The sequence below is a fragment of the Candidatus Limnocylindrales bacterium genome (genome assembly GCA_035571835.1).
Taxonomy (GTDB): domain Bacteria; phylum Desulfobacterota; class Binatia; order UBA1149; family CAITLU01; genus DATNBU01.
The window spans coordinates 115,034-163,604 of the sequence record DATNBU010000001.1; the positions used below are offsets into that span (position 1 = coordinate 115,034).

Genomic DNA, 48,571 nt, shown 5'->3' on the forward strand with positions numbered 1-48,571 from the left:
TACGCGATCGGCGTCAGCTTCTCGGCCTTGGCGCGCGCCTCCGACATGACGACGAGCGCAGCTGCGCCGTCGTTGATTCCGGACGCGTTGCCGGCGGTGACGCTGCCGTCTTTCTTGAACGCCGGGCGTAGCTTCGAGAGCGTCTCCTCGGTGGTGTTGCCGCGAACGTATTCGTCCTTGGTCACGCGGATCGGGTCGCCTTTCTTCTGCGGAATCTCGACGGCGAAGATCTCTTCGTCGAACGCGCCGCTGGCCTGCGCGGCCGCAGCCTTCTGCTGGCTCGCTGCGGAGAACGCATCCTGCGCCTCGCGCGTGATGCCGTACTTGGCGGCGATGTTCTCTGCAGTGATTCCCATGTGCGTGAACGTGATCGGGCACGTAAGCCCGTCGGCGATCATCGAATCGATGATCTGCTCGTGGCCCATGCGGTAGCCGGTGCGCGCCTTGGCGAGAAGGTACGGCGCGAGCGTCATGTTCTCCATGCCGCCGGCGATGACGCACTCGGCCTCGCCCGTCAGGATCGACTGGGCGGCCAGCGCGACGGCCTTGAGGCCGGAGCCGCAGGCCTTGTTCACGCCGAAGCTCGGAACTTCCTTCGGGACTCCGCCCTTGAGGGCTGCGACGCGCGCGGCGTTCAGTCCGAGGTTCGCGGCAAGAACGTTGCCGAGGATCACTTCGTCAACCGACGCGGGGTCGATCCCGGCGCGGCTGATCGCTTCGGCGATCGCAAGGCCACCGAGCTCCGGTGCCGGCTTGTCCGCAAATGCTCCCTGGAAGCTTCCGATGGCGGTGCGGGTTGCGCTGACGATGACTGCTCTGCTGCTCACGACTTGGTCCTCCTGCTTTCTGCCGTGCGGCTCGCTCACGATGCCGCCGGCGCCCGGAAGCACGGTGATCGCGCTTCCAACGTTCTGCATCCGCGCGTCAGGCGCGGGCGTCGATGTTCGTACGAATCCAGTCGACGATGTCCTTGGTGCTCGCTCCGGGCGTGAAGATTTCCTTGATCCCGAGCGACTTGAGCTCGGCGATGTCCTCCTCCGGCACGATGCCGCCGCCGAAGATCGGAATGTCGCCCACGCCCTTTTCCTTCATCAACGTAAGAATGCGCGGGAACAATGTCATGTGCGCGCCCGAAAGAATGGACAGGCCCACGCAGTCGACGTCTTCCTGGACGGCGGTCTCGGCGATCATCTCCGGCGTCTGGTGGAGACCCGTATAGATGACCTCGAAGCCGGCATCGCGCAGCGCGCGCGCGATGATCTTCGCGCCGCGGTCGTGGCCGTCGAGGCCGGGTTTTGCCACCAGAATTCTCAGAACCTTGTCGGACACAATCGTTTTCCTTTGTCGGCTGTCGCCCGGTCGCCGCCGGTTGCGATGCCGCGTTCAACTGTCGTCGTCATGCCGGCCGCGCAGTCGGCCGGCGCATTCTCAAACCGTCGCGGGATCCTGGTAGATGCCGAAGACTTCGCGATAGACGTCCGAAATCTCGCCGACGGTCACGCCTTCGCGCACGGCTTCGATGACCGGCGGCATCAGGTTGCGGTCCTCGCGCGCCGCGCTGCGCACGGCTTCGATGCGCTCGGCGACTTTCTTCGCATTGCGGCCCGCCTTGAAGGCCGAGACTTTCTCGCGCTGCTCCTTCTCGAGGCCGCGGTCGATGCGCAGGATCTCGAGCGCCTTGCCGTCTTCCATCGTGTAGCCGTTGACGCCGACGGTGATGTACTCGTTTTCGTCGATCGACTGCTGGAATGCGTATGCGGCGTCGGCGATCTCGGCCTGCGGATAGCCGATCTCGATCGCGCGCACGATGCCGCCGAGATCGTCGATGCGGCGGATGTACTCCTCGGCCTCGCGCTCCATGCGGTCGGTGAGCGCTTCGATCGCATAGCTGCCGCCGAGCGGGTCGACGGTGTTCACGATGCCGCTTTCCTCGGCGAGGATCTGCTGCGTGCGCAGCGCGACGGTGACCGCCTCTTCCGACGGAAGCGCGAGCGTTTCGTCGAGCGAATTGGTGTGCAGCGACTGCACTCCGGCCAGAACCGCGGCCAGCGCCTGCACGGTGACGCGAACGACGTTGTTGAGCGGCTGCTGCGCGGTCAGCGAAACTCCCGACGTCTGCGCGTGCGTGCGCATCAGGCAGGCGCGGTCGGTCTTGGCGCCGAAGCGCTCGCGCATGATGCGCGCCCACAGGCGCCGCGCCGCGCGGATCTTGGCGATCTCTTCGAGGAAGTCGTTGTGGATGTTGAAGAAGAACGACAGGCGCGGTCCGAAGTCGTCCGGGTCAAGCCCGCGCTTGACGGCCGCGTCGACGTAACCGATCCCGTCGGCGAGCGTGAACGCGAGCTCCTGGACCGCCGTCGAGCCGGCTTCGCGGATATGGTAGCCGCTGATCGATACCGGATGCCACTTCGGCGCTTCCTTCATGCAGAACTCGATCATGTCGGTCACGATCCGCAGCGACGGCTCGGGCGGACTGATCCATTCCTTCTGCGCGATGAACTCCTTGAACATGTCGTTCTGGATGGTGCCGCCGAGGTTCTTCCACGAGCACCCTTGGCGCTCGCCGACCACGAGGTACATCGCAAGCAGCACCGAGGCCGAGCAGTTGACCGTCATCGAGGTCGTCACCTCGTCGAGACGGATCCCGTCGAACAGCACCAGCATGTCTTCGATCGTCGAGACGGCGACGCCTTCGCGACCGACTTCGCCCTCGGCGCGGGCGTGGTCGGCGTCGTAGCCCATCAGCGTCGGCATATCGAAAGCGGTCGAAAGGCCGGCGGCTCCGTGGGCGAGCAGGTACTTGAAGCGCTCGTTGGTGTCGGCGGCGCTGCCGAAGCCCGCGAACTGGCGCATCGTCCACGGCTTGGTCCGGTACATCGTCGGGTAGACGCCGCGCGTGAACGGATAACGGCCGGGCTCCCCGACCTCGCCCGCGGCGTCGCCGGCGCGGTAGCACTCCTCGAGCTCCATGCCGGAGATCGTCGAGTGCTTTGGCCGAACCTGCCGTGGTTCGATCGTGCGTGCCGTGTTCGAATCGCGCATGGCTGTCTCCAACAAGATACCGGCAACATACCCCGGAATACCGGGGCGCAAGCCTGAAAGGACGCGGGAGCATAGCCGGGGAAAATCTTGAGGACAATCGAGGCGATGGGGGTGATTGTGCTAGACGCTCGATGATGACGACGCATCGCCCGGCCGGCCGGACCCTTGCACCGGGACTTGTGCGCGCGGCCATCATTTCGATCGCCGCGCTCGGCGTGCTGCTTCGTCTGCGCCAGTACCTGTTCAATCGCTCGCTCTGGTACGACGAGGCCCTGCTTGCCGAGCATGTCGCCGAGTCCGGCTTCGCGCAGCTTCTCGACGCCATCAACGGCGCGCCGTTCGCGTTCCTCGCAGCCGCCAGGGCCCTGATCCTCGCGCTCGGCCGCCACGACTGGGCGCTGAGGCTCGTTCCGCTGGTCGCCGGCCTGCTGACGCTCGAGCTCGCCAGGCGACTCGCCGACAGGGCGTTTCGCCACGCGCCGGCCCGCCTTCTGTTTCTCGCGCTGTGCGCCTTCGCAGCGCCGCTCGTCTTCTATGCGTCCGAGTTCAAACCCTACGCAGTCGATGTCTGCGTCGCGCTGCTCGTCTATCTGCTCGGCGCCGGGTTCGTCGTCCGCGACCCCGACCGGCACTCGGTGGTCATGCTTGCGCTCGCCGGAGCGGCCGCGGTGTGGCTGTCGTGGGCGAGCGTCTTCGTACTTGCGGCTGTAGGCTTGACGCTGTGGGTCGAGGCCGTCTTTGCACGCGACCGCCGGGCGATGCTGGTGCTGGCCGCAATCGGCGTCGCATGGATCGCGAGCTTCGGCGCAAGTTATGTCGCGTCACTGTCGACACTTACCGGCAATTCGTTTCTCGACTCGTACTGGACGTCGGCCTACGCACCGTCGCCGCTCGTAAACCCCGGGTGGTACCGCGACAGCGCGCTCGGCCTCGTGCGCCTTGCGTTCGAATCCGCCGGACCGATCGGCATGAATCCGAATCCGTCGTGGTGGTCCGCGGCCAACGTTGCAATCGCCGCGCTCGCCGCAGCCGGGTTCGCGTGCCTGCTGAAAAGCTCGCCGCGGCTGTTCGCGTTCGCGCTGGTGTCGATCGCGGCAACCGTGCTCGCGTCCGGTTTGCATGCGTACCCGTTCAGCGGCCGGCTGATCCTGTTTCTGGTTCCGGCAGTCTTCCTTGCGCTTTCGGCGCTGGTCGATTCGCTGGCGTCCCTGCGCCCTCCGCTCGGCTTTGTCGCGATCGCCGTCGCGCTTGCGCTCACCGGCGCGGAGCTTCGCGAAGCTCTGCCGGTCGCATGGAAACCGTTCGACTGGTTCGACATCAAGGGCGCGCTCGAATTCGTGCGGGCGAAGCGCGTCGATGGCGATCGTGTGGCCATCAGCGTCTGGAGCCGCTACGCGTGGAGCTTTTATGCTCCGGAGTTCGGTCTTGACGGGCTTCCGATCGTGATCCGGATACCGTCCGAGCAAGGCGCAGGAGCGTTCCTGCGCGAAGCACAGGAGCAGGGGATCCACGGGCGAGTGTGGATCGTCTTCAGCCATCGCTTCAACGAACGCTTTCGCTTCTTCTCGGTCGTCGACACGAAGGCGAAGCGCCTCGCGTCGTGGGAAGGAGTCGGCGCCGGCGCCTACCTCGTCGACCTTCCATAGAAATCGGGGACAGACACTGTTTTCACGAAATCGGGGACAGACACCGATTGCGTCGCGCGCAATCGGTGTCTGTCCCCGATTTTTCGCGCGTCAGTATTCGGGCTTGTAGTCGAACTTGTGGATGGTCGTCAGGTAGCGAACCGTTCGCGATTGCGAGCGCATCACCACCGAGTGGCTGACCGCGCCGCCCTTGAAGAACTTGACGCCCTCGAGGAACGTTCCGTCGGTTACGCCGGTTGCCGCAAGCAGCACATGGCCGCGCACCATCTCGTCGACGCCGAGCTTGCGCGACGGGTCCTTGATGCCGATCTCGTAGAGCTCGTCGCGGTCGGCCGCACTGCGCGGCACGAAGCGGCACTGCATGAATCCGCCGAGGCCTTTGAGAGCCGCCGCGCTCAGCACGCCCTGCGTGGCGCCACCGGCACCGAGAAGCATGTCGACCCCGGCGTCTTCCTTTGCGGTCGCCATCGCAGCGGCCACGTCGCCGTGCGGAATCAGCCGCACGCGGGCTCCGGCCTCGCGCACCTGCTCGATCAGCGTATCGTGCCGCGGCCGGTCGAGGATGACGACGGTGAGGTCCTCGACGTAGCAGCTTCGGGCTTCGGCGAGCCGCTTCAGGTTCTCTAGCGGAGAGCGGTCGAGATCGACGACGCCGTGCCCGTCGGGGCCGGTCGCGATCTTGTCCATGTACGTTCCGGCCGGGCAGCGAAGAATGCAGCCCGGATCGGCGAGCGCCATGATCGACATCGCGTTGGGGCCGCCGAGTGCGCAGCTCACCCCGCCTTCGAGCGGGTCGACGGCAACGTCGACTTCGGCGCCGGACGTGCCGAGACGGCTTCCGCACGATAGCGGATCTGCACCGCTTCCGTCCGGATCGCCAAGGACGATCTCGCCCTGGAACGCTCCGATCGACGAGAACGCGTGGTGGATGGCCTGCGCCGCGATGCGCTCGGGCGCCATCTCGTCGCCGCGCCCGTTCTCGCGCGCAGCCGCGAGCGCAGCAGCTTCGGTTACACGGACGAGCTCGAGTGCAAGGTTTCTTTCCATCTGGCCGCCGGGCGGACGCCGATCAGATTCCCATCGCTTCGAGCACCGTATCGATGTCGGCGCGCACACGCAGCGGCTCCGGACACGACTTGATGGCGTTGTGGGGATCCTTGAGGCCGTGGCCCGTAAGCGTGCAGACTATCACAGCGCCCGGCTCGATGCGTCCACTGTCGGCGAGCTTCTTGAGCCCGGCGATCGATGCGGCCGAGGCCGGCTCGGCAAAGACGCCCTCGCTCGAAGCGAGCAGCTTGTACGCGTGCATGATCTCGTCGTCGGTCACCGCCTCGATCACCCCGCCCGACTCATTGCGGGCGGCCTCGGCGCGTTTCCAGCTGACGGGGTTCCCGATCCGGATGGCCGTCGCGATGGTTTCCGGCTCGGCGACCGGATGTCCGAGCACGATCGGCGCCGAGCCGGCCGCCTGGAAGCCCATCATCTTCGGCCGCGACGTGACCACGGCGTCGTGGAAGTACTCGCTGTAGCCCATCCAGTAGGCGGTGATGTTGCCGGCATTGCCGACCGGAAGGATGTGGTAGTCGGGTGCCCGCCCGAGCGTGTCGCAGATTTCGAACGCCGCGGTCTTCTGGCCCTGCAGCCGGTGCGGGTTGATCGAATTGACGACGGTGACCCGCCGGCGCTCGGCAACGCCCGAAACCATCCGGTATGCGTCGTCGAAATTGCCTTGTATGGCGAGGACTTTTGCGCCGTGTATCACCGCCTGGCTGAGCTTTCCCATGGCGATGTTGCCGTCGGGAATGATCACGAAGCAGTCGAGGCCCGCGCGTGCGGCGTAGGCTGCTGCCGAGGCCGAGGTGTTGCCGGTCGACGCACAGATGACCGCGGTCGCGCCCTCGGCCACGGCCATCGTGATGGCCATCGTCATGCCCCTGTCCTTGAACGAACAGGTCGGGTTCAGACCCTCGTATTTGACGTAGACGCGGGCGGAGAGACCGAGCTTCTCGGCGAGCCGCGGGACCTCGATCAACGGGGTGTTGCCCTCGTGCAGCGTGACGGGCTCGACGTCCTCGATCGGCAGTCGGTCGCGGTAATACTCGATCAGTCCGGGCCAGCTCATCGTCGTTTTCTTGAGTCCGTCAGAGGGTCGAAATCGTTGATAAAGACAGCGCCGGCCGCCGGTGCGCGTCATCGCGAACCCGGCCAGAGGCCCCGATCGCGTACGGCCAGCGCCTCTTCTACTGGCTCGGTGGTTTCGCTCAAGTCGTACGCCTGCGCACTCGCCACCACGCGGTCTGGAACCGCGGAGACGCCGCGCACGCAGGTCGGGCCGGCTATTCTCCGAGCGTCTCCTCGACGCGGATCACGACCGGCTTGCCGCGAACCTCGTCGATCTTTGCGATCCGCGCCAGCGCTTTGGAGAGCGCCCCCTCCTTCGTGCGATGGAGCCGCATCACGACCGGTACAACCCCTTTGCTCGGCTTCTCGTGCTGCGCGACGGTCGCGATGCTGACGCCCGCCCTGGCGAGGATCGTCGTGATCTTGGCAAGCGCGCCCGGCTTGTCGCTGAGCTGCAGCCGCATGTAGTGCTCGTGCTCGGTGCCGGCCATGTCGATGATGCGCGCTTTGGTGAGCGTGGACGCTGGCAGGCCGTACGGCGGCACCAGCGGCGGCCGGCCCGCGATCAGCGCGCGGCCCGCATCGATGATGTCGGCTACGACCGCAGTTGCCGTCGGCATCATGCCGGCGCCGCGGCCGTAGTAGATGGACGTGCCGAGCGCACTGCCGCGAAGACAGACCGCGTTGAACGGTCCGTCCACTTTCGCGAGCAGATGATTGTTGGGAACCATCGCCGGATGCACGCGCGCTTCGACTCCGGTCGGAGTTTCGCGCGCCACGGCGAGCAGCTTGATCGTGTAACCGAAGTCGCGGGCGTAGGCCATGTCGACGCCGCTGACGCTGCGGATGCCCTCGACGTGCACGGCCTTCGGATCGACGAGCTTTCCGAATGCGAGCGCGGCCAGGATCACGAGCTTGTGCAGCGAGTCGAGACCGTCGACGTCGTAGCTCGGGTCGGCTTCGGCAAGGCCCATCTTCTGCGCGCGCGCGAGCACATCGGCGAATTCGCCGTTGCCCGCGGCCATCTCGGTCAGGATGAAGTTGCAGGTGCCGTTGACGATGCCGTAGACCTCGAGGTTGCGGTCGCCGGCGAGCGATTCGCGAAGTGCGCGAATGATCGGGATGCCGCCGCCGACGCTCGCTTCGAAACCTAGCGCGATGCCGGCCTTCTCGGCCGCACCGGCAAGCTCGACGCCGTGCGCGGAGAGCACCGCCTTGTTGGCCGTCACGACCGGTTTTCCGGCCTTGAGGGCTTCCAGCTGAAACGTGCGCGCCGGCTCGAGACCGCCGATCAGCTCGACGACGACATCCACGGACGGATCCGCGATGAGCTCGCGCGCGCTGGTCGTCAGAACATCCTTCGGAACCTTGATGCCGCGATCGGTCTTGATGTCGAGGTCCGCGATGCGCGCAAGGCGAAGCGGCACGCCGAGCCGCGTGCGAATCCCGGCCGCATGCTCGCGCAGCACCCGCACCACCCCGGTCCCGATCGTCCCGAAACCAATGAGCCCAACCCCGATGTCTTTCTTCGCCACGTCCGATCCTTGAAATCGCTGCATTTTTTAAAAGGGACCAGGTACATTTTTCGCGGATCGGCGCTCCGCGCTTGAAGGGATTTTGTGACGCCGTTCTAGCCGGGATGGCGTCCGGCTTCCATCAGGCGGGGCGACGCTCGTCTTGCGCGATGGTCCGTTTTCCGGCCGGTTCCGCTGCCGCCGCCGCGAACAGCCGATCGGCGCGGTACGACGATCGCACGAGCGGACCGGCTGCGACCTCGCGAAAGCCAAGCGCGCGGGCGATCGCCGCCAGCTCGTCGAACTCGGCCGGCTCGTAATAGCGCGAGACAGGGCGCTGCTCGCGCGTCGGCCGCAGATACTGGCCGATCGTCACGAGCTCGCAGCCGACGCCGCGCAGGTCCGTAAGCGTCTCGACGAGGTCCTCGCGCGTTTCGCCGAAACCGACCATCACGCCGGACTTGACGACGCCATGGCCGTCGCGTTCGGAGATCTCTCTTGCGAGGCCGAGCACTTCGAGCGAGCGTTCGTAGCGCGCGCGGCCGCGCACTTCGGGCGTCAGGCGCCGGACCGTTTCGATGTTGTGGCCGAAAACTTCCGGGCGCGCGGCCATCACTGTTTCGACGAGCTCGGCGCGCCCGTTGAAGTCGGCGGTCAGCACTTCGACTTCGACTCCGTCGATCCGCCCCTTGATCGCTTCGACCGTGCGCGCGAAGTGCCCCGCGCCTTCGTCGTCGAGATCGTCGCGCGCAACCTGCGTGAGCACCACGTATTTCAGTCCGAGCGCAGCGGCGGTGTCGGCGACGCGCTTCGGCTCCTCGGGATCGGGAGCTGCACCGCGGCCCGTCTTCACCGAGCAGAACGAGCAGCGGCGCGTGCAGTTCTCACCGAGGATCATGAACGTGGCCGTGCCCGCCGAGAAGCACTCGCCGATGTTCGGACAGCGGGCCTGTTCGCAGACGGTGACGAGCTTGCCGGCGCGCAGGCGGCGCTTGAGGTCGTCGGTGGCGCCGAGGCGGCGGGTTTCGCCGAGGACCCAGGACGGCAGCCGTTGCGATGTCGAGCTCACGCAACGCTTATAGAAGCGGGCTCCGCGGCAGCAAAACAGCAACGGGTACGGTTTTACCGAAAGCCCGGCGCGGCCTGTGCATAGAGGACGGCGTGGAGCCGACAGCGGGCCGTGACGATCACCGGGCCCCGCCTTTCGCGAGATACTGGCCGTCGAGGTTCCTGCTGGTGCCGTCCGCGTCGAACTGCGTATCGAAGCATGCGCCGCTACTCACCTGAAGCTGCGCGCGCAGCATCGACGGCAGCGCGGCGTGCGGAAGCCCGAAAGCGCTCGCCGCCAGACCAGCGCCCTTTCCCGCCACGGAAATCATCGCTTGGCCATCGTCGCCCGTACGCATCGAGATTGCCGTGATCCCGTCCGCGTTCCCGACCGTGTCCTTGTACGAAACTTTTTCGCCGTCACTGTTCCAGCAAGGCGGCTCGAGACAGCTTCCCGCGGGTGGAACGACTGCCTGGAACAGTCTCGACGGCGGATCGGTCGAGACGTCGAAGATGCACAGCGCGATCTCGCTTGTCGTCGCCGGATCGCCAAAATCGAGAATATTGGTGGCCTCGCCGTTCTTCCATTGCCAGCGCAGCTTGTCCTTGTCGTCGGGCGATTTGTCGGAGATCTGCAGCTTGCTGCTGGAGGACCTCATGGATGCGTGACAGTCGGTTCTCGGACCGACCACGCAGCCCTCGCCGGCGCTGTACACGAAACAAGCGGGACATGCGTAACCACCACTCTGGCAGATCTCGTCGTGGCAAATCTCGTCCGTGGTGGAATCGTCACCGTCGTCGCAGTTGAAGCCGTCCGGAAGCCCCGTGCAGTCGCTGAGGTCGCATCCGCTGACATCGCAACGGGCGCCTTGCTCGCTGGACGAAAAACTTACGCACCCGTGCGGCGGCGACGAGTAGCTGTGTCCGCTGCCCGAGAACGTAAGATTGTCGAGCGCGGCGGTGCCGGTGAAGTCGGAAGATATCGCACAGAAACCCTGACGTACCGTCTTCACCAGATTGATCGTCCCAGTGGCGGTATCGATGGTGCCTACCCTCGATGGAACCTCCCCCGGATCCTGGCTCGTGCCGAACTCCTCGACGACGCCCATGCGCTGAATGAAACGCAGCTGGGAGACATGGTGAAACCCGAAGTCCGGGAGATCGACGCTGTCGCGCCAGATCCCGGTCAGATTGACGCAGGACGGTGTGGCACATCCGCCTCCGCAGATGCCGGCGCTGCAGGTCTCGCCCTGCGTGCAGTCGTTGCGATCGTCGCAAGACGCCGCATCGGCCGACGGCGTGCACACCGACGGCTCGCCGGCACATGCAAAACACGGCTCGATCCGGCATTCGGAGTCGCAGCCGTCGCCATCTTCGGCGTCCCCGTCGAAACACTCGCAGCGCGTGAAATAGCGATGCGTGACGGTGAACCCGATTCCGCTTTGGCCATCCAGCACATCTCCCGCACCGACCGCAGCGAGTGCGAGGTTATACGAAGACGAAGTGGTGGATGTGGCCGAAAGAAACGTCCCGTCGAACGTTCCTTCGAAGTCGACGGTCGTGCTGTTTTCGGTCCAGATGACCGAGATCGCCGTCCCGCTCTGAACGATGTCGGCAAAGATTCCCGGCGTCGCCGAAGCAACGTGCCAGTGACCGGTGAGATCCGTCGCGCCAGCAGCACTGGCCGCAGCGAGCACCAGCGCCGGAACAATGGGCCAATGACGACGGAGACGAAGGGCGTGGCCGAGGGACCTCGGGAGCGACATCAACCGGTAGTACCACCCTTCGCTCCGCAGAGTCCATGACGAATGACGGGATGTGTGTGCCGGGCGACACACTCTGCCTTGCTCGCCGCCCTAGCCGACTTCGGCCAGATCAAGCAGCCCCGACCAGCGCGCGCGCAGCACGCGGCGCAACTCTTTCGACTCCGGCGTCTCGAGCTTCGGATCGTGCGCGAGCCACGCCAGTGCCTCGATGCGTGCGAGCGCGAGCAGCTCGCCGTCGCGCACGAGATTTGCCGCGCGAAGCGCCGGCGTCCCTGACTGCCGCGTGCCCAGATACTCGCCCGGCCCGCGCAGCTTGAGATCCGCCTCGGCAATCGCAAAGCCGTCACCGGTCGCTTCCATTACCGACAGCCTCTCGAACGACTCGCGGCTCTGCCCGACGTCGGCCACCAGGCAGCAGAACGATTCCTGCGACCCGCGCCCTACCCGCCCGCGAAGCTGATGAAGCTGCGCGAGCCCGAAGCGCTCGGCATGCTCGATCACCATGATCGTCGCATTCGGCACGTCGATGCCGACTTCGATGACGGTCGTTGCAACCAGCACGTGAAGCTCCCCGGCCTTGAAGCGCCGCATGACGGCGTCCTTCTCGCTCGGCTTCATGCGCCCGTGCAGCAGCCCGACGCGAAACTCGCGGAACGGCCCCTGCTGCAGCTGCTCGGCCATGCTCGTGGCATCGGCCAGATCCATCGTCTCGGATTCTTCGACGAGCGGATAGACCACGTAACACTGGCGGCCTTCGCGCATCGCCGCCGCCATGCGCGCATACAGCCGAGGACGGGCGGTCGTGCGCATCACGCGCGTCTGCACCGGCTGCCGTCCGGGCGGGAGCTCGTCGAGCACGCTGACGTCGAGATCTCCGTAGAGCGTAAGCGACAATGTGCGCGGAATCGGCGTGGCGGAAAGCAGCAGCGTGTCCGCACGAACGCCCTTGCGACCGTCCGCACCGACCGCCGACGTCTGGATGGCCTGGCGCTGCGCAACGCCGAAGCGATGCTGCTCGTCGACGATCGCGAGCCCGAGGCGCGCGAACGACGTGGACTCCTGGATCAGCGCATGTGTGCCGATGACCAGGTCGGTGTGTCCCGACGCGACCGCCTCGCGGATCTCACGCGCCGCCGCGGCCTTGAGGCCTCCGGTCAGCAGGCGGATGTCGATCTTCTCCGCATCGGCCCACGCGCGCATCGTCGCGAAATGCTGCTCGGCCAGAAGCTCGGTCGGTGCCATCACGGCCACCTGATAGCCGGCAGCAATGGCCTGGATTGCCGCCGCGAACGCGACCACCGTCTTGCCGCTGCCGACGTCACCCTGAACCAGCCGGCTCATCGGCTCGGGCCGCGCCATGTCGGCGGCAATTTCGTGCGTCACCTTCTTCTGTGCGCGCGTGGCTTCGAACGGAAGGCTCGAAAAGTAACGCCGCAGGCGATCGTCCGCGCGCGGGATGACGAGGCCCGGCTGATGCCGGCGCTCGGACTTGCGCAGCGACATGCCGACCTGAAGCGAGAACAGCTCCTCGAAGATGAGGCTGCGATGCGCCGGCGTGACGGAAGCGGCGAGCGCATCCACGTCCGCATCGGCCGGCGGCTCGTGCACGTAGCGGAGCGCATCGGCGACCGGCATCAGGCGAAGCCGCGAGCGCACAGCCTTCGGCACGGCGCTCTCGACGAACGGCGCGTACTTGGCGCTGACCTGCATGATGATCCGCCGCATCGCCGCGACCGGAATGTCGCCGGGCTTCTGATAGACCGAAAGAATCCGCGCGACGCCGGCCGGAATCTCGCCGGCGCTCGCCCCGCCGTCGCCCGCGTCGAGCTTCTCGATTTCGGGATGCACGATCTGAAGCCCGCCACGCGGCGCCGGCTCGACGCGCCCATGCACGAGCCACAGCGCTCCGCCTTTCAGCTTGTCGCGAAAGTACGCGGCCTGCTGGAACCACAACAGCTCGGCCCATCCGCTGTCGTCGGTCAGCAATGCATGAAGGATCGATCCGCGGCGGCCGGGACGCCGGTGCTCGCGTACCGCAGTGATTTTTCCGACCAGCGTCGCGTCGCCGCCGACTGCGGCCTCGCGAAGCGTGACGATCCTGCGGCGATCCTCGTAGCGGAACGGCAGATGGAACAGCAGGTCCTCGAACGTGCGAAGGCCGGCCTTCTCGAGCATCTCTCCGCGCTTCGGACCGACGCCTTTGAGAAACTGGACAGAGTCTTCGAGCGCCACGTTCGTTCCTGCCTGACAGGCGGTGTAGCTGAGTCGCAGCCGGGAAGTCGAACGAGGTGGGACGGCGCTATGCCGGTGTCTGCACGGTTCGGCCGGCCTTGCCGGCGACCGGTTCGTCCTTTGCGCCGAGCGAATCCAGGATCGAGTCGAACAGCGACGGAACGCGGCAGAGCGCAGGCATCATCAGGTGGCGAAGCGGTGACCGCCGAAGCGCGAGCAGCGCGGTCGTGCTCCACCAGTAACGGCGCACGAGCCGGCGCCACGACGCTTCGTACGCCGGCACCTGACCATGAGTGATTGCATCGACGGCCGCGACCGCGGCGACGAAACCGAGCCGCAGCCCTTCGCCGGTGATCGGGTCGAGATAGCCCGCTGCGTCTCCGGCGAGAAGCACGCGTCCGTCGACGACGCGCTTCGCGCGCTGCTCGAACGGACCGGCACCACGCACGGTCGAACATGGAGAGGCTCCGGCAAGACGACCGGCAAGCTCGGGAAGACGGACGAGCAGGTCGTCCATCGCCGGCGCGCCGATGGCGAGTGAGCGCTCGTCGAACAGCATCGCGACGCCGACTTCGTCGTCGGCCACCGGCGTGACGTAGGCTTCGCCGAGCTCCTGCCAGTGGACCTCGACGAATTCGCTCCATGGCTGCACGCGAAAATGCTGCCGCAGGCCGTAGCGTTTCGTGCGATGACGCGGCGGATCCTCGAGCTCGAGGCGCCGGCGGATGCCGGAGCGGAGCCCGTCGCACGCAAGAACGTAGCGCGTGCGCATTCCGTCGACGCTAACGCTATCGTCGTTCTGCTCGATCTGCTGCACGCGGTGCGCGATCACCGGGATCGCGAGCTGCCGCATGCGTTCGGTGAGTGCACGGTGAAGCTCGGTTCTTCGCACTCCCCAGCCGGGACCGTCCGAGAACTTTCCTTCGGCCCGCGAAGCGCCTTCGACGTAGCGAATGCCAAGGAACGGGTACTTGCGCTCGATGCGTACGCCGGCGCGCTCGAGCGCACAGACTGCCGCCGGCATCAGGCCTTCGCCGCACGCCTTGTCGAGAACTCCGGGCCGCGCTTCGAGCACGGCCACGTCGAGTCCGGCCTGCGCGGCTTCGATCGCCGCATAAAGACCAACCGGGCCTCCGCCGGCGACCAGCAGGTCACGGCCCGGCGTCATGCCGAGCCGCCGCCGGCGCCTGCGCGGCTTCGAAGGTATCCCGCAGCGCTGCGCAGCATCGCCGACGCAATCGTCCGCAGTCCGACGGCGTCGGGTGGATCGAGCGATCCCTCTTTCCACAGCCGGAGCGTTTCGCTGCGGCGGATCTTTCCGGACGACGTGCGCGGCAACGTTCCGGGAGCGAGCACGACGACATCGTCGGGCGCGACACCACAGGCGGCGAGCACGGCTTCACGGCACTCGGCTTCCAGCTCCTCGTGCGGCTCACGGGCCTCGACGAACAGCACGAGCGTCTCGCCGTCCGCATGCAGATCGGCGACTGCTGCCGCACAGCCGGTCCGCACGCCGGAAACCGCATCGACGGCACGCTCGAGATCCTGCGGCGCGTGATTCTGTCCGCGCAGCACCAGCATGTCTTTTGCCCGGCCGGTTACGTAAAGCTCGCCGCCGTCGAGAAAACCGAGATCGCCGGTGTCGAGCCATCCGGCGCAAATCGGCGCATCGCTGCGCCCGTAGTATCCCTTCATCACCGACGGTCCGCGCACGTGAATGCGGCCGACACGCCGCTCGCCGAGAACCTCGCCGCCGTCGCTGCGAATCTCGAGGGCAAAGCCGGGAAGCGGCGCGCCGCAGCTTACCCATTCGCTGACGCCGGAGCCCGGCTCGTCGGTCGCGCCGCAAGCCGGCTCTTTCGTCGCGTTCGAATCGCGCGCGCCTAGCGGTCTGGCGATGCCGCGGCCAAGCAGCCGCGCATCCAGACGAAGGCTCTTCCAGCCTGTCCCCGGCCTGGTAAACGTGACTGCAAGTGTCGCTTCGGAAAGCCCGTAGACGGGCATCATCGCATCGTTGCGGAAACCCCAGCGCGCGAACCGCTCCTCGAAGCGGCGGATGGTCCGCGCCGACAACGGCTCGGCGCCGTTCATCGCAAGGCGCCAGCACGACAGGTCGCAGCCGTCCATCTCGTCGTCGCGGATGCGATCGACACACAAGCTGTACGCAAAATTGGGAGCCGGTGAAGTCGTCGCGCGATACCGGGAGATTGCCCGGAGCCAGACCGACGGACGCGCAAGGAACAACTCGGGTGGAATCAGCGTGAGCGGCCCCGGCCCGAGCAGCGCCGGCAGCAGGCAGCCGACGAGACCCATGTCGTGATAGAGCGGCAGCCAGCTCACACCGGACGGCACCAGCTCTTCGAACGGACGCGACGCCGCAAACACCGACGCCGTGATGCGCTCGGCGTTGGCGAGCATCTGCGCATGGGTGAGCGCGACCGGCTTCGGATCGGTCGTCGTTCCCGAAGAAAACTGGATCATCGCGATCTCGTCCGCGGCCGACGGCATCGCGTCGCACGGCGAGCCGCTGCGGAGCCCCTTCACGTCGCGGAATCCGAGCCGCGGCCGGTACTGCACGATGGTCTCGCCGAGCACGCGGCCGATCCGCGAATCGGTGTAGAGAGCCGCTGCACCGACCGCTCTCAGCATCGATGCGGCGCGGGCATGATACTCCTCGAGCCGGCCGAGGCGGACCGGCGGATAGAGCGCGACCGGAATCGCACCGATCCACTGTGCGGCGAAGAACAGGTCGAGAAACTCGGGGCAGGTCGGCAGCACGATGGCTACCCGGTCACCGGCGCGAATTCCCTGGTCATGGAGCGCACTGGCGGTGGTCGCGACGCGCTGCCGCAGGTCCGCAAGCGGCACCCACGTCGGGTTCTCGTGGCGGTCGAGGAAGCGATAGCCGAATCGCGCCGGATCCGAAGCCGCAGCACGCTCGATGACGTCGGGAAGCGTCGGGTTCACGCGGCCTCCGCTGTCTTGCTCGCAATCGTCCGCAGGAGATCGTCGAAGTCGACGATCGTCTCCTCGTCCTCGGGCTCGAAGCAGATGTGAAAGCGATCCTCGATCGCAACGATCAGCGACATGCGCTGGAGCGAGTCGAGATGGCGCTCGAGCGGCCCGCGCGGAACGGGGCCCTCCCACTTCACTTCGTCGAGAAGAATGGCGAGCACGGCTTCACGAACCTGTTCCGGCTTCATGGAGTCCTCCTTGTCCGAGCATATGGAGCGCGCGATTCTCGGAGAGGAGCCGCGTGCGAAGCAGGAATGCGTTGGCGATCGTAAATACCGTCGCGGTCAGCCATGCGCCTGAGACGGCCGGCAGCGCGATGCCTTCGAGCACCACGGCGAGATAGTTCGGATGAGGGAGCCACCGGTATGGCCCCGATGTCACCCGCTTCAGTCCCGGCACCACGATCACGCGTGTGTTCCACTGGCGACCGAGCGTCGTGATGCACCACCACCGCAGCGCCTGGCAACCGATCGCGACCGGCAATGCCACCGGCCATATGCTCGATAGCGCCGCGCGTCCGCGCAACCACGGCTCCACGACACAGCCGATGAGAAACGCGGTGTGAAGCGCCACCATGACCGGGAAATGCTCGCGTCCGACCTCGCGTCCGCCGCGCGCGAAGCTCCACTTCGCATTCGCGGTGCTCACGATCATCTCGAGGACGCGCTCGGCAGCGGTGAGCGCGAGAAGAACGTAGTAGACGCTCACCACTCCACCAGCACGAGCTCCGAGCAGAAGCCCGGCCCGAGCGCGAGCATCAGGCCTTTGGTCCCCCGCGCCGGTCGTGCGCCGGCGATCGTGTCGCGAAGCACGAACAGCACCGACGAGCTCGACATGTTGCCGACTTCCGCGAGCGAGCGCCGCGTGATGGAGAGCTCTCCGCTCGACAGCCCGAGCGCATCCTCGAACGCGTCGAGAACCTTCGGGCCGCCGGGGTGGCAGATCCACGACCGGATCTCTTCGCGCCCGACGCCGACGTCGCGGAGAAACCCGCTCACATCCTCGGCGAGAAAGTTGCGCACCACATCCGGTACGCCGGCCGACAGCACGATGCGGAATCCGGAATCGCCGACGTCCCAGCCCATCACGCGCTCGGTATTGGGATAGAATCGCGAGCGCGTCGCGAGCACGCGTGGCCCGCATGCCGAACGCAGCGTCGCGGCGCGAGTGTTGCCGGTCATCACGACGGCGGCGGCACCGTCGCCGAACAGCCCGCTGGCAATCAGGTTCGGGATCGAAAGGTCGTCACGCTGAAGCGTAAGCGAGCACAGCTCGAGAGAGACCAGCACGGCAACGTGCTCGGGCCAGGCAAGAAGATAATCGTGGACGCGCGCGATTCCGGCAGCACCGGCAACGCAGCCGAGTCCGAAGATCGGGATCCGCTTGACGTCGGGACGCATCCCGAGACGATTGATCAGCCGGGCGTCGATCGACGGCACGGCAATTCCCGTGACGCTGGTGAAAAAAACGCAATCGACATCGGCGGGCGCAAGGCCCGCGAGGCGGAGCGCCTCGCCCAGCGCCTCGGCGGCGACGTCGGTGCCGACGCGAACGTACGCATCGTTGGCATCGCCGAAGCCGGCGAGCTTCGGGTAGTCCTCGATCGCAAGCGCGAGGTAGCGTTCTCCTACGCAGACCGAGCGGTGCAGGCTCTCGAGACGCGCGGGGTTGTGATGCTGCGCGCCCCAGTACGTGCGGATCGCTCCCAGAAGCTCATCCTGGGAGTAGTGATTGGGCGGATGCGCGCCGGCGACCGCAACGATGGACGTCGCCCGGTCCGCAGAAAGACGAGGCAGCGATTGTGGCAGCGCGTCGAGCGTAGCTTCCAGCATCGGTCTGTATCCTCCGCCGTCAAGCCCGCGTTCGCGCCGCAACCGTGGTTGCGAGAGCCGAAGGACAGGTTGCATTGGTGGAGGTCTCCGGCCGCGCGAGCGACGTCAGATCCGCCGGCTTCCGACGCGGAATCCAGTACGGGACGAGCGTGCGGTAATGCGCGAAACTCTCACCGTACTGCGCCGAGTAACGCCTCTCTTTGTGCTTCGGTGCGAGCATGCAGTACGCGGACCATGCGATCGCGACCAGCACGTGATCGGCGGTCCAGACCGGCCCGGACCAGAGAATGAGCGCGAACGCGACGTAAATCGGCTGGCGTACCCATCGGAACGTTCCGCGTGGCTCGAATCCGCGATACGTCGGTCGCCTGCCGCGAATGACCGATCCCCAGCCGAGATAACCGGTCTGCACGCCGAGACCCGCGTCGGCCATGGTCTTGAGAAGCAGCAGCCACGCGAAGCCGTAGACTGCACACGCAAGACCAAGCGCCATGCCGTCCGGATGCCAGCTCCATTCGCCGAACGGTGACCAGAGAACGAACGTCATCAGAAGCTGGAGCGACGCAATCATCGCATACGTGGTCGTACCGAGCGCGGATCCGAGACCGAGCGGAGCCATTCTCGCGAGCCAGCCGCGACCGCGTTTGGAGAGCAGCAGCGAGTGAGCGATCGGAAACTGCGCGAGCAGGAGAAAGTCGGCTGCCGCTGCCGGCCAACCGCGGAACGGACCGAGCCCGAAGCGCATTCCCGACCCGAGCCCGACGAACATCGCGAGAACACCGGCGCCGAACGACAGATGGCAGAGGATTCCCCACGTGAGCGCGACGCGGCGCTGGCCGCGGGTGAACCCGGCAGGTTCGTTCACGATGCCTCCTTTGGCGCGTCCTGGGGGCTATTCGCTGCGGCAGACGGCTCGCGCAGGATCGCAGCGTCTTCGACGGCCACATGAGCCGTCACCTCGACCTCGTCGGCCACCCGGATCAGCCCGAGCACTGTCGGTGCGCTCAAGCCGAATCGCTCGAGCGAAACCGTCGCGGTCAGATCGAAGGACACGTCCGAGTCGTTCTCCCGCCAGTTGTTCAGGCTCGCGACGAACTCCCGGCTTTTGCCGGCAATGGTCAGCGTGCCCGCAATTTCCGCTTTCCGTTTGACGTCCTGCGGATCGAACTCGCGCAGCGCAACGCGGATATCGGGAGAATGCTCGGCATCGAACATCTCGCGCATCTTTGCGTCGCGCGATTCGTTCGACGTGGTCATGCTCGCAACCGGAACCGACAGATCCGCGTCCCACTTGCCCGGTGATGCCGTCGACGGCTGCAGCCGTGTCGTGATCGGAGGGATGCTGCCCTCGAATCCGTGCAGCGACGATGTCCCGGAAAACGCAATGACGCATGTGGCCTTCGGCTGGTCCGCCGCGGCGGCCGCAGTCGCGCCGGAAACCATCAACAGGAAAGTAAGCACCCCCGAAATTCGCATGCCCGTCGATACGCAGCAGAGACGCAGTCTTCAAGAGACGATTCGAATAAAGAAAAATCTTTTGACGAACAGCGTCACAAAGCGCGCAAGAACTTGCACGCCGGAGGTGAGTCTTTCAGTCGCGGGTGCTCGCAACCGCATCGGCAGCGCTCGCCGCATCCACGGCGAAGTAGCGGCCGGGCGTGACGCCGAAGCTCTCGCGAAACAGCTTCACGAACGCGCTCGTGCTCGAGTACCCGGCTTCGAGCGCAACGGTCGTCACCGGCTCGCCGACTCCGAGCCGCTCGAGCGCGCGCAGCAGCCTTACCTGTTGCCGCCAGCGCACGAACGTCATGCCGGTCTCGTTCGGAAACAGCCGCGCCAGCGTGCGTTCGCCGACGCCCGCAAAGCTCGCCCACGCGGCCAGATCGCGATTGTCGGACGGATCGGCGAGGACCGCATCAGCGATCCGGCGCAGCCGCGGGTCATGCGGCATCGGCACTTCCAGCGGATTGACGGGAGACTCGCAGAGCTCATCCAGCAGCACGCCGACGATCCGGTCGCGCTGCGAGGGCTCGATCTTCTCGTCCGACGCATCGCTCTCGTCGATCCGCACGATCCGGAGGATCAGCTCGCGCAGCAGCGGAGAGACGCCGAGCACCGCGCAGCGCGCGGGGGCGTTCGCCTGCGCGAGCGCAGCCGCATCGAAATAGACGGTACGCATCTGCACGCGTCCGGTCATGCGGATCGAATGCACGACCCCCGGCGGAACCCACAGCGCGCGCAGCGGCGGAACGACCCACAGACCTTCGTCGGTCTCCACCGTCATCACGCCTTCGACGGCATAGACGAGCTGCGCGCGGCGATGTCGGTGGCGCCCGAGGCGATGACCGCTTTCAAAATCGGCCGCAACGCCGGAGACGACGTCCGACTCGTCGCCGGAGGCCACCACCGGGGCTTCCTTGCGGTCGGCCCCGGGCGGTTCCGCGCTTTCGTGCGCGCTTTGGCGAGATTGCGACATCGATCGGCAGCATAGGGCAAGACGTGCCGACGGCAAGCGCGATAGCGTAGCGACCATGGCCATCCTGAACATGAACCGCATTCACCGCTGGTACTGCAGATCCTCGCACTGGCGCCGCACGGTCCGTGAGCGGCTGCTGCCGTGGGCGCTCGCGGGGGTCGAGCTCGGCGACCGACTGCTCGAGCTCGGACCCGGGCCGGGCCTGACGACCGACGTGCTGCGCACGCGTGTTCCGGCAATGACCGCCGTGGAGATCGATCGCGATCTCGCCGATTCGCTGACCCGCCGCATGGCCGGGGCCAACGTGACCGTGATCCACGGCGACGCGACGCAGCTGCCGCTGCCGGACGCGTCGATGTCGGCGGTGGTCTGTTTCACGATGCTGCATCACGTGCCGTCACCGGCCTTGCAGGATCGCCTGCTTGCCGAAGTCGCGCGCGTGCTCGCTCCGGGAGGGTGCTTCGCAGGTTCCGACAGCACGACGAGCTGGTTTTTCCGCCAGATCCATCGCGGCGACACGCTGGTGCCGGTGGATCCGGAAACGTTTCCGGCGCGGCTCGCCGCAGCGGGATTCGGCGACGTGCGCGTCAGCCGCGGTTCGGGAGCGTTTCGCTTCCGTGCGCGAAAGCCGCGCATCGCAGCCACGAGCGCCTGATCGACGCCGCCGGCATCGACAAATCGGGGACAGACCCCGATTTCCGGAAATCGGTGTCTGTCCCCGATTTCACCTTGTCGTGCGCCGCTGTGAGCCGTAGAACGCGGCGCTCGCGATGGACGACAGGACGAACACGTTCGACAAGCAGGCACTCGTCGCCGAGCTGCGTGCGCGACTCGCGCAATCGCTCGAGCGCCTGCGGGCTTCGCAGAACGAGGCGCAGTCTGCCGCCGTGCACCCCGAAGCCAGGCAGGAGCATTCCAAGGACATGCGCGCGACCGAAGCGAGTTACGTCGCGCGCGGATTGGCCGAACGCGTCGAGAAGCTTCGCGACGACGTGCTCGCCGTCGAGCGGATGCCGATGCGGGACTTCGACGCGCACGAAGCGGCGTCGTCCGGCGCAATCGTCATCGTCGTCAGCGACGACGATGTGCAATCGACGTACCTGCTGGCCCCGGCCGGCGGTGGCGAACGCCTCGTCGCGGGGCGAAGCGAAGTGCTCGTGCTGACGCTGCAGTCGCCGCTTGGCGCCGCGCTGACCGGTGTTCGATGCGGCGACATGATCACCGCCGAGCTGCCGTCCGGCCGTCATGAGCTGGAGGTCGCCGGGATTTTTTGATGCCAGTCGAAGTCGCAGTCGTTCTAGCGGACATCCGTGAGCTCGAGCGCGGCCTGGACCAGCGGCCTGGCCCAAGTCGGGACGCGCAGCAGCGCGTCTCGATCCGCCGAATCCGGCACGATGAGCTCCCCGTCGTCGATTTCCATCACGAGCACCGGGTCGGGGATGGCCGAGCCAGGCGCAACGCTGAAGCTGTTGTCGTAAACCCGAAGAAACGTCAGGTGAGGCATCAGCTCGATCAGATTGCGCTGTGAGCTGAGGTAGCGCGCGCGAATGAGAGGCTCGGGGATATCGTGGCCACCCGCGGCAACGCGAATTCGCACACGCGAGAGATGCATCTCGGGAGTCGCAAGTCCGCAGTACCACATCTCCACATCGTGCGTAGCTGTTGCCCCGAGAAGCCTTGCCGTAATCGTCTTTCCGCCCAGGGTTGTCTCGAACGCATAGCTGCGCCTGGTCGCGATCGCCGCGTCGAGACGGCGAAGGCCTTCCTGCCACGCCCTTTCGTTCGCCGCGTCCTGCGAGCAACCGGATCGGACAACGAGCTCGCGGGCGAACGTGTCGGGATTGAACCAGGTCAGTTTCTGGCGTTCGAGATGATATCCGCCGATCGAGCTCTTGCCCGCGCCGTTCACGCCGGCGAGCACGAACAGCACCGGCCGTTTCATCAGAAGCCGGTTCCGGCCTTGACCTTGCCGCCGAGCTTGACGGGCTTGCGCATTGCGGTGCGCAACCTGTCGCCCGCATCAGCCTTGAGCAGGACCTCGAGACGCTTGTCGAACGCGCGGCTCAGCGCATCGAAATCGGTTTCGATCTGACGTTCGCGACCACGGGCCGCCTCGAGCAGGGACCGATAGCGCTCTACGCCGAGGATCACTGCCTCGGGCTCGCTGTGGTTGGTGACCATGACGGCGCCCTGCTCACGCACGGTCTTCATCACGCCGCGCCAGCCGCGCTGTTTGACCTCGCTGGCCGGGATGCGCGCAGGAACTTCTACGTCACCAGGAGAGATGGGATCGGGCTGCCGGGCCGTGCTCATGACGGAAAACGTATCGGATCAAGCGGGGGAAAACTAGACTCTTTTGGTATTTTTCCCCTTTTTCCCCGGGACTCAGCTCCAGTTGCCGGCGTGGAAGTCCTGCAGCGCCGTCACCTTGACCCCATCTTTTCCCCGAAGCAGCACGCCCTCGGCGGCAGCCGCTGCGCCGGCGACCGTCGTGAAATACGGCGTGCCGGTTTCGAGCGCCGCGCGCCGCATCGAGAACGAATCCTGGATGCTTTTCTGGTCGCCGACGGTGTGCAGCACGATCTGCACCTTGCCGGCGCGGATCGCATCGACGGTGTGCGGCCCGCCTTCGTAGACCTTGTTCACGCGCGTCACTTCGAGCCCCGACTCTTCGAGCTTGCGCGCGGTGCCGTCGGTCGCCATCAGCGTCATGCCGGCTTCGATCAGGCGCCGCGAGAAGCGGCCGATGCGCTCGTGATCTTCCGGACGCACGGTCACCAGCGCGCAGCCCGAATCCGGCAGCCGGTTGCCGGCGGCCTCTTCGGCCTTTGCGAACGCGATGCCGAAACGACGGTCGATGCCCATGACTTCGCCGGTCGAGCGCATCTCCGGCCCGAGCAGCGTATCGACGCCCGGAAACTTGATGAACGGAAAGACCGCTTCCTTGACCGACGTGTACGCGGGAATGCGCTCCGACGTGAAGTCGAGCGAGCGAAGCGATTCGCCGGCCATCGCGCGCGCGGCCAGCTTGGCGAGCGGCACGCCGATGGCTTTCGATACGAACGGCACGGTGCGTGACGCGCGCGGATTGACCTCGAGCACGTAGACGAGGTCGCCGACGAGCGCGAACTGCACGTTCATGAGACCGATGACGCCAAGCTCGCGCGCCATCGCGACGGTCTGGTGGCGGATCTCGTCCTGCAGCTCGCGGCTGAGCGACCACGGCGGAAGCGAGCATGCGCTGTCGCCCGAATGCACGCCGGCCTGCTCGATGTGTTCCATGATGCCGCCGATCACGACGTCGGTGCCGTCGGAGATCGCATCGACGTCGACCTCGATCGCATGGTCGAGGAACTTGTCGATCAGGATCGGATGATCCGGGGAGCTGCGGATCGCGTTCTCCATGTAGCGTCGCAGGTGATCGAACTCGTGCACGATCTCCATCGCGCGGCCGCCGAGCACATACGAAGGACGCACCAGCACAGGCAGCCCGATGCGGCGCGCAACGTCCTCGGCTTCGGCAACGGTCCGCGCCACGCCGGCCGGCGGCTGCAGCAGGCCGAGCGTCGCGAGCACGGCGTTGAACCGCTCGCGATCCTCGGCGCGGTCGATCGCATCGGGCGAAGTTCCGATGATCGGCACGCCTTCGGCCTCGAGCGCCTTGGCCAGCTTGAGCGGCGTCTGGCCCCCGAACTGCACGATCACACCCTTCGGTTTTTCGCGCGCGACGATGGCGAGCACGTCCTCGAGCGTAAGCGGCTCGAAGTAAAGGCGGTCCGACGTGTCGTAGTCGGTCGAGACCGTCTCCGGGTTGCAGTTGACCATGATGGTCTCGAACCCGGCTTCCTTGAGGGCGAATGCGGCGTGCACGCAGCAGTAGTCGAACTCGATCCCCTGCCCGATCCGGTTCGGGCCGCCACCGAGGATGATGATCTTCTCCCGCGCCGACGGCGGCGCCTCGTCTTCCTCCTCGTACGTCGAGTACAGGTACGGAGTGTACGCGACGAATTCGGCCGCGCACGTATCGACCATCTTGTAGACGGGCTTGATGCCTTCGCTCAGCCGGCGGCGGCGTACGGACTTTTCGTCGGTCGACAGCAGGGTCGCCAGGCGGCGGTCGGAAAATCCGTACTGCTTGGCGAGCCGGAGCTCGTCGGCGGGTAGCTTGTCGATCGAGGTGCGTGCGCGCAGCTCGCCTTCCATCTCGACGATCTGCTGGATGTTGCGCAGGAACCACGGATCGATCTTCGTCGCCGCGAACAGGCGCTCGATCGTCCAGCCTTTGCGGAACGCCTCGGCCACGTACCAGAGCCGCGTCGAGTTCGGCACCGAAACCTTGGCCTCGAACTCCGCGTCGGGCAGCGCCTCGGGCGACTCGAAGCCGTAGCTTCCGGTCTCGAGCGAGCGCAGCGCTTTCTGCAGGCTTTCCTTGAACGTGCGGCCGATCGCCATCGCCTCGCCGACCGAGCGCATCTGCGATGTGAGGCGGTCCTCGGCGCCCTTGAACTTCTCGAACGTGAAGCGCGGCACCTTGGTGACGACGTAATCGATGCTCGGCTCGAAGCTCGCCGGCGTCTCGCGCGTGATGTCGTTGCGAATCTCGTCAAGTGTGTAGCCGACCGCGAGCTTGGCGGCGATCTTCGCAATCGGAAAGCCGGTCGCCTTCGACGCGAGAGCCGAGCTTCGCGACACGCGCGGATTCATCTCGATGATGACCATGCGGCCGTTGACCGGATTGACTGCGAACTGGATGTTCGAGCCGCCGGTGTCGACGCCGATCTCGCGGATGATCGCGAGCGACGCGTCGCGCATGATCTGGTATTCCTTGTCGGTCAGCGTCTGCGCCGGCGCGACGGTGATGCTGTCGCCGGTGTGCACGCCGAGCGGATCGAGGTTCTCGATCGAGCAGACGATGACGACGTTGTCCTTGCGGTCGCGCATGACCTCGAGCTCGAATTCCTTCCAGCCCTCGATCGACTCCTCGACCAGCACCTCGTGGATCGGCGACAGCTCGAGCGCCCAGGTCAGGTAGCGCTCGTACTCTTCCATCGTCTTGGCGATGTTGGCGCCCATGCCGCCGAGCGTACGCGACGGGCGGATGATGACCGGCAGGCCGATCTCGGCCGCCACCCGCCGGCCTTCTTCCATGCTGCCGACGTAACCGCTGCGCGGAAGATCGAGACCGATCGACGCCATCGCGGCCTTGAAGAGGTTCCTGTCCTCGGCCTTCTTGATGGCTTCGATGTTCGCGCCGATCAGCTGGACTCCGTACTTGTCGAGCACGCCGCGCTCGGCGATCTCGAGCGTCAGGTTGAGCGCAGTCTGTCCGCCCATGGTCGGCAGCAGCGCGTCGGGGCGCTCGGCGGCAATGACCGCGGTCAGCGCGTCGGCGGTCATCGGCTCGATGTACGTGCGGTCGGCGAAATCCGGGTCGGTCATGATGGTCGCCGGATTCGAGTTGATCAGGATGACCTTGTAGCCCTCTTCCTTGAGCGCCTTGCAGGCCTGCGTTCCCGAATAGTCGAACTCGCACGCCTGACCGATCACGATCGGCCCGGCTCCCACGATCAGAATGCTCTTGATGTCTTCGCGTTTCGGCACTTTGGTTCAGCTCGCCTGTCTCAGGGTTTTGTCGCTCAGCGCCGCGATGTTCTCGCAGCTCGCTTTCGATCTGGTCTTCATCGACTGCACGAAGCGCTCGAACAGCGCCTCGGCGTCGTGCGGACCCGGAGAGGCCTCCGGGTGGTATTGCACCGAGAAGATCGGAAGCGTCTCGTGCGCGAAGCCTTCGACGGTACGGTCGTTGAGGTTGATGTGGGTGATCTTGAGGCCCGCCGGCAGCGACTTCTCGTCGACGGCAAATCCGTGGTTCTGCGACGTGATCGACACGCGGCCGGTTTCGACTTCGAGCACCGGCTGGTTGCCGCCGTGGTGGCCGAACTTCATCTTGTAGGTCTTCGCGCCGAGCGCGAGCGCGAGGATCTGGTGGCCGAGGCAGATGCCGAACGTCGGCATCTCCTTCGCGAGCTTGCCGACGACGTCGATCGCGCCGCGCACGGCATCGGGATCACCCGGGCCGTTCGACAGGAACAGCCCGTCGACGCCGAGCGCGCGGATCTCGTCGGCGCTGGTCCCGGCCGGCACCACGACGACGCGGCATCCGTGCGCGACCAGCTTGCGCGCGATGTTGAGCTTGAGCCCGTAGTCGAACGCGGCAACCAGAGGACCCTCCGACGGACCGTCGAGATAACCCTTCTCGAGATCCCACGCTCCGCCGATCCAGCGGTACGCGGACTCGGTGGTCACGCCGGTCGCCAGATCCTGGCCGACGAGGCTCGCCCTCTCGGAGGCTTCGCGTACCAGCTGCTGCTCGTCGACGTCGCCGGTTGCGAGCACGGCCTGCTGCGCACCGTGGTCGCGGATGTGCCTGACCAGCGCGCGGGTATCGATCCACTCGATGCCGACGATGCCGTTCTCCTTCATGTAGTCGGCGAGCGAGCGCTGCGAGCGCCAGTTGCTCGGCGCGTCCCAGTGCTCCTTGACGACGAAGCCGGCGAGGTACGGCCGTTTCGACTCGACGTCCTCGGCGTTGATGCCGGTGTTTCCGATCTCGGGATACGTCATCACGACGATCTGACCGTCGTAGGACGGATCGGTCAGGATCTCCTGGTAGCCCGACAGCGAGGTGTTGAAGACGACCTCGCCGCCCACCTTCCCTTCCGCCCCGAAGCCGCGACCGCGAAAGATGCGGCCGTCCGCCAGAGCCAGCGTTGCCTTCACTTGATGTTCTCCTTCGATGCCATGTCCGACCAGACGACCGCGCCGCCGACGAGCGTGCAGATCGCTTTTCCGCTCAGCTTCCATCCGTCGAATGGAGTGTTGCGGCTCTTGGTTGCCATTGCGTCCGCGCGAAGCGTCCAGTCGCGTTCCGGATCGAAGATCACGATGTCGGCCGGCGCGCCGACGGCAAGCGTGCCTCTGCCGATGCCGAGAATCTTCGCCGGCTGCGTCGAGAGCGCATCGATCATGCGCGACAGATCGAGATAGCCGCGCCGCACCAGCTCGAGCGACAGCGGCAGCATCGTCTCCAGCCCGACGATCCCGAACGCCGCCTTGTCGAACTCGCAGACCTTCTCGTCGCGGTGGTGCGGCGCATGGTCGGTCGCGATCGCATCGATGGTGCCGTCGGCCAGGCCCCGGCGGATCGCCTCGACGTCGCTGCGGCTGCGCAGCGGCGGCTTCATCTTGGCGTTGGTGTTGTATTCCTCGACCGCGGTGTCATCGAGCATGAAGTGATGCGGTGCCGCTTCGGCGGTCACGTCGAGGCCTTCGGCTTTCGCGCGCCGCACCATGTCGACCGACTCGGCGCACGAGATGTGCGCGATGTGGAGCCGCCCGCGCGACGTGCGGACCAGCTCGATGTCGCGCGCGACCATCACCGACTCGCCGGCCGACGGCATGCCCTTCAGGCCGAGCTTCACCGAGACCGCGCCTTCGTGCATCACGGCCCCGCAACACAGGCCGGGATCTTCCTCGTGCACGATGACGGGCAGCCGGAACATGCGTGCGTACTCGAGCGCGCGCCGCATGAGCGCGCTGTCGATGACCGGCATCCCGTCGTCGGAGAACGCGACGACTCCGGCCTCGGCCATCTCGCCGAACTCCGCCATGCGCTCGCCCGCCAGGCCGACCGAGACTGCGCCGATCGGGAACACGTTGGCGAAGCCGGCCTTGCTCGCCTTCTCGAGGATGTACTGCGTGACGGCCGCGTTGTCGTTGACCGGATTGGTGTTGGCCATGCACGCGACCGACGTGACGCCGCCGGCGGCCGCGGCGCGCGCACCGGTTTCGATCGTTTCCTTGTACTCGAAGCCGGGCTCGCGAAGATGCACGTGCATGTCGACGAAGCCGGGCGCGACGATGAATCCGGTGGCGTCGAGGACCGGCGACGCTCCGGCGATGCCCGGCATTGCGAGCTGCTTCGGATCGAGCGTGCCGGCGGCACCGATCGAGTCGATGACGCCGTCGGCAACGAGCACGTCGAACAGGCCGTCGCGGCCCGAGGCCGGATCGATCACGCGCCCGCCACGGATCAGCACGTTTCTCGGCGCGTGGCTGTCGCCACGCGATGTCTGCGCGCCGCTGTCGCCACGCGACGTGGGCGCGCGGCTGGCGTTTCGCGAGGTCGCGATTCCTGTCGTCCCTGCCATTACGTTTTTCCTGCTGCTCCAATCCCGCCGATGCTGTTTTCGATCAGACCGCGCGGGCTGCGATCGCCGGCTGAGGCAGCTCTTCCGCCACCGTTGGTGCTGCCATTCGCGAGTCGGATGCCGTGACCGCCGTCTGAAGGACCTCGCTTCCGCGAATCCCGTCCGCTCCCGGCACGATCAGCTGGTAGAGCAGCGCCATGCGCAACGCGACGCCGTTTGCCACCTGGCTCATGATGACCGAATACGGCCCGTCGGCGACCTCGCTCGAAATCTCGATGCCCCTGTTGATCGGGCCCGGATGAAGGATGATCACGTCCGGGCTCGCTTTCTTGACGACGTCGGCGGTCAGGCAGTAGTAGCGCGCATATTCGTTGAGCGACGGAAAGAAATTCCCCGCCTGCCGTTCGCGCTGGATGCGCAGCATCATGATCACGTCGGCGTCACGCACGGCGTCGCCGACGTCGTAGAAGAGCTCGGCGCCGAAGTCCCGGAATTCGTCGGGCAGAAGCGTCGGCGGCCCGCAGAGGCGAACTTTCGCGCCGAGCGTGCGAAGCCCGTACAGGTTCGAGCGCGCCACTCGCGAATGCAGGATGTCGCCGACGATCGTCACGACGAGGTCTTCCCACGGCCGTTTCTTTTTCTGCCGGATCGTCAGCAGGTCGAGCAGCGCCTGCGTCGGATGCTCGTGACTGCCGTCGCCGGCGTTGATGATCGAGCAGTCGACGACGCCGGTCAGGAAGCGCGCCGCGCCCGACGCAGGATGGCGCACCACGATGCAGTCGGGCGCCATCGCCGCGAGGTTTCGCGCGGTGTCTTCGAGCGTCTCGCCCTTGGTCATGCTCGAGGAGGACGTCGAGATGTTGATCGCGTCGGCCGACATGCGTTTCGCCGCGATCTCGAACGACGTGCGCGTGCGCGTGCTGTTTTCCACGAACAGGTTGACGACGGTCTTGCCCCGAAGCGTGGGCAGCTTCTTGACTTCGCGGCGCGAGACTTCGACCAGCGATTCGGCGGTGTCGAGCAGCAGCGAGATATCCGAGGCGGAAACGTTTTCCAGTCCGAGCAGATGGCGACTAGCGAATGCCATTGGCTGCCTCCTCGACGCGAACCGCGTCCGGCGTTCCGAGCTCGGCAAGCTCGACGCGGACCTTCTGCGAACGGGACGTGGGAATGTTCTTGCCGACGTAATCGGCGCGGATCGGAAGCTCGCGATGCCCGCGGTCGACGAGGACCGCGAGCTGCACGGAGGCCGGACGGCCGAAGTCGATCAGCGCATCGAGCGCCGCGCGAATGGTTCGGCCCGTGTAGAGAACGTCGTCGACCAGCACGACTTTGCGGTCGGTCAGGTCGAACGGAATGTCGGTCGGCTCGAGGCGGGCCGTTGCGCCAAGGCGCCCGCCGTCGTCGCGGTAGAGCGTAATGTCGATCGCGCCGACGACCGGCCGGCCTTCGATGCCTTCGATGCGGGCAACGGCTTCGGCGATGCGGCGCGCCAGCGGAACGCCGTTCGTGTGAATTCCGACGAAGCGGACGTCGCGCCCGCCGCCGTTGCGCTCGACGACTTCGTGCGCGATGCGGGTCAGTGCGCGGCGGATGCCGGCCTCGTCGAGCACTTCGACCGACATCTCAACAACCCCCGGAAAAGCTGGAGATTCGGGCGAAAAAAAACCCCGGCGCCATAGCGTCGAGGTTCGCGCGTTCGGGGTCGGGCCGGCAGGCGGCCGTCGTTTTCGACTGCTTCACTCGTGTACCCTTCCCGGCCTCGCGGGGCCGGATTAAAGAGCCTGCGGTGGTCTCGCCGCCGCCGGCAGCCCGATGCTGCCGGGGCGTTGATAGAAAGAACCCTCTCTCGTGTCAACGCTGCCGGTGCGCAAGGGCGGACGGCGAGCAGACCGCGCGGGATTCAGTGCGCGAGCCGAACCGCGGCGGCCGGCTGCTCGAGCGATCGCAGCAGCGCGCCGAGCGCGTGCACATCGGCCGGTTTGATCAGGTGATAGTCGAACCCCGCCTCTTCCGAGCGGCGGCGGTCTTCTTCCTGGCCCCATCCCGTCATCGCAATCAGCGTGACGTGGTCGGTCTGATGCTTGCGGATGCGGCGCGCGACTTCGTGGCCGTCCATGTCCGGCATCCCGATGTCGAGCAGAACGACGGCAGGCTGGAACTTCGGCAGTGCTTCGATCGCGTCGGCTCCGCCGTACGCGACGAACGTTTCGACTCCGAGGTGCTCGAGCAGCGCCGCGAGGCTGTCGGCTGCATCGACGTTGTCGTCGACGACGAGCACGCGGCGGCGCATGAGTGCCTTGACGGTATCGATCTCCGGGCCCGACCGCTCGGCGGCCTCCGCGCGCGCCACCGGGAGCCGTATCGAGAACTCGCTGCCCAGACCGATTCCTGCGCTCGTCGCCGTCACGGTACCGCCGTGCATTTCGACGAGGCGTTTGACGAGCGTCAGGCCGATGCCGAGACCGCCCTGCGCGCGGATCGATCCCTGTGTGGCCTGCGTGAACAGGTCGAACACGCGCGGCAGCATCTCGCGTGATATTCCGGTCCCGTTGTCGCAGACGGAGATTTCCACTGCGTCGCCATCCTCGCGTGCACGAAGCCGGATGTGACCGCCGGCGTCGGTGTATTTGGCCGCGTTGTTCAGCAGATTCGCGAGCACCTGCGAAAGGCGGACGGGATCGGCGTCGAGAAGGATCGAGGTTTCCGGGATCTCGATGTCCAGGCGGTGGGCCGCGGCGTCGATGGCCGGCCGCGTCGCTTCGAGCGCCGCGCGCACGATCGACGAAAGCTCGACCCGTTCCTTGCGAAGGTCGATCTTGTCGCGGGTGATCCGCGAGACCTCGAGCAGGTCGTCGACCAGGCGCACCATGTGATTGACCTGGCGCTCCATCATCTCCGCGATCTCGGCGACCTCGCCGCCGCCGGCGCTCAGGTCTCTCAGGATGAAGACCGAGTTGCGGATCGGCGCGAGCGGATTGCGCAGCTCGTGCGCGAGGATCGCGAGGAACTCGTCCTTGCGCCGATCGTTGATGCGAAGAGCCTTCTCGGATTCCTCCCGGTCGGCGAGATGCTGGCGGATCTGGTACTGGCGCTGACGCGCGCGAAGCGCCGTGCGCGCTGCGCTGACGAGCGCCGCGACGCGCGTCGGCCGCTCGAGCACGGTCACGTTGCCGAGCAGCTCCATTGCACGCGCGACCGCGGCGGAATCTGCGCCGAGCCGCGCAACCACGAGCACCGGCAGATCCGACCACGGCGGCTGCTGCGCGATTCTGAGGATCAGCCGGTTGGCTTCGTCGCCGGCGAGGATTTCCTCGGGAACCAGCACGGCTCCTGCGCCTCTGTCGAGCTCCGCGCACAAAGCCGGAAGACCCGCGAAGCATCGGCAGTCGATCTGCGCCCGCTCGAAGATTCCCTCCGTGAGCTTCGCGTCCTTCTCCGTCGGAGCGAGCACCAGGATGCGAAGCTCGGGATCGGACAGTCTCACCGATCCTCTCCCGACCCGTTGTTGTCGTCCGGCCCGACCATGGCCGGAGTACCGGTGAGGATGCCGCGGAAATTCCTGAGCGGCTCGCCGATCTGAATCCCGCCGTTGCCCATTCGGAATTCGCGGATGGATCTCTCGTGCGCGCCGTCGCGCTTCTTGACGACGGAAATCGCCTGGCGCACCTCGCCGCAGGCTTCGAAGTAGCGCATCAGCACGACGGTGTCCGCAAGATAGCTGGCGTCGACGGGCGCCTGCATGTGACTGCCGATGAGTCCCTGGTGCGCGCTGATCAGAACCGTCGCGACCTGCGCCTGCCCGAGGTACGAGAGCAGCTCGTGCAGCTGCACGATCAGGAACTTTTCGCCCGGCATCGCGTTGAGATAACCGTTCAGACTGTCGATCACGACGACACAGGCCTGCCGGTCCTCGACGGCTTCACGAACGGCGTGCGTGAACTGTCCCGGTGACAGCTCGGCCGGGTCGATCTGCTGCAACGTGATCCGGCCGGCGTCGACGTGCGGCTCGAGGTCCATGCCGAGTCCGGCAGAGCGGGTCTTCAGCGTGTGCAGGCTCTCGTCGAAGATGAACATGGCCGCATGCTGCCCGCGCTCGGCAGCCATCCAGCTCAGCCGCGTCGCGACCGTCGATTTGCCGGTACCGGGCGCGCCGACGACCAGCGTGCTGGTTCCCCTTTCGACTCCACCTCCGAGAAGCTGGTCGAGCTCGACATGTCCGCTCGACAGCTTCTCCGGCGCGCGCGGCGGCCGGTGGTCCTTCGCCACCAGTCGCGGGAAGACTTCGATTCCGCCGCGCTGGATCACGTAGTCGTGGAATCCGCCGCGAAAATGCATGCCGCGATACTTGACGACTCGCAGCCGGCGCCGGTCTGCGCCGTAGTCGGGATTCATCTGCTCGAGCAGCACGACGCCGTGCGCGATGCTCTGCACCTGCAGGTCGTGATCCGTGCTCGTCATGTCGTCGAGCAGCATCACGGTGCATCGCTTGCCCGAGAAGAACTGCTTGAGCGCAAGGATCTGCCGCCGGTAGCGAAGCGGGTTTCCGGCCAGCAGCCGGAGCTCGGACAGCGAATCGAACACGGCACGTACAGGCTTGCTGCTTTCGACGTCTTCGAGGATTCGGCGCGTAGTCTCACCGAGCTCGACCTCGGACGGATGATACATCGTGTACTGCTCGTCCGGCTGCAGGCTGTCCTCGGACGGCATCATTTCGCGCACGGTGACGCCGTCGAGCGACCATCCGTGGGAGTCGGCCACGGCGTGCAGCTCCTCGGCGGATTCGGAAAGCGTCACGTAAAGCACCGGCTCGCCGCGCCTAGCCCCTTCGAGCAGGAACTGAAGAGCCAGTGTCGTCTTTCCCGATCCGGGAACTCCCTCGACCAGATAGAGCCGGTCCGGCGTCCAGCCTCCGCCGAGCACGTCGTCCAGCCCGTGGACTCCGCTTGCGGCCATTGGACGATCGCTACGCGAGGAATTGGTTGTCATTGCGAACTCCGGCTCGGACAGGTCGGGAGACTGAAGGCCCCGACTTTCATAGCCTACGATCGGGTGTCGCTCCAGACGTTTTGACCCAGGTGCTTGTCGACTTTAGCAGCCGGCCCACGAAAAGGCGCAGGCCGCACCGATGACGCAGCTGGACAAGATAAACTGCCGTGACGATCCCCCCTGACGGGATCCGCGCAGAAGAACGCGAGTGCGGAACATGGGGACAGGTACGGACCTCGATGCCCGTACCTGTCCCGTCTTTCAGGCGCGACGCTGGGGACGAGCGCCGCCGAACGACCTGGTCGAACGTGCACGGCCCGGTGTCGCAGGCCTTGCAGGCGCGCTGCGCATCGGCCTTGCCGAGGCCGGCTCGATCCTGGCCGTGTAGTCGAAACCTTCGAGCTTGCGGCGCTCGATCGCGCCCTTGCCGAGGTCGCGCTCGATCTGGCGCATGTCGCCCTCGTCCTCCGGCGAAACGAACGTGAGCGCTTCGCCTTTGGCCGATGCGCGGCCGGTGCGTCCGACGCGGTGGATGTAATCCTCGCTTCGCATCGGAAGATCGTAGTTCACCACGTGGCCGAGCGAGTCCACGTCGATGCCGCGAGCGGCGATGTCGGTTGCCACCAGCACGCGGATCTTGCCGCTCTTGAACGCATCGAGCGCAGCGGTGCGCTGCCCCTGCGAGCGATTGCCGTGGATCCGGTCCGCACGGATTCCGTTTTCGGAAAGAAAACGCGCGAGACGGTCGGCGCGATGCTTGGTGCGCGTGAACGCGAGCGCATCCTGGACCATGTCGCGTTTCAGCAGCTCGATGAGCAGCGACGACTTGCGCGACGAGCACACCGGGTAGACGTGCTGCGTGACGCTCTCGGCCGGCGCCGACTTGCGCTCGGTTCCGATGCGCGCCGGCTCGCGAAGCATCTGGCCCGCGAGCTTGGCGATTTCCTGCGGAACGGTCGCACTGAAGAACAGCGTCTGCCGCTCGCGCGGAATGCCCGTGAGGATCCGGCGCACGTCCGGCAGGAAGCCCATGTCGAGCATGCGGTCGGCTTCGTCGAGCACGAGGATCTCGACGCCGTCGAGACGCGCATGGCCCGCGCGAAGATGATCGAGAAGCCGTCCCGGAGTCGCGATCAGCACGTCCACGCCGGAGCGCAGCGCGAGCCGCTGCGGCTGCATCGAAACGCCGCCGACCACGACCGCCGCGCGGATCGGAGTGCCCTGCGCGAAGATCTTCGCTTCGTCGAGGATCTGCGCGGCGAGCTCGCGCGTCGGTGCGAGCACCAGCGCACGGGTTCCCTGGCGGCGCGGATTCGCGATCAGGTGATTGAGGATCGGAAGCAGGAACGCGGCGGTCTTGCCGCTGCCGGTTGCTGCACAGCCGAGCACGTCGCGACCGGTGAGGGCTGCGGCGATGGCATCGTTCTGGATCGGAGTAGGAGACTGGTATCCGCGCGCATCAATGGCGCGGAGAAGGCTCGGATGAAGTCCGAGCGACGTAAAAGTCATTCGTTGGAACCTTGGGGCCGTCGGGCTTTGCGGCCGGACGGCAAAAAAAGCGAGATTCGATGGGACTGCGAAATTTGGCGGGGCGCAGGACCGGAAAATCGATGTGTACGGAAGAGATCGAGACTGATCGGCTTCGTAAGAACCGGAGGCAGGATCATGGCAGCCCCGTGCTGCCCTGTGCATGCACCGTACGGGGGATGGGCCACGCTGTCAATGGCGAGCCGTCGGGCGAACCGTCGGAGGTGCGTGGATCAGGCAGCGGTCAGTGGATCAGGTTCCCGACCCGCTCCAGCCGCGGCTTCCACGTATCGTCCCAGAACGAAAAGTAGATGATGAAGGCCTTGCCCTCGATGTCGCCGATCGGCACCGGTCCCCAGAACCGGCTGTCGGAGCTGTTCTCGCGATTGTCGCCCATCGCGAACACGTAACCGTCCGGCACCGTGAACGGACCGAAGTCGTTCATCGAGCCGCGGCTGTGGGGATCGTGAAACGCGTACGGGTCGTCGATCTTTTCGCCGTTGATGTAGACGACCTTGTTCTTGACCTCGATGGTCTCGCCGGCGATCGCCTTGACGCGCTTGATGTAGTCCTTCGAGCGGTCGGCGGGATACAGGAACACGATGACATCGTCGTGCTGGGGCTTGAAGACCTGGAAGATCCGCTTGGCGACGAACGGGATGCGGATGCCGTACGCGAGCTTGTTGACCAGAAGGTGATCTCCGATCTGCAAGGTCGGAAGCATCGAGCCGCTCGGGATCTTGAACGCCTGGACGATGAACGTGCGGATGAACAGCGCGAGCAGCAGCGCGGTGCCGAAAGCCTCGACGTATTCGCGGAACGTCGACTTCGCCGGCGGCATCTCTGCCTTGGCCGCGGCTTCCGGCCGGCTCGGTCTGGTCGCCACGTACTGGCGGACCGCATCGGCGTCGGCCTTCTCGCGGGCCGCCTTGTCGGCGACCGGGTCCTGTCGTTTCTTACTCACCGACTTTAAGGATCGCCAGGAATGCTTCCTGGGGAATCTCGACGCTGCCGACCTGCTTCATCCGCTTCTTCCCTTCCTTCTGTTTCTCGAGCAGCTTGCGCTTGCGCGAGATGTCGCCGCCGTAGCATTTGGCCGTCACGTTCTTGCGCATCGCCTTGACGGTCTCGCGTGCGACGATCTTGCTGCCGATCGCGGCCTGAATGATGATCTCGAACATCTGCCGCGGAATGAGCTCTTTCATCTTGCTGCACAGGTCGCGTCCGCGGAGGAACGCGCGGTCACGGTGACAGATCATCGAAAGCGCGTCCACTTTTTCAGCGTTGATCAGAAGGTCGAGCTTGACCAGCGGCGACGTGCGGAATCCGACCGGCTCGTAGTCGAGCGACGCGTATCCCCGCGACGTCGATTTCAGCCGGTCGTAGAAGTCGTAGACGATCTCCGACAGCGGAATGTCGTATTCGATCGCCGCCCGGCCCGCGGTCGGGAAGCGCAGGTCGGTCTGGGTTCCGCGCTTGTCCTCGCACAGCGCGAGCACGCCGCCGAGGTACTCGGCCGGCACGTGGATGGTCGCCCGGACGTACGGCTCCGCAATCGAATCGACGCGCGCCAGGTCCGGAAGCTTGGCCGGGCTGTCGATCTCGATCGACGTGCCGTCGCTGAGCTGGACTTCGTAGATCACGGTCGGCGCGGTCGTGATCAGGCTGAGGCCGAACTCGCGCTCGAGGCGCTCCTGCGTGATCTCGATGTGCAGCAGCCCGAGGAACCCGCAGCGAAATCCGAAACCGAGCGCCGTCGACGTCTCCGGCTCCGACGAGAACGACGAATCGTTGAGCTTGAGCTTCTCGATCGCGTCGCGAAGCTGCTCGTAGTCGGCGCTGTCGACCGGATAGATGCCGGCGAACACCATCGGCTTGACGACCTTGAATCCCGGCAGCGCTTCGACGCCGGTCTCGGCGGCAAGCGTCAGCGTATCGCCGACCTTGGCTTCGGCGATGTCCTTGATCGCGGCGGCCACGAAGCCGACTTCGCCCGGACCGAGGGACGCAACCTCGACCGGTCCGGGCCGGAACACGCCGATACGCGTCACGTCGTATTCGCGCGTCGCCTGCAGAAGACGGATCCTGTCGCCCTTGCGGACGGTGCCGTCGAGCACGCGAACCTGGACGACGACGCCGAGGTACGGATCGAACCACGAGTCGAACACGAGCGCGCGCAGCGGCGCCCCGGCCGTCGTCTTCGGCGGAGGAACGTGTTCGACGATTGCCTCGAGAACCTTGTCGACGCCGAAACCCGTCTTCGCGCTGACTTCGACGGCTGCGGACGCGTCGATGCCGATCATGTCCTCGATCTGCTGCCGCGTGCGCGCCGGATCGGCCGCCGGAAGATCGATCTTGTTCAGCACCGGAACGATCTCGAGGTTGTGGTCGAGCGCGAGATAAACGTTGGCCAGCGTCTGGGCCTCGACGCCCTGGCTGCAGTCGACGATCAGCAGCGCGCCTTCGCAGGCCGACAGCGAACGCGAGACCTCGTAGCCGAAGTCCACGTGGCCCGGCGTGTCGATCAGGTTGAGGATGTAGGTGAGGCCGTCGGCCGCCTTGTAGTCGAGGCGCACCGCCCTCGCCTTGATCGTGATGCCGCGCTCGCGCTCGAGATCCATGTCGTCGAGCATCTGCGCCGAGCTGTCGCGTGCGCTGACGGTGCCGGTCAGCTCGAGCAGGCGATCGGCAAGCGTCGACTTGCCATGGTCGATGTGCGCGATGATCGAGAAGTTTCGGATTCGGGAGACGGACATCTGCTGTCGGCGGGGAATGAATCGCGGCCGAACAGAGTCCGCTACGGCCTCGACCGGAAGAAGTCAACCGTCGCGGCAAGACCTTCATCGAGAGCGACCATCGGCTTCCAGCCGAGCACGTTCGACGCGAGATCGTACGACAGCACGCTGCGCCGCACTTCGCCCTCCTTGGCCTCGGCGTGCTCCGGCTGGATGTCGACTCCCGTCACACGGCGGATGAGAGCATGGAGCTCGACCACGTTGGTTTCCGTGCCGGTTCCGATGTTGACCGCGCCGCACCACGACGACTCGAGCGCCGCAAGGTTGGCGCGCACGACGTCGCCGACAAAGACGTAGTCGCGCGTCTGCAGCCCGTCGCCGAAGATGCGCGCGCCGCTGCCGGCAAGAAGTGCTTTCGAGAAGATCGCGACGACGCCGGCCTCGCCGTGCGGATCCTGGCGCGGTCCGTAGACGTTCGCATAGCGGAGCGCGACGTAGCGGATGCCGTAGGTCCGGTGGTAGTACTCGAGGTAGTGCTCGCCGGTCAGCTTGCTGACGCCGTACGGACACACCGGAACCGTGGGATGCGACTCCGGAGTCGGAAGCTCGGCGACTTCGCCGTAGACGGTGCCGCCCGAGGACGCGAAAAGCACCGTCTTCGTTCCGGCCTTGCGCGCCGCTTCGAGCAGGCGAAGAAAGCCGAGCACGTTGACGTCCGCGTCGAACACCGGATCCTCGACCGAATGGCGCACGTTCATCTGCGCCGCGTGATGGCAGATCGCGTCGGGCCGCTCGCTGGAGATCAGCTCGGAGGCTTCGCGGCTGCGGATGTCGAGCGCGTGCAGCACGGCGCCGCCGGGAACCTGCCCGGCCTTCCCGCTCGAAAGGTTGTCGATGACCACGACGTCGTGGCCCGCCTCGAGGAACGCTCCCGCCAGATGCGAGCCGATGAAGCCGGCGCCCCCCGTGACGACGATCTTCATGACGCCAGTTTCTTCTTGAAGTAGTCGATGGTGCGCGCGAGGCCTTCGTCGAGCTGCACCTTCGGCTCCCAGTTGTCGAGCACCCGGCGGGCCTTGGTGATGTCGGGCTGGCGCACCTTGGGATCGTCTTCCGGCAGCTCGCGAAGCACGATCTTCGAACCGGTTCCGGCAAGGTCGCGGATCTTTTCGGCGAAGTTCTGGATCGTCATTTCGGACGGATTGCCGAGATTGACCGGCGTCGTCTCATTGGACCACAAAAGCCGCGTCAGGCCTTCGACGAGATCGTCGACGTAGCAGAAGCTGCGCGTCTGCGAGCCGTCGCCGTACACGGTGATGTCCTCGCCCTTGAGCGCCTGGCACATGAAGTTCGGCACCACGCGGCCGTCGCGCATGCGCATGCGCGGCCCGTAGGTGTTGAAGATGCGCGCGATGCGCGTCTTGACGCCGTGGGTGCGGTGATACGCCATCGTCATCGCTTCGAGGAACCGCTTGGCTTCGTCGTACACGCCGCGCGGGCCGATCGGGTTGACGTTGCCCCAGTATTCCTCGCGCTGCGGATGCACCAGCGGGTCGCCGTAAACTTCGGACGTCGATGCGACCAGAATGCGGGCATTCTTCTCGCGAGCAAGGCCGAGTGCCTTGTGCGTGCCGAGCGACCCCACCTTCAGCGTCTGGATCGGAAGCTCGAGGTAATCGACGGGGCTTGCGGGCGACGCGAAGTGCAGGATCGCGTCGAGGGGGCCCTTTACCCAGATGTAGTTCGTGATGTCCTGCTGCTGGAACGAGAACTTCGGATTGGAGAACAGGTGCGCGATGTTGTCGCGGTCGCCGGTCAGCAGGTTGTCGACGGCAATCACCTCGTGCCCGTCGGCCAGATGTCGCTCGCAAAGGTGAGAGCCGATGAAACCTGCGCCGCCGGTGATGAGGATGCGTCCCATGTGTTGCCTTCTCGCATGCCGGGCCATGCGACCCGCACTTCTGGACACCGGGCCGTGCGGCCCGGGCTGGGTTATTGCGGGATGCCGCGTCCGATCGGGTAGTACGTGAATCCGCGGCCGTGCATGTCGCGCGGCTCCCAGAGATTGCGGCCATCGAAGATCACCGGCGATTTCAGCATCGACTTGATGCGGTCGAAGTCGGGATGACGGAACTCGTTCCACTCGGTGACGATGCACAGGCCGTCCGCGCCCGGCAGCGCGTCGTAGTTCTTGGTGCAGTACGTGACCTTGTCGCCGAAGAATCCGCGCGCAACTTCCATCGCCTCCGGATCGTGCACGTTGACGGTCGCGCCCGCTTCGAGCAGCGCCTCGACGAGCCCGATCGACGGCGCTTCGCGCATGTCGTCGGTGCGCGGCTTGAACGCAAGGCCCCAGACCGCGAACGTACGACCGGACAGGTTCCCGTTGAAGTGCGCCTTGATCTTGTGGAACAGGCGCTTCTTCTGGAAATTGTTGACGTCGTCGACGCTGCGCATCAGCGAGAAGTCGAGACCCGCTTCGGTCGCGGTGTGGATGATCGCGCGAACGTCCTTCGGAAAGCACGACCCGCCGTAGCCGAGTCCCGGATACAGAAAGTGCATCCCGAGCCGGCGGTCGGTACCGATCCCCTGCCGCACGGCGGATACGTCTGCGCCGACGCGCTCGCACAGGTTCGCGATCTCGTTGATGAACGAGATCTTGACCGCGAGCAGCGAGTTGGCCGCGTACTTGGTCATCTCGGCGCTGGCGTTGTCCATGACGAGGATCGGCGCGCCGCCGCGCACGAACGGCGCGTACAGGTCCTTCATGATCTCCGCAGCGCGATCGCTGGCGGCGCCGATCACGACACGGTCTGGCTTGAGGAAGTCCTCGATTGCCGCCCCTTCCTTCATGAACTCGGGGTTGGAGACGACGTCGAACGGATGCGACGTGCTGTCGGACAGCACCTTGCGCAGCGCCTGCGCCGTTCCGACCGGCACCGTGCTCTTGGTGACGACGATGCGGTAGCCGTCCATCGCGTTGGCGATGTCGCGCGCAGCCTGGTGCACGTATTTCATGTCGGGGGCGCCGTCGTTCTCGCCCTGCGGCGTGCCGACGGCGATGAAGCAGACGAGAGAGTCGCCGACGGCCTTCTTGATGTCGGTCGTGAACGTGAGCCGGCCTTCCTCGACGTTGCGCTGGATCAGCTCTTCGAGGCCCGGCTCGTAGATCGGGACCTCACCGGCCTTGAGGCGCGCGATCTTGCGCTCGTCGATGTCGACGCACGCCACGTCGTTTCCGCTCTCGGCAAAACAGGTTCCCGCGACGAGGCCGACGTAGCCGGTCCCGATGACACAAATCTTCACTCGCCCTTCTCCTCAGAGCCGGAAACAGCCTCCCGCAAGGCCTATCCGGTCGAATTTCAAACGCCGGAGGCTACCCGCAACGCTCCCCACCGGCAAGTGCCGATTCGCAAAGATGTTTCGCGAGGTCAGCCGGGTTGCGCGGCGGCCGGAGCGGCGCCTGCCGCGTCCCGATCGGTTGCCGCGAGATCCTCGGCGATCACATAGATCGGCTTGTTCTGGCTCTCGTGGTAGGTGCGCGCGAGCATCTCCCCGAGAAGCCCCATCGTCACGAGCTGGACTCCGGCCATCACGGCGAGGCTCGCCAGCACGAGGATCGGCCGGCCGGCCAGAGGATGGCCGAGGAAGACCTTCTCGAACCCGAGCATCGCGAGAATCGCGAGGCCGGCGCCCCCGATCACCACGCCCCAGACACCGAACACGTGGATCGGCCGCGTCGAGTAGACCGACAGGAACTTGACCGTCACGAGGTCGAGCACCACGCGCACGACGCGCGAAATCCCGTACTTCGACGTACCGGCTACGCGCGGCCGGTGATTGACGACGATCTCGTCGACACGCGCGCCGAGGTCCGCGGCGATCGCCGGAATGAAACGGTGCATCTCGCCGTACAGCCGCAGGCCGCGCGCAATGTCGCCGCGGTAGACCTTGAGCATGCATCCGTAGTCGTGCACGTGAACGCCCGTGATCGCGCGGATCAGCCAGTTGGCCGTCATCGACGGGATGCGCCGGCTGACGAAATCGTCCTTGCGGTCGTGCCGCCAGCCCGAGACGAGGTCGCAGCCCTGTTCGAGCCTGGCGATCAGGCGCGCGATGTCGCGCGGATCGTTCTGGCGGTCCGAGTCGAGCGTGACGACGATGTCACCGGTCGTCCGTTCGAGCCCGGCAGCAACCGCCGCCGTCTGGCCGAAGTTGCGCCGGAAGCGTACGACGCGCACGTGCGGGTCCTCGTCGCGGATGCGACGCAGCGTCTCGAACGATCCGTCGCGCGAGCCGTCGTCGACGTAGATGATCTCGTAGCTGCGGCCGAGATCCGCAAGCGCGGCGGTCAGCTCCGCATGCAGCGGCACGAGGTTGTCGACCTCGTTGTAGACCGGCAGCACGACGGAGACGTCCATCAGTTTTCCTTTCTTTCTTCGGACGCGACCGTGCGTCAGCTCTGGAAATCGGTGATCGCCATGAACTGGCGGAAACGGGTGTCGATCTCGGAACGCTCGAGACGCCGCAGGCGATTGAGCCCGAAGTCCTCGACGGTAAACGACGCGACGACGGTTCCGAACACGATCGCCCGCCGCAGTGAGCGGCTGGTTACCTCGCCGTCTGCCGCGAGGCTGCCGAACAGGCCGCCGGCAAAGCTGTCGCCGGCCCCCGTCGGATCGACGACGTTTTCGAGCGGAAACGCCGGCACCGCGAAGATTTCCTGGTCGGAGAACTGAAGGGCGCCGTACTCGCCGCGCTTGACGATCAGGTGCTTCGGTCCCATCGCGAGAATCTTGCGCGCGGCGCGAACCACGTTGCCTTCTTTTGCGAGCAGAAGCGCCTCGGAATCGTTGATGCTCAGCAGGTCGACCTGTGCGAGCAGCGTGCGCAGCTCGGCGGGCGTCGAGTTGATCCAGTGGTCCATCGTGTCGGCGCCGACGTACTCGGGCGCCTCGAGCTGCGACAGCACGTCGGCCTGCAGCGTCGGCATGATGTTGGCGAGGAACACGAACTCGCTGCCGCGATACGATGCCGGCAGCTTCGGCTGGAAATTCTCGAAGACGTTGAGCTTGAGATCGAGCGTGTCGCGGATGTTCAGGTTTTCGTGGTAGCGGCCGGTCCAGCGGAAGGTTTCGCCGGCGCTTTCCTCGAGGCCCTCGATGTTGATCCCGCGCTCGACCAGGAACCGGCGCTCGGCCTCGGGGAAATCCGCACCGACGACGCCGACCAGGTTGACCGGCGCAAAGAAGCTGGCCGCCACCGAGAAATAGCTGCACGCGCCGCCGAGCACGTCTGTCGCGCTGCCGTTCGGGGTCTCGACGTTGTCGATCGCTACCGACCCCACTACGCATACCGATTTTGCCATGTTCCTCCCCCGTTTCCTTTCCCGCGTCCCTGTAGCCGCGTCTTTCTGTGTGCGGGCCCTCCGGCCGCTTCTATGTCAGGCGTCCGATCAGAAGCTTCAGCCGTTCGCGCGTGGCTGGCGGAATTGCCTGCGGCGACGTGATGACGGCGTGGTCGAGCGCGCGACCGCAGTTGCAGGTGCGGCGGACGGCTGCAAGCCCCGCCGCGATGCGCACCACCGCGCGGCGCGCGAGCTCCACGTTGGCCTCGAGCACGGCGAGGATGTCGGTCACCGCCACGTCGTCGGTTTCGGTCCGCCAGCAATCGTAGTCGGTCGCCAGCGCGATGGTCGCGAAACAGATTTCCGCCTCGCGCGCGAGCTTGGCTTCCTGGAGATTGGTCATGCCGATCACGCTCGCGCCCCAGCTCCGGTACAGGTGCGACTCGGCGCGCGTCGAGAACATCGGCCCTTCCATGCAGACGTAGGTTCCGCCCTCGTGCACGGTCGCGCCCGCATCGCGCACGGACTCGGCGACGAGCTTCGACAGCGGCGAGCAGAACGGATCGGCAAAGCTCACGTGTGCGACGCAGCCTCCTCCGAAGAACGTCGAGATGCGCCCGCGCGTGCGATCGATGAACTGGTCGGGCACCACGACGTGCCCCGGCGAGATCTCTTCGCGAAGACTGCCGACTGCCGAGATCGAGACGATCGCGTCGGCGCCGAGCTGCTTGAAGCCGTGGATGTTGGCCCGGTAGTTGAGCTCGCCCGGAGCGAGCCTGTGGCCGATGCCGTGCCTCGGCAGGAACGCGACGCGCTGGTTGCCGAGGCGGCCGACGACGTACGCGTCCGACGGCGATCCGAACGGCGTGTCGAGCACGGTTTCGTCCGCATGGACGAGGCCTTCCATGCGGTACAGGCCGCTTCCGCCGATGATTCCGAGCAGTGAGGACTGGGCCGTCATGGCTACGTTTCAGCCGCGCACGAAGCGCACCGCGGGGCCGGCTTCGATCGACAGAACCGGCACGGAAGGAAACAGCTCTCCATCGACGGTAAACGACTGCGGCTCGTCGAATTCGATGCGAACGGACCTGGCGATGTTGTCATACAGCGTATCCAGACCTGCGGGAAATCCGCGACGGAATCGCGGCAGGCGCGAGAACAGCTGGCCGGGCGTCGCGGGTCCGGCAAGCACGTGAAAGTAACCCTGCTTGCGGCCGCTCAGGTAGAACGGCTTCACGCCGAGCCCGATGTGCTTGACCGAGCTCGCGAGCACCAGCGTGTAATGGTTCCACGGAAGCGCTTCCCCGTCGCATTCGGCCTTGCCGCCGATTTTCGGAACGATGCGCTCGATGAGCTTGCCGCCTCGCAGCCACGAGATGCCGCAGCGAACCAGAATCGCCGCCGCGCTCGCGGGCCCCGGATTGGAGCCTTCGTAGTACTCTTCGAGGAAATGCGTGATCAGGCCGGCGCCGACGATGCTGCCGTAGATCGTTCCGTTGACGCGCAGCAGCGGACGCGCAGACGTCACGAATTCGCGACGCGCGCGGTAGCCGGACATGACCTTGCCGAGGAACGCTTCGGGGCGCACGGGGCCGCCGATTGATCTCGACACGTTGTTGATGGTACCGCCGCGCAGCGCGACGAACTCGGGCAGGTGATCCTCGCCCCACACGCGAACTGCGCCCGAGATCGCGTGGCACAGCGAGCCGTCGCCGCCGCTGACGGCCAGCACCTTGAACCCGCGCGCATGGAACCGGTGCAGCGTCTGCTCGAGCGATTCGAGATCCGGCGTCGCAACCACCTCGCCGTCGGCGCCGACGACCGCCGCAAGATGCGAAGTGATCTCCGGGTGGGCCCGATTGCCGGACGCACGGGGATTGACGATGACGCCGATGCCGGGCATCGGCGTCTCAGCTGCCGCGCGCCGCGAGCTGTCCGCAGGCCGCCTGGATGTCGCGGCCGCGACTGGCACGAACCGTGGTGTGGATGCCCGACGCCAGCACGCGTTCCTGGAACGCGAGCACGCGCTCGTCGTCCGGCCGCCGGTACTCGCAGCCGTCCCATTCGTTGAACGGAATGAGGTTGAGCTTGACGGGCAGGCCCGCCAGCAGCCGCACGATCGCATCGGCGGCCGCAAGGTTGTCGTTGATGCCGGCCAGCAGCGTGTACTCGAACGTGATGCGCTTGCGGCGCGGAAGCTCGAGGCGGCGGCACGCGCCGATCAGCTCGGACAGCGGGTAGCGCCGATTGATCGGCATCAGCCCGTCGCGCACGTCGTCGATGGCCGAACCGAGCGAGATCGCGATGTGCACGTCGGTCTCGCGCACGAGCCGTTCGAGCTGCGGCACCAGGCCGACGGTCGAAACCGTGATACGGCGCGGCGAGATGCCGAGACCCCACGGCGACGTCATGATCTCCAGCGCGCGCACGAGGCGGTCGTAATTGGCGAGCGGCTCGCCCATTCCCATGAACACGTAGTTGGTCAGCAGCTCGGGCGCGGCGACTTCGCGTCCCATCATCACCTGTCCGACGATCTCGAACGGCTCGAGGTTGCGCACCAGGCCGAGGCGCGCCGTCGCGCAGTATCCGCAGCCGAGCGCACAGCCGACCTGGCTCGAGATGCACAGCGTGGTGCGCTGGTCGCGCGGAATGACCACGCTTTCGACGACGCGCTCGTCGGCGAGGCCGACGAGCAGCTTGCGCGTGCCGTCGTTCGACTCGCGCAGCAGCGCGCGCGACGGCCGCGATACGTCGAAATCCTCCTCGAGCGCGCTGCGCAGCACCGCCGGCAGGTTGTGCATGTCGGCGACGTCGCACGGCGGCCGGTTGTAGAGCCAGCCGGCAAGCTGCGACGCGCGGTACGCCGGAAAGCCCCGGGCCTCGCACCACTGGCCGATCTCTTCGAGCGTCAGCGAGCGGATGTTCGTGCGGCGCGTTGCCTGGACAGCTCGTTTCGCAGTTTCGGGCACGACTCCTTGCGGAGTTCCCTGCGCAGCGCGCGGCGCCGGGCGATCGGGCAGCGGATCACGCACGAAGTCCTCGCTGGCTGCGGGCTCGGGCTTTTCCGTTGCCGTCATGTCGGGTGCCGCGCGGATCGCAGCCTCAGCGCCCCTGGATTTCGAGCGCGTTGAAGAAGTAACCGATCTCGAACGCCGCTGTCTCGGGCGCATCGGACCCGTGGGCCGCATTGCGCTCGATGTTGGTGCCGTAAAGCTTGCGCACGGTACCGGCCTCGGCCTTGGCGGGGTCGGTCGCGCCGAGCAGCTCGCGGTGCCGCAGGATCGCGTTCGGGCCTTCGAGCGCGGAGACGACGACCGGCCCTTCGGTCATGAACGTGCAGAGGTCGCCGAAGAACGGACGCGCCTTGTGCACCGCGTAGAAGCCTTCGGCCTGCACGCGCGTGAGCTGGATCATCTTGGTCGCGACGATCGTGAGCCCGCCCTTTTCGAAGATCGAGAAGATTCCGCCGATCGCGTTCTTCGCGACGGCATCCGGTTTTACGATGGAAAGCGTTCTTTCGGACATGTTCCTTTTTCCTTGAGTTGTGAGTGTCAGCCGCGCATGACGGCGACGAGCGTTTCTCCGAGCTCCGCGGGGCTCGGCGCGACCTTGATGCCGGCGGCTTCGAGAGCCGCGATCTTTTCGGCGGCCGTGCCCTTGCCGCCCGAGACGATCGCGCCGGCGTGACCCATGCGCTTGCCCTCGGGCGCCGTCTTGCCGGCGATGAAGCCTGCGACGGGCTTTTTCATGTTGGCCTTGATCCACGCGGCCGCATCGATCTCCGCAGCGCCGCCGATCTCGCCGAGCATGAACACGGCGTCGGTGTCGGGATCGTCGTTGAACATCTTCAGCGCGTCGATGAAGCCGGTGCCGATGATCGGATCGCCGCCGATGCCGATGCACGTCGACTGGCCGATGCCGCGCAGCGTGAGCTGGTGGACGCATTCGTACGTGAGCGTGCCGCTTTTCGAGATCACGCCGACGCGGCCCGGCTTGTGGATGTAGCCGGGCATGATGCCGACCTTGGCCTGGCCGGGCGTGATGATGCCGGGGCAATTCGGGCCGATCAGGCGGACGGGCTGGCCTTCGAGCGCGCGCTTGACGCGAACCATGTCGGCCACCGGAATGCCCTCGGTGATGCAGACGATCAGCGCGATGCCGGCGTCGGCGGCCTCGAGGATCGCATCGGCTGCGCCGGCGGGCGGAACGTAGATCACCGAGACGTCGCAGCCCTGCTGCTGGACCGCATCCGCGACCGTGTCGTAGATCGGCACGCCTTCCCAGGACGTTCCCGACTTTCCGGGCTTTACGGCGGCGACCATCTGCGTGCCGTAATCGCGGCAGCCGGTCAGGTGGAACTGGCCGGTCTTTCCGAGACCCTGCGTGAGCACACGGCTCCTTGACGAAAGAAGAATCGACATTGCGTGTTTCCCCTTCGCCTTAGTGGAGCTTGCCGGCGGCTTCGACCGCGCGGCGCGCGCCGTCGGCCATGTCCGCGGCCGTGATGATCCCGAGTCCGGACTCGGCGATGATCTGCTTTCCCTTCTCGACGTTGGTGCCTTCCATGCGCACCACCAGCGGCACCTTGACGCCGACCTGCTTGGAAGCCTCGACCACGCCTTGCGCGAGCACGTCGCAGCGCATGATGCCGCCGAAGATGTTGATGAAGACGCCCTTCACGTTCGGGTCCGAGAGAATGATCTTGAAGGCTTCGGCAACCTTCTCCGCGGTGGCGCCGCCGCCGACGTCGCAGAAGTTGGCCGGCTCTCCGCCGTGATGATGGATGATGTCCATCGTCGCCATCGCAAGGCCTGCGCCGTTGACCATGCAGCCGATGTTACCGCTCAGCGCGATGTAGGAAAGATCGAATTTCGCGGCCTGCCGCTCCTTCGGGTCTTCCTCGTTCTCGTCGCGCAGCGCGCGGATGTCGTCGTGGCGGAACAGCGCGTTGTCGTCGAGCGAGATCTTGGCGTCGAGCGCGAGCGGGCTGCCGCTTTTGGTCTCGACGAGCGGATTGACCTCGACGAGCGACGCGTCGATGCCGACGTACGCGTTGTAGATGCCGTGGAAGA

43 protein-coding genes (1 of these 43 only partly in view) are annotated in these 48,571 nt (G+C 66.1%); 3 read left to right on the top strand and 40 right to left on the bottom strand.

Annotated features, from left to right (window positions below; genetic code table 11):
• From VN634_00485 to VN634_00495, 3 genes are all read right to left on the bottom strand, one after another.
• A protein-coding gene (locus VN634_00485; protein HXC49331.1) for an acetyl-CoA C-acetyltransferase crosses the window boundary here: on the bottom strand, positions 1–827 show its 5' portion. The gene continues 361 nt to the left of window position 1, outside the view; only the first 827 of its 1,188 coding nucleotides appear in the window; it begins with the start codon at positions 825–827; its stop codon lies beyond the left edge, outside the window.
• Positions 828–924: 97 nt separating this feature from the next.
• Positions 925–1,329, bottom strand: a complete 405-nt coding sequence (locus VN634_00490) for a cobalamin B12-binding domain-containing protein (GenBank protein ID HXC49332.1) — start codon at positions 1,327–1,329, stop codon at positions 925–927.
• Positions 1,330–1,428: 99 nt separating this feature from the next.
• On the bottom strand, positions 1,429–3,042 hold the full coding sequence (locus tag VN634_00495) for a methylmalonyl-CoA mutase family protein (GenBank protein HXC49333.1): 1,614 nt from the start codon (positions 3,040–3,042) through the stop codon (positions 1,429–1,431).
• A 134-nt stretch (positions 3,043–3,176) separates the two neighbouring features.
• Between VN634_00495 and VN634_00500 the strand changes: the two genes are divergently transcribed.
• Complete coding sequence (locus tag VN634_00500; protein HXC49334.1) at positions 3,177–4,688, top strand: hypothetical protein; 1,512 nt, start codon at positions 3,177–3,179, stop codon at positions 4,686–4,688.
• A 90-nt stretch (positions 4,689–4,778) separates the two neighbouring features.
• Here the strand turns inward: VN634_00500 and glpX are convergent, their stop codons facing one another.
• The 14 genes from glpX to VN634_00570 all read right to left on the bottom strand — a co-directional run bounded on the left by glpX (position 4,779) and on the right by VN634_00570 (position 20,622).
• Positions 4,779–5,735, bottom strand: a complete 957-nt coding sequence (gene glpX / locus VN634_00505) for a class II fructose-bisphosphatase (protein HXC49335.1) — start codon at positions 5,733–5,735, stop codon at positions 4,779–4,781.
• Positions 5,736–5,757: 22 nt separating this feature from the next.
• Positions 5,758–6,810: a threonine synthase gene (gene thrC / locus VN634_00510; GenBank protein HXC49336.1), complete on the bottom strand. Its 1,053-nt coding sequence runs from the start codon at positions 6,808–6,810 to the stop codon at positions 5,758–5,760.
• Positions 6,811–7,024: 214 nt separating this feature from the next.
• Positions 7,025–8,344: a homoserine dehydrogenase gene (locus VN634_00515; GenBank protein HXC49337.1), complete on the bottom strand. Its 1,320-nt coding sequence runs from the start codon at positions 8,342–8,344 to the stop codon at positions 7,025–7,027.
• A gap of 121 nt (positions 8,345–8,465) precedes the next feature.
• Entirely contained in the window at positions 8,466–9,392 is a 927-nt protein-coding gene (lipA, locus tag VN634_00520; GenBank protein HXC49338.1) for a lipoyl synthase, read from the bottom strand.
• Between the two features lie 118 nt (positions 9,393–9,510).
• Positions 9,511–11,067 (bottom strand): hypothetical protein, encoded by a 1,557-nt coding sequence (locus VN634_00525; GenBank protein ID HXC49339.1) that lies wholly within the window; start codon positions 11,065–11,067, stop codon positions 9,511–9,513.
• Between the two features lie 159 nt (positions 11,068–11,226).
• Complete coding sequence (recG, locus tag VN634_00530; protein HXC49340.1) at positions 11,227–13,545, bottom strand: ATP-dependent DNA helicase RecG; 2,319 nt, start codon at positions 13,543–13,545, stop codon at positions 11,227–11,229.
• Positions 13,436–14,536 (bottom strand): NAD(P)/FAD-dependent oxidoreductase, encoded by a 1,101-nt coding sequence (locus tag VN634_00535; GenBank protein ID HXC49341.1) that lies wholly within the window; start codon positions 14,534–14,536, stop codon positions 13,436–13,438. The genes recG and VN634_00535 overlap by 110 nt, the downstream gene beginning before the upstream one ends.
• Positions 14,533–16,335: a fatty acyl-AMP ligase gene (locus VN634_00540; protein HXC49342.1), complete on the bottom strand. Its 1,803-nt coding sequence runs from the start codon at positions 16,333–16,335 to the stop codon at positions 14,533–14,535. Before VN634_00540 ends, VN634_00535 begins: the two co-directional genes overlap by 4 nt.
• Positions 16,332–16,571 carry an acyl carrier protein gene (locus tag VN634_00545; GenBank protein HXC49343.1) on the bottom strand — a complete coding sequence of 80 codons (240 nt, stop codon included), beginning with the start codon at positions 16,569–16,571 and terminating at the stop codon, positions 16,332–16,334. The genes VN634_00540 and VN634_00545 overlap by 4 nt, the downstream gene beginning before the upstream one ends.
• Positions 16,549–17,091, bottom strand: a complete 543-nt coding sequence (locus VN634_00550; protein ID HXC49344.1) for an isoprenylcysteine carboxylmethyltransferase family protein — start codon at positions 17,089–17,091, stop codon at positions 16,549–16,551. The genes VN634_00545 and VN634_00550 overlap by 23 nt, the downstream gene beginning before the upstream one ends.
• Positions 17,088–18,215, bottom strand: a complete 1,128-nt coding sequence (locus VN634_00555) for a 3-oxoacyl-[acyl-carrier-protein] synthase III C-terminal domain-containing protein (GenBank protein ID HXC49345.1) — start codon at positions 18,213–18,215, stop codon at positions 17,088–17,090. The genes VN634_00550 and VN634_00555 overlap by 4 nt, the downstream gene beginning before the upstream one ends.
• 19 nt (positions 18,216–18,234) lie before the next feature.
• Complete coding sequence (locus VN634_00560) at positions 18,235–19,080, bottom strand: hypothetical protein (GenBank protein HXC49346.1); 846 nt, start codon at positions 19,078–19,080, stop codon at positions 18,235–18,237.
• On the bottom strand, positions 19,077–19,691 hold the full coding sequence (locus VN634_00565; protein HXC49347.1) for a YceI family protein: 615 nt from the start codon (positions 19,689–19,691) through the stop codon (positions 19,077–19,079). The genes VN634_00560 and VN634_00565 overlap by 4 nt, the downstream gene beginning before the upstream one ends.
• Before the next feature lie 115 nt (positions 19,692–19,806).
• Complete coding sequence (locus VN634_00570; protein HXC49348.1) at positions 19,807–20,622, bottom strand: helix-turn-helix transcriptional regulator; 816 nt, start codon at positions 20,620–20,622, stop codon at positions 19,807–19,809.
• Between the two features lie 124 nt (positions 20,623–20,746).
• Between VN634_00570 and VN634_00575 the strand changes: the two genes are divergently transcribed.
• Together VN634_00575 and VN634_00580 are read left to right on the top strand one after the other, a co-directional pair.
• The gene (locus VN634_00575; GenBank protein HXC49349.1) at positions 20,747–21,346 is read left to right on the top strand and encodes a class I SAM-dependent methyltransferase; all 600 of its coding nucleotides are present in this window, start codon (positions 20,747–20,749) and stop codon (positions 21,344–21,346) included.
• Positions 21,347–21,461: 115 nt separating this feature from the next.
• Positions 21,462–21,965: a hypothetical protein gene (locus VN634_00580; GenBank protein ID HXC49350.1), complete on the top strand. Its 504-nt coding sequence runs from the start codon at positions 21,462–21,464 to the stop codon at positions 21,963–21,965.
• A 23-nt stretch (positions 21,966–21,988) separates the two neighbouring features.
• On the opposite strand, the gene VN634_00585 is transcribed toward VN634_00580, so the two are convergent.
• The 23 genes from VN634_00585 to sucC all read right to left on the bottom strand — a co-directional run.
• Entirely contained in the window at positions 21,989–22,633 is a 645-nt protein-coding gene (locus tag VN634_00585) for an AAA family ATPase (protein ID HXC49351.1), read from the bottom strand.
• Complete coding sequence (locus VN634_00590) at positions 22,633–23,004, bottom strand: type II toxin-antitoxin system prevent-host-death family antitoxin (GenBank protein ID HXC49352.1); 372 nt, start codon at positions 23,002–23,004, stop codon at positions 22,633–22,635. Before VN634_00590 ends, VN634_00585 begins: the two co-directional genes overlap by 1 nt.
• 72 nt (positions 23,005–23,076) lie before the next feature.
• On the bottom strand, positions 23,077–26,292 hold the full coding sequence (gene carB, locus VN634_00595) for a carbamoyl-phosphate synthase large subunit (GenBank protein ID HXC49353.1): 3,216 nt from the start codon (positions 26,290–26,292) through the stop codon (positions 23,077–23,079).
• A gap of 6 nt (positions 26,293–26,298) precedes the next feature.
• Positions 26,299–27,471, bottom strand: a complete 1,173-nt coding sequence (gene carA, locus VN634_00600) for a glutamine-hydrolyzing carbamoyl-phosphate synthase small subunit (protein HXC49354.1) — start codon at positions 27,469–27,471, stop codon at positions 26,299–26,301.
• Positions 27,468–28,901 carry a dihydroorotase gene (locus VN634_00605; GenBank protein ID HXC49355.1) on the bottom strand — a complete coding sequence of 478 codons (1,434 nt, stop codon included), beginning with the start codon at positions 28,899–28,901 and terminating at the stop codon, positions 27,468–27,470. Before VN634_00605 ends, carA begins: the two co-directional genes overlap by 4 nt.
• Positions 28,902–28,944: 43 nt before the next feature.
• On the bottom strand, positions 28,945–29,988 hold the full coding sequence (locus tag VN634_00610) for an aspartate carbamoyltransferase catalytic subunit (protein ID HXC49356.1): 1,044 nt from the start codon (positions 29,986–29,988) through the stop codon (positions 28,945–28,947).
• Positions 29,975–30,526, bottom strand: coding sequence for a bifunctional pyr operon transcriptional regulator/uracil phosphoribosyltransferase PyrR (pyrR, locus tag VN634_00615; protein ID HXC49357.1), 552 nt, complete (start codon positions 30,524–30,526; stop codon positions 29,975–29,977). Before pyrR ends, VN634_00610 begins: the two co-directional genes overlap by 14 nt.
• A 278-nt stretch (positions 30,527–30,804) precedes the next feature.
• Complete coding sequence (locus VN634_00620) at positions 30,805–32,388, bottom strand: ATP-binding protein (protein ID HXC49358.1); 1,584 nt, start codon at positions 32,386–32,388, stop codon at positions 30,805–30,807.
• Complete coding sequence (locus VN634_00625) at positions 32,385–33,890, bottom strand: ATPase domain-containing protein (protein HXC49359.1); 1,506 nt, start codon at positions 33,888–33,890, stop codon at positions 32,385–32,387. Before VN634_00625 ends, VN634_00620 begins: the two co-directional genes overlap by 4 nt.
• A gap of 261 nt (positions 33,891–34,151) precedes the next feature.
• Positions 34,152–35,399 (bottom strand): DEAD/DEAH box helicase, encoded by a 1,248-nt coding sequence (locus tag VN634_00630; GenBank protein ID HXC49360.1) that lies wholly within the window; start codon positions 35,397–35,399, stop codon positions 34,152–34,154.
• Positions 35,400–35,661: 262 nt separating this feature from the next.
• Positions 35,662–36,381 carry a signal peptidase I gene (gene lepB / locus VN634_00635; protein HXC49361.1) on the bottom strand — a complete coding sequence of 240 codons (720 nt, stop codon included), beginning with the start codon at positions 36,379–36,381 and terminating at the stop codon, positions 35,662–35,664.
• Positions 36,374–38,173: a translation elongation factor 4 gene (gene lepA / locus VN634_00640; protein ID HXC49362.1), complete on the bottom strand. Its 1,800-nt coding sequence runs from the start codon at positions 38,171–38,173 to the stop codon at positions 36,374–36,376. Before lepA ends, lepB begins: the two co-directional genes overlap by 8 nt.
• A gap of 41 nt (positions 38,174–38,214) precedes the next feature.
• Entirely contained in the window at positions 38,215–39,135 is a 921-nt protein-coding gene (locus tag VN634_00645; GenBank protein HXC49363.1) for an NAD-dependent epimerase/dehydratase family protein, read from the bottom strand.
• Entirely contained in the window at positions 39,132–40,073 is a 942-nt protein-coding gene (locus VN634_00650; GenBank protein HXC49364.1) for a UDP-glucuronic acid decarboxylase family protein, read from the bottom strand. Before VN634_00650 ends, VN634_00645 begins: the two co-directional genes overlap by 4 nt.
• Before the next feature lie 71 nt (positions 40,074–40,144).
• Positions 40,145–41,458, bottom strand: a complete 1,314-nt coding sequence (locus VN634_00655) for a UDP-glucose/GDP-mannose dehydrogenase family protein (protein ID HXC49365.1) — start codon at positions 41,456–41,458, stop codon at positions 40,145–40,147.
• Between the two features lie 125 nt (positions 41,459–41,583).
• Entirely contained in the window at positions 41,584–42,573 is a 990-nt protein-coding gene (locus VN634_00660; protein ID HXC49366.1) for a glycosyltransferase family 2 protein, read from the bottom strand.
• A 35-nt stretch (positions 42,574–42,608) separates the two neighbouring features.
• Positions 42,609–43,520, bottom strand: coding sequence for a PfkB family carbohydrate kinase (locus tag VN634_00665; GenBank protein ID HXC49367.1), 912 nt, complete (start codon positions 43,518–43,520; stop codon positions 42,609–42,611).
• Between the two features lie 70 nt (positions 43,521–43,590).
• Positions 43,591–44,460, bottom strand: coding sequence for an S-methyl-5'-thioadenosine phosphorylase (mtnP, locus tag VN634_00670; GenBank protein HXC49368.1), 870 nt, complete (start codon positions 44,458–44,460; stop codon positions 43,591–43,593).
• Positions 44,461–44,469: 9 nt separating this feature from the next.
• Positions 44,470–45,402: a diacylglycerol kinase family protein gene (locus tag VN634_00675; protein HXC49369.1), complete on the bottom strand. Its 933-nt coding sequence runs from the start codon at positions 45,400–45,402 to the stop codon at positions 44,470–44,472.
• Between the two features lie 7 nt (positions 45,403–45,409).
• Entirely contained in the window at positions 45,410–46,576 is a 1,167-nt protein-coding gene (gene rlmN, locus VN634_00680; protein ID HXC49370.1) for a 23S rRNA (adenine(2503)-C(2))-methyltransferase RlmN, read from the bottom strand.
• Between the two features lie 25 nt (positions 46,577–46,601).
• Complete coding sequence (ndk, locus tag VN634_00685; GenBank protein ID HXC49371.1) at positions 46,602–47,024, bottom strand: nucleoside-diphosphate kinase; 423 nt, start codon at positions 47,022–47,024, stop codon at positions 46,602–46,604.
• A gap of 26 nt (positions 47,025–47,050) precedes the next feature.
• Positions 47,051–47,920 (bottom strand): succinate--CoA ligase subunit alpha, encoded by an 870-nt coding sequence (sucD, locus tag VN634_00690; protein ID HXC49372.1) that lies wholly within the window; start codon positions 47,918–47,920, stop codon positions 47,051–47,053.
• A gap of 19 nt (positions 47,921–47,939) precedes the next feature.
• Positions 47,940–48,571 (bottom strand): succinate--CoA ligase subunit beta (gene sucC, locus VN634_00695; GenBank protein HXC49373.1); only part of this gene is annotated, 632 nt, incomplete at its 5' end.

What these genes read in the sequence shown, in the direction of transcription:
- VN634_00545 (HXC49343.1), bottom strand. Translation starts at nt 16,571, where the DNA reads ATGAAGCCGGAACAGGTTCGTGAAGCCGTGCTCGCCATTCTTCTCGAC.
- VN634_00660 (HXC49366.1), bottom strand. Translation starts at nt 42,573, where the DNA reads ATGGACGTCTCCGTCGTGCTGCCGGTCTACAACGAGGTCGACAACCTC.
- VN634_00535 (HXC49341.1), bottom strand. Translation starts at nt 14,536, where the DNA reads ATGACGCCGGGCCGTGACCTGCTGGTCGCCGGCGGAGGCCCGGTTGGT.
- VN634_00610 (HXC49356.1), bottom strand. Translation starts at nt 29,988, where the DNA reads ATGGCATTCGCTAGTCGCCATCTGCTCGGACTGGAAAACGTTTCCGCC.
- sucD (HXC49372.1), bottom strand. Translation starts at nt 47,920, where the DNA reads ATGTCGATTCTTCTTTCGTCAAGGAGCCGTGTGCTCACGCAGGGTCTC.
- VN634_00580 (HXC49350.1), top strand. Translation starts at nt 21,462, where the DNA reads ATGGACGACAGGACGAACACGTTCGACAAGCAGGCACTCGTCGCCGAG.
- VN634_00500 (HXC49334.1), top strand. Translation starts at nt 3,177, where the DNA reads ATGACGACGCATCGCCCGGCCGGCCGGACCCTTGCACCGGGACTTGTG.
- VN634_00590 (HXC49352.1), bottom strand. Translation starts at nt 23,004, where the DNA reads ATGAGCACGGCCCGGCAGCCCGATCCCATCTCTCCTGGTGACGTAGAA.
- VN634_00575 (HXC49349.1), top strand. Translation starts at nt 20,747, where the DNA reads ATGGCCATCCTGAACATGAACCGCATTCACCGCTGGTACTGCAGATCC.
- VN634_00585 (HXC49351.1), bottom strand. Translation starts at nt 22,633, where the DNA reads ATGAAACGGCCGGTGCTGTTCGTGCTCGCCGGCGTGAACGGCGCGGGC.
- VN634_00605 (HXC49355.1), bottom strand. Translation starts at nt 28,901, where the DNA reads ATGGCAGGGACGACAGGAATCGCGACCTCGCGAAACGCCAGCCGCGCG.
- thrC (HXC49336.1), bottom strand. Translation starts at nt 6,810, where the DNA reads ATGAGCTGGCCCGGACTGATCGAGTATTACCGCGACCGACTGCCGATC.
- pyrR (HXC49357.1), bottom strand. Translation starts at nt 30,526, where the DNA reads ATGTCGGTCGAAGTGCTCGACGAGGCCGGCATCCGCCGCGCACTGACC.
- VN634_00495 (HXC49333.1), bottom strand. Translation starts at nt 3,042, where the DNA reads ATGCGCGATTCGAACACGGCACGCACGATCGAACCACGGCAGGTTCGG.
- VN634_00565 (HXC49347.1), bottom strand. Translation starts at nt 19,691, where the DNA reads ATGCGAATTTCGGGGGTGCTTACTTTCCTGTTGATGGTTTCCGGCGCG.
- VN634_00630 (HXC49360.1), bottom strand. Translation starts at nt 35,399, where the DNA reads ATGACTTTTACGTCGCTCGGACTTCATCCGAGCCTTCTCCGCGCCATT.
- rlmN (HXC49370.1), bottom strand. Translation starts at nt 46,576, where the DNA reads ATGACGGCAACGGAAAAGCCCGAGCCCGCAGCCAGCGAGGACTTCGTG.
- lepA (HXC49362.1), bottom strand. Translation starts at nt 38,173, where the DNA reads ATGTCCGTCTCCCGAATCCGAAACTTCTCGATCATCGCGCACATCGAC.
- VN634_00555 (HXC49345.1), bottom strand. Translation starts at nt 18,215, where the DNA reads ATGCTGGAAGCTACGCTCGACGCGCTGCCACAATCGCTGCCTCGTCTT.
- VN634_00675 (HXC49369.1), bottom strand. Translation starts at nt 45,402, where the DNA reads ATGCCCGGCATCGGCGTCATCGTCAATCCCCGTGCGTCCGGCAATCGG.
- VN634_00625 (HXC49359.1), bottom strand. Translation starts at nt 33,890, where the DNA reads ATGACAACCAATTCCTCGCGTAGCGATCGTCCAATGGCCGCAAGCGGA.
- VN634_00665 (HXC49367.1), bottom strand. Translation starts at nt 43,520, where the DNA reads ATGGCAAAATCGGTATGCGTAGTGGGGTCGGTAGCGATCGACAACGTC.
- VN634_00645 (HXC49363.1), bottom strand. Translation starts at nt 39,135, where the DNA reads ATGAAGATCGTCGTCACGGGGGGCGCCGGCTTCATCGGCTCGCATCTG.
- VN634_00650 (HXC49364.1), bottom strand. Translation starts at nt 40,073, where the DNA reads ATGGGACGCATCCTCATCACCGGCGGCGCAGGTTTCATCGGCTCTCAC.
- mtnP (HXC49368.1), bottom strand. Translation starts at nt 44,460, where the DNA reads ATGACGGCCCAGTCCTCACTGCTCGGAATCATCGGCGGAAGCGGCCTG.
- glpX (HXC49335.1), bottom strand. Translation starts at nt 5,735, where the DNA reads ATGGAAAGAAACCTTGCACTCGAGCTCGTCCGTGTAACCGAAGCTGCT.
- ndk (HXC49371.1), bottom strand. Translation starts at nt 47,024, where the DNA reads ATGTCCGAAAGAACGCTTTCCATCGTAAAACCGGATGCCGTCGCGAAG.